Below are 55840 nucleotides of genomic sequence, written 5' to 3'. Positions count from 1 at the left end.
CGAGCGCGAAAGCGGCGGGCAGCGCGCCGAGGAGCAGACCCGCCCGCATCTCGCTCCCCCCGTGCCGCGTCAGCACCAGGGGGACGAGCACCAGCGGCCCGAAGAGGACGAGGTACCCGGCCAGGGCCCCCACCAGCCCCCATCCGACCCGCCGGTCCCCCAGCAGCGACAGCGGCACCAAGGGTTCGGGGGCGCGCGCCTCGCGCCGGGCGAAACCCCGGAACGCCGCCGCCGACACCGCGAGCAGCACCACGCCGGACCAGCCCGGCAGCGGCGTGCCGGAGAACACCGAGACCCCGCCCAGCAGCGCGGCCGACGCCACCGCGAGCCAGACCGTCCCCCGCAGGTCGAAGCGGGCACCGCCGGCCCGTTCGACGGTCCGGGGCAGCAGATAGCGGCCGAGCAGCGTCGCCAGGACGCCGACCGGCACGTTGATCCAGAACACCCAGCGCCAGCCCACCGTCGACACCAGCACCCCGCCCAGCGTCGGCCCGACCGCCAGGCCCAGCGCCTGCCCGCCCGCCTGCATGCCCAGCGCGGTGCGCAGCTTCTCGCGCGGGGCGACCAGGCTGACCAGGGCCACGCTGTTGCCCGCCAGCATGGCCGCTCCCAGCGCCTGTACGCCGCGGAAGCACACCAGGGTCGTCAGGTCGGGGGCCAGGGAGCAGGCGGCGGAGGAGAGCGCGAACAGGCCGAAGCCGTGGAGGTAGACGAGCTTGCGGCCCAGCACGTCCGACACGTGGCCGACCGCGACCAGCACCGCCGCGGTGACCAGCATGTACACCAGCGACACCCATTGCACGGCGGCCAGCCGCTCGCCGAACTCCCGCTCCAGGCTCGGGTAGGTGAGGGTGACGATGCTCGCGTCCAGCTGGCTCATGAAGCCGCCGAAACAGACCGTCAGCACCGCCAACTGCCAGGAGACGGGCGACTCCCGTACCCATCGCGGCCGCGCGCGCTCGCGCGGTATCCGCGTCCTCCACCCCGTGGGCCGGTCGTCCATGGAGAACACTGTCGGCGCGGGCCGGCGAGGACGGACGGCCGGGCGCACCCGCGGGCACCGGGTTCACCGGATCGGCGCAGATGACGGTGTCGTGGCCGTCGGCTCTTCCCCCCTCGGGTGGTTCCTGGAAATCGCAGGCCACGACCACCCCGACTCTTGCTACATTGCGCAACTGCACAACTGACGAGTGGGGCGAGCCGGCCGTTCCTCCCGGTAGCCACGCGGACGAAAGCGCACATATGACAGGCACATCGGTGGCTCCGCGGCGCCAGAGCCGGCAGGCCATCCGCACCCGGGAGCGCCGTCGCGGCCGGGTGCGGCTCATCACCGCCATATCGGCGTCCACGGTCGTGCTGATGGCGGCGGCCGGGGCCTGGCTCTCCTACGAGTTCGACGGCAACATCGACAGCTTCGGCGCGGAAGGCCTTTCGAAGGACCGTCCCGCCGCCGGCTTCGGCGGCCGGAACGTCCTGGTCATCGGCTCGGACTCGCGCTCCGGGGACAACGCGCGGATGGGCGGCGGAGGCGACGACTTCGGCCGTTCGGACACCGCCTTCCTCCTGCACGTCTACGGCGACCGGAAGCACGCCGTCGCGGTGTCCATCCCCCGCGACAGCCTCGTCGACATCCCCTCGTGCCGGCTCCCCGACGGCACGTGGACGGCTCCGCAGACCGGCGTGATGTTCAACTCGGCCTTCTCGGTCGGGCGCACCGCGAAGGGCAATCCGGCCTGCACGCAGAACACGGTGGAGAAGCTGACCGGTCTGCGCGTCGACCACACGGTCGTCGTGGACTTCGTGGGGTTCTCGAAGATGACGTCCGCCGTCGGCGGTGTCGACGTCTGCCTGCCCGACGACGTCTACCAGGGCGATCTGAACCCCAACCTCGGCTCCAAGGGCCTGCTGATCTTCCCCAAGGGCCCGCGCACCGTCTCCGGCCAGGAGGCCCTGGACTACGTGCGGCTGCGGCACGGCACAGGGGACGGCTCCGACATCGGCCGCATCAAGCGGCAGCAGGCGTTCGTCGCCGCCCTCATCAAGAAGGTGAAGGGCCAGGGCTTCAACCCCACCACCCTGCTGCCGCTGGCGGACGCGGCCACCAAGTCCATGACGGTCGACCCCGGCCTCGACTCGGCCCGCAAGCTCTTCTCCTTCGCGATGTCGATGAAGGACATCGACCTCCACGACACCAAGTTCGTCACCCTGCCCTGGCAGTACCAGGGCAACCGGGTGGCGATCGTCCACCCCGACGCGGACGCCCTGTGGGACGCGATCAGGAACGACCGCACCATCGACGGCCGGAACGCGCGCGGCAGGCAGGACGACAAGCCGCCCGCACCGGCCGCCGCCGGCCCGTCCCCCGTGTCCGGCTCGGGCATCAGCGTGGCCGTGCGCAACGGCACCGCGACGCCGGGCCTGGCCGCCCGCGCGGCCGAGATGCTCAAGGGCAGCGGATTCACCGTCACCGGCACCGCGAACAGCCGCTCCCGCCAGGGGGCGGCCACGACCGTCGCCTACGGTCCCGGGCAGCAGGACCACGCCCGGACCGTCGCCCGTCTGTTCCCCGGCGCGGAACTGCGTCCCTCCGGTACGCCGGGCGTCACCGTCACCCTGGGCCAGGCGTACGCGGCCGACCCGGCCGCCGCCGGGACGGCGGCGCCTGCCACGCCGGTGCCCACGGCCGTGCCCGGCCAGGTGGCGGGCACGGCCCGGTCGGCGGACGACGACGTGTGTTCCAACCTGTCCTACGGGTGACCGGGAGCGCCCCCGCCCGTCGGCTCCGACGACCCGGAGGGGGAGGCGGGGGCGAGCCTCAGCATGGACCGGATCCTCACCGCCCTCGCCGGGCGGGCTGGCGCCTGACCGCCCTCGCCCTCGATCCACGGCGCGATCGCGGCGGCGTACCGCCCCGCTCCCGCTGGCAGTGGCGCCGTCATCTCGCCTCGCGGGGAGCCGAGTTGGTCTCGGCCTTCCTCACCGGCTGGTCCGAGGGCGGGCGGAGCGGCGACAGGGAGGTGACACACGCGTCGAGCAGCCGCCACCCGTAAGGCCGCTACGGGCGCGGCGCCCCCTCCGCTCACACGCCGTGCTCCGGGCCCATCTGCCGGGTGATCAGCTCCAGTAGGCGCCGCACGGCGGCGTCCGCGTCGGGCCGGTGCACGGCGGCGACGGTCGTGCGGAGGTACGGAGAGGAGTCCCGGAGCGGCACGAAGGCGATGCCCGGAACGGGGAAGTCGCGCAGGTCCTCCGGCAGGAGGCTGACGCACAGTCCGGCGGCCACGTAGCCGAGCAGGCCGCTGAGATCGTCCGCGTCGGCGCGGCGGCGTGGCGTGAACCCGGCGTCCTGGCAGGCGCGTTGGGCCTGGAGGGCGAGCCCGGGCAGGGCTGTCGTGCTGGGGAGGACGAAGTCGTCGTCGCGCAGGTCCGCGAGGGCGATCGACCCGGCACCGGCCAGGCGGTGTTCGTCCGGCACGGCGGCGACGACGCGTTCGACGGCGAAGGCGTGGGCCTCGAGGTCCTCCGGTATGGGTGAGGGGTCGCGGAGGAAGGCGAGGTCCAGGGTCCCGGCGCCGGTCATCTCCACGAGCGCGGCCGTGGAGTCCTGGCGCAGCTGGACGCGCAGGCCGGGAAGCTCGTCGGCCGCGGCGCGCAGCAGCCGGGGCAGATGGCGGTGGCTGAGGATGCTCACGTACCCCACGCGCACCTCGCCCTCCAGGCCGTGCGCGACGCGCCGCACCCGTTCGACGGCGGCGGTCCGCGCGTCGAGGAGCCGCCGCGCCTCCACGGCGAAGGCGGCCCCCGCCGGGGTGAGGCGCACGCCGCCCGGCCCCCGGTCCAGCAGCGTCACCCCGAGACCTCGCTCAAGGCGCTGCATCGCCTGGCTGAGCGGGGGCTGGCTCATCGACAGCCGTTCCGCGGCGCGCCCGAAGTGCTTCTCCTCGGCGAGCACCAGGAACTGCTCGAGCAGGCGTTGGGTGAGCTCCATATGCCAGAGCATATCGAATCCGCGCCAAACATATATTGGACAGAATCGCGGCCGGAGGAGTGAGGTGGTTCCAGGCGCTGAAAGGAAGCCACCATGCACATGCACGACGTCGCCCGGCTGTTCACCACTCCGCTGGACGCCCCCGCCTTCGCCCCCACCCGGTACCGGTTCACCGACCGCGAGTACCTCAACATCACCTATCGCACCGACCCCGAGGCGCTGCGCCGGGTCGTCCCCGAGCCGCTGTCGCTTCCCGAGCCGCTGGTGCGCTTCGAGATCATGCGGATGCCGGACGTGACGGGGCTGGGCGACTACACCGAGGCGGGCCAGGTCGTCCCCGTCGAGTACGCGGGCGAGCGCGGCGAGTACAACCTGGCGATGTACCTCGACAGCGTTCCGGCGATCTCCAGCGGCCGGGAGCTGGGCGCCTACCCGAAGAAGGCCGGGTCGCCCAGGCTCTACACGGACTCCGACACCCTCGTCGGCACGCTCGACTACGGTTCGCTGCGGGTGGCCACCGCCACCATGGGCTACAAGCACCACCCGATGGACCTCGACGAGGCCCGCGCCGAGATCTGCGTCCCCACCTTCATGGTCAAGGCGCTGCCCGGCTACGACGGCCGGCCGCGCATCTGCGAACTGGTCCGCACCCGGATCACCGACATCACGGTCAAGAGCGCCTTTCGCGGACCGGCGCGCCTGGAGCTGTTCGCCCACGCGCTGGCACCGCTCGCGGACCTGCCGGTCCTGGAGGTCGTCTCCGCGAGCCACATCCTCACCGACCTCACCCTGAGCCCGGCCGAGGTCGTCCACGACTACCTGACGAACTGACGAGCCCTCCCGATCGAGAAGAACGGGTGCACACCATGAACGCACACACATCGGCCCCGCGTCCCCGCGACCGCGTCTCCGTCACCGTCATCGGCGGCGGCGTGATCGGGATCTCCTGGGCCGGGCTGTTCCTGGCCCACGGCCTGGACGTGGTCGTCAGCGACCCGCGTCCCGAGGCCGAGGACCAAGTGCTGGCCGGGCTGGCGGAGATCGCGCCCGCCCTCGCCGAGCTCGGGCTGCCCACCGAGCGGCTGACGGCCCGGCTCCGCTTCGAGCCGGATCTGGCCGCCGCGGTCGCGCGGGCCGACGTCGTCCAGGAGAACGGCCCCGAACGGCTGGACGTCAAGCGGGAGATCTGGCGGACCGTCGAGGCGGCCGCCCCGGCCCACGCGCTGCTGGCCACATCGACCTCCGGCATCCCCGCCACCGCGATCGCCACGGCGCTGCGGCAGCCGGAACGCCTGGTCGTCGGCCACCCCTTCAACCCGCCGCACCTCGTCCCGCTGGTGGAGATCGTCCCGGGTGAGCGGACCTCCCCGGAGACCCTGCTGCGGGCCCGTGACTTCTACGCGTCGCTGGGCAAGAAGCCCCAGATCCTCCGCAAGGAGGTCCCCGGCTTCGTCGCCAACCGCCTCCAGGCCGCGCTCTTCCGCGAGTGCGTGCACCTGGTGGCCGAAGGCGTGGTCACCGAGGCCGAGCTCGACGACATCGTCACCGACTCCATCGGGCTGCGCTGGGCGGTCGCGGGCCCCTTCCGCACCTTCCACCTCGGCGGCGGCCCCGGCGGGCTGCCGCACTTCCTGACGCACCTCGGCCGCGCCATGGAGGCGAGCTGGCCCGGCCTGGGCGAGCCGTCGTTCGACGAGCCCACCGTCGCCCTGCTCACCGCACAGGCGAAGCAGGCGTTCGGCGGCGAGCCTGTAGGGGAACTCGCCGCTCGCCGCGACCGCGCCCAGCTCGCCCTGATGCGCGCCCTCGCCTCGACCACCGGCGCCCAGCACGGACAGCGCGAACAGCCCGCACAGCACGGACAGCACGGACAGCACGGACAGCACGGACAGGCAACAGCATGAACCTCACCGACAAGATCAATGCCGCGCTCGGCAAGCCGGTCACCGGCGAATCCGGGGACGACTTCGACATCCACGCCGCGCTCGACGACGTCCTCGGCGGCGTCGGCATGAGCGAGCGCGACGCGGGCGGCACGGTCTCCTTCACCGGCGCCGACCCGATCGTCCCCTCCACCCTGCGGCTGGCCGCCGCCCCCGCCCTGGGCCTGACCGCCAAGTCCGTCGCCCTGGCCAAGCTGTGGCGGCACCGCGGCGGCCCCGGCCAGGACATCACCATGGACCTGCGCAAGGCCCCGCACCGGCTGTGCCCCTTCTACGACGGGAAGTGGGAGAAGCTCAACGGCTACCCGATCACCGCCCCCGACGATCCCTTCGCCCTGTCCTTCTACCGCGCCGGCGACGGCCGTTGGGTGATGCCCCTGAACGTCTACCCGGCGCTCAAGTCCCGCACCCTGAAGCTGCTGGGCACGCCCGACGACGCCCTCGCCGTCGCGAACGCAGTCTCCCGCTGGGACGGCGCCGAGCTGGAGCGGGCCGGAGCGGACGCCGGGGTCGTCATGCCCATGCTGCGCGGCACCCGGGAGTTCCTCGGCACCCGCCAGTACCGCGACGTCCTGGCCGACCTGCCCCTGATCGAGATCGAGAAGATCGGCGACAGCGACCCCGAGCCGCTGCCGCCCGGCGCCACCCAGCCCCTGGACGGGGTGCGCGCCCTCGGCCTGGGCCATGTCATCGCCGGCGCCGCCATCGGCCGCACCATGGCCCAGCACGGCGCCGACGCCCTCAACATCTGGCGCCCCGGCCAGTTCGAGAACGACATCCTCTACTACACCGCCCAGGTGGGCGTGCGCTCCGCCACCCTCGACCACGCGCGCGACCCGGAGGCCGCCGCCGTCCTGCGGAACCTGCTGCGCGGTACCGACGTCTTCTACGCCAACCACCGGGCCGGCTACCTGGAGCGGATGGGCCTCGGCCCGCAGGAGGCCGCCGCGATCCGGCCCGGCATCATCCACACCACCGTCAGCCTCCACGGGCAGCACGGGCCGTGGGCGAACCGCGTCGGCTTCGACCAGACCGCCGGCTGCGTCGCCGGCATGATGAACCTCGAAGGCACCGACGACAACCCGGCCCTCCCCCCGATCAAGGTCGTCAACGACTACCTCGTCCCCTGGCTCGCCACCACCGGCGTCATCGCCGCCCTCATGCGGCGGGCCACCGAGGGCGGCAGCTACCGCGTGCACGTCTCGCTCACCCGCGTCGCCCTGTGGATCCTCAGCCTCGGCGTCCTCGACAAGGACTACGCCCGCGAGTTCGCGGGCACCGGCGAGCGCCACGCCTACCTCGACCCGGACACCTTCACCGCCGACACCCCCTGCGGCCGCTACCAGGGCGTCACCGACCAGGTCGTGATGTCCGGGACCCCCGGCGCGTTCCGCACCGTGCTCGTCCCGCGCGGCTCGGGCCGCCCGGAGTGGCTCGCGCGGTGACCGACGCGCCACAAGGGGCCGGCGATCTCCGTCGCCGGCCCCTCCCGCGCGGCCCTGACCCTGCGTCAGTCCGGGTTGGTCGTCAGTTGCGCCACCGTGAAGGTCGTCAGCTCGGTGGCGAGCACGCTGTTCGCCAGCGGCAGCAGGCGGTGCGCCTTGCACAGCTGCGTCGGCAGCGCCGCGTACTCCTCCTCGACGATGTGCGTCCACGACGCGTCGAACCGCACCCGGATGATCTGGTCCCGCGCGTCGTCGGAGACGATCGACGACGCCAGCAGCCACAGCACGGGCTCACGCCCGGTCCCCGGCCGCTCGAAGGCCAGGTGGAGCAGCGACGCCGAGCGGCCGCGAGCTTCGCGCAGCCGGTGCCAGGTGATCCGGCCGTCCTCGTCGATCCGGCCGAACGTGCCGGTCCCGGCCCTCTCCGTGCCGAGCAGCACCAGCCATACGCCGCCGGGGCCGCTGATCAGCCCGACCGGGGTGCTGCCCCGCTCGGCGGGGACCGGCAGCTGCGTGGTGCGTCCGCTCCGCGGATCGATCCGCAGGACCGCGCTCGCGCCGTCCTGGCTGACGTAGAAGTCACCGCTGTCCGGGTGCCGCGCGGCGAAGACGGGGTGCGGTTTCGCCTCGAACAGCCGGAAGCGTTCCGGCCGGGTGTGGTCCAGGGCCAGGACCTGGTCGCTGCCCTTCAACGTCACCCACAGCGTGTCGCCGTACTCGTTGACGTAGTGCGGGCCCCGGCCTCCGCCCGGAATGCCGATCTCCCGCTCGACGCGCGGCGCGGCGTCCGGCTCGTCCGCCCTCGGATCGACCAGCAGCAGCCGGTCGGCGCCCTCGTGGGTGGCCCAGATCCGCCCGGGGTGACGCTCCGACACCGCCAGTCCGTGCAGCATCGCGTCCTTCGGCCCCAGCGGGAACGCCTTGACGCCGGTGACCCGCTCGGTGCGTGGATCCAGGCTCAGCTTCACCAGATGGCTGTTGGACATCTGCGACACCACGACCACCGGCTTGTCCGGCAGTTTGACGAGCTCGTGGGTCTCCTCGGCGGGCGGCAGCTCGTACTCCACCACCGACCGCCGGGGCGACACCCCCTCGCCCGGCCCGGCCCGGCGGACCGGCCGGGCGGCCGCGCTCCCCCGCGTCACCGGCAGCGCCCCCGCCACCGTCAGACTCCCCAGCGAAACAAGTCGGCTCTGAAACGTGCGGCGGTCCAACCGGCCCTCCCGGATGCGCGCGCGACTCCCCACGACGCGTCCATCGAAGCGGGATCACCCGACCATCAGATGGTGATTTCAGCGGATTCATCCGTGTGGGCTACGGAACGGCGGAAGGCCCCCACCGAACCGGTGGAGGCCTTCTGCTGTGGAGCCCCAAAACGGAATCGAACCGTTGACCTTCTCCTTACCATGGAGACGCTCTGCCGACTGAGCTATTGGGGCCGGCGACGAGGAAAAGCATACCCCAGGTCGCACAGGCTTTTGACCGCCACCGGGCCGGGTCCTCAGGCGCCGCCGTCCTCCGCTTCCCGGGCCCGGCGGCGGGCCCGGCAGGCGCGGAGGTTGGCCGCGTTGCCGCAGGACTTGACGTCGTGCCAGACACCGCTGTTGTTGCGCGAACGGTCGTAGAAGGCGACGCGGCAGCGCGGGGCGCGGCAGGTCTTGAGGCGGTGCCACGTGCCGTCCCGCTGCGCCTCGAAGACCGCCACCAGGGCGAGGGCGGCCAGCCGGCGCCGGCCCGGGCCGCACGGCTCCAGGCGGACGACGCCGTCCTCCCCCAGCCGCAGCGTCACCGTGCCGTGGTGCGGGAGCGCCGCGCGGGGGCCCGCACCGGGCTCGTCCCCGGCGCCTTCCGTGATCAGCCGGCGCAGGTCGTCACGGAGGGCGCGCAGCTTCCCGGCCTCCTCGGCGTCGAGGGGCACCGGGGGCACCGGCTGTCCGGTGACGGCCGTCCACCGCGCGGTGGCGGCGTCCGCCCACGCCCGCGCGTCGTCGAGGGCGGCGAGGAGGTCCACGGAACCGGGCGCCGAGGTCGCGGCCGTGTTCAGCAGGTCCTGGACGAGGCCGAGGCCGCCGGGAGCCGCCTCCAGACCGTAACGTGCCGTCGCGTGCCAGGTCATCGCGTGAACCGTCCTTCCGGGAAGCCGGCGCCCCGGTGTGCGCTCCGGTGCGTCAGACCAGTGTGCCGAGCTGCGACGCGTGGTAGGGCACGGCCTCGTGGAGCCGGTCGGTGAGGGCCTTGGCGGGCCACTCGGCGTCGGAGATGAGGGCCCGGCCGATGGCGACGGCGTCGAACTCGTCGCGCTCGAGGCGGTCCAGGAGCGGCTCGATGCCGGTCACTCCCGCGTGGTCGGCGCTGTTGCGCGCGCCCCTGAACTCCTGGTCCAGGCCCACCGAGCCTACGGTGATGGTGGGCTTGCCCGTGAGCTTCTTCGTCCAGCCCGCGAGGTTCAGGTCGCCATCCTCGAACTCGGGCAGCCAGTAGCGGCGGGTGGAGGCGTGGAAGGCGTCCACGCCCGCCGCGGCGAGCGGGGCGAGCAGCCGCTCGAGCTCCTGGGGGGTCTCGGCGAGCCGGGCGTCGTAGTGGTCGGCCTTCCACTGCGAGAGGCGGAAGACGACGGGGAAGCCGGGCGAGACGGCGGCGCGCACGGCCGTGACGATCTCGGCCGCGAAGCGGGCCCGGGAGGTGTGGTCGCCGCCGTAGGCGTCGGTGCGCCTGTTGGTGCCGTGCCACAGGAAGGTGTCGATCAGGTAGCCGTGGGCGCCGTGCAGCTCGACGCCGTCGAAGCCGGCGCGCTCGGCGTCGGCGGCGGCCCTCGCGAAGGCGCCGACGACCGCGTCGATGTCGGCCTGCGTCATCTCCTTGCCGTGCGGGCGGCCGTCGAGGCCGGTCCCGGACGGGGTGTCGGCCGGTACGCCCAGCGGTGCGGCGCCGTCGGGGCGCGCCACGCCGGTGTGCCAGAGCTGGGGCATGATGCGGCCGCCGGCCTCGTGCACCCGCTCGGCCACCCGCGCCCAGCCCGCCAGGGCCTCGTCGCCGTGGAAGTAGGGCACGTTGTCGTAGGCTTCCGCGGCGTCGCGGCCCACGTAGGTGCCCTCGGTGATGATCAGGCCCACGCCGCCGGCCGCCCGTCGCGCGTAGTACGCGGCGACGTCCTCGCCCGGGACTCCGCCCGGCGAGAAGCGCCGGGTCATCGGCGCCATCACCATGCGGTTGGCGAGGGTGACATCGCCCAGGGCGAGGGGGCGGCCGAGCAGGCGCGCGGCTCGCGAGGGCAGTTCGGTGGGACCGGCGGTCGTGGGTGTCGTCGTGGTCATGGGGGGATCGTCCTCCACTCGGTACGTCACATCGATGACATAGGCGTAACCGGTGTTGGTTGCGTCGCATTCCCGGGAGGGGCGGAAAGCGCGAGTCCTGGACACGATCCCCCTTCGCCCTCGCCCTAGCCCTGGGTGCCGTTCTGGTCGACGGGGTACAGGCCGAGCCTGCCCTCGGGGTCGGCCGGGTCGGCGCCCTTGACGTCACCGACGTAGAGGCTGATGCGCGCCTTGAAGCGGTCGAGTGCGGCGCGGTCGCTCATGAACCGGCCGAGGCCGAGCGGGTTCATGTTGTCGTAGTCGAAGACGTTCTTGCGGCCGGCCGGGGTGGCGACGTCCGTGCGGGCGCTCCAGCGGCCCTCCTGCCCCTGCTTCGACAGGAGCCAGCTCAGGTACAGCTTGGCCGCGGACTTGTGGGGGGCGTCCTTGAGGATGGCGCCGGTCTGCGGCCAGGCGACCCACGGCGACCGCTGCGGGGTGCTCGTCTTCGACAGGCCGCTGGAGCTTCCCGAGCTGCCGAAGTTCGCCACGTAGCCGCCGGTGCCGACCGTGGCGGAGGCGTCCGCGGTGCCGCGCACGAACTTGGGGTTCTGGGCGAGCAGCTTCTTCAGGTAGTCGAAGCCGTACTTGTCGGTGAGCTGCTTGAAGTAGTAGAGGACGGCGTCGTCGTCGTTGGGGTAGGTGAAGACGAGCTTGTTCTTGAACTCGGGCTTGAGGAAGTCCGCGGCCTCGACGGGCGCGTCGCCGCCGAGCGTGGTGGCGGTGACGTTGGCGAAGGCGATGAAGAACAGGCCGGTGTAGTAGCCGTCCTTGTCCTTGATCTGGTCGTAGACCTTGTCCCAGCCCACCGGCTTGTACCGCATGAGCGCCCCCTCCTTCTTCCAGCGGGGGAAGTCGTCGAGGGTCTGGAGGTGGACGACGTCGGCGACGACCTTGTGCTCGGCTATCTGGTTGTCGAGGCGGGCGTCGTGGTTCTTGCTGAAGTCGACGACGGTGTCGACCTTCATCTTGGGGAACTGCTTGAGGAAGGCGTTCTTGAGGTAGTCGGCCTGGCCCGGCTTGTCGCCGCCGGCGTAGACGACCAGGCGACCGCCCTCGGCCAGAGCGTCCTTGTACAGCTTCTGCAGCTGCTCGTCCTCGCTCGCGCTCTTCGCCGCGGGGTGGGCGGACGGGGTGGCGGCGGCGACGGTGGCTCCGCTCGCGGCGAGCACGCCGAGGGCGACTGCCGTGGCCCAGGCCTTCCGGGTGGACTTCACAACGACTCCTTCGTGAGGGGGGAAGCCGGGTCCTTGAAGTTTCAAGGACTGGCTCGCGGCTCACTCTAGGCCGATGTTCTTGAACTTTCAAGAAAGGGCGTCGCCCCGCTCCGCGACCCGGCGGCGGACCTGGTCCTCCTGCGCGAGGCGGCGCAGCAGCTCCAGCACGGGGGCGGAGAGGGCGAAGACGATGACCGCCCGTTCGGCCACGGCCTCCGCGTCGTCACCGAAGGTGGCCGCGCGTTCGAGGTCCAGCCGGGCGATGGAGTTGGCCAGCGCCGCGTAGGCGGCGAGCTCGCCCGGCCGGTAGTCCGCGTCGACCCGCCTGAGCGCCTTCAGCGCCTCGGTCAGCCCCCGTACGTGCGGGGAGGCGTCGGGCGTCTGCCAGTCCATGGCCGCGATCAGGTCGGCCACCTCCGTTTCGGCGGCCGCCTGGTCCGCCGCGTCCTGGGCGGAGTCCGCGACGGGCGAGTCCGCGACGGGCACCGGCAGGGCGTAGCTGATGGCGCCGAGCTTCCCGTCGGTGGTGTGGGCCTCGCCGACGGCCGTCAGCACATCCCGGGTGGCGGCGATGGACAGCCCTCCCAGCGTGGTCAGCGCCTTGATCAGCCGCAGCCGCTGGACGTGCTCCTCGCCGTACTCGGCCAGCGTCGCGGCCGTCGCCCGGCCGGCGGGCAGCAGGCCTTCGCGCCGGAAGTACTTGATGCTGGCGACGGGCACGCCGGCCCTGCGGCTGAGCTCCGAGATCTTCATGCGGCTTCCTCGCTGGTGATGCGGACCGGGTATCCGCCTTCAACGATTGGACACCCCTGTTGGATACTGCCACTATCTAGCACCTGGATACCTTCGATATCTAGCTACTCTGCGTCATCACCCCGGAGCGATCATGTCTTCCCTCCCGTCCTCGTCCGTGCTCCGCAGCCCACGGCTGTGGATCGGCTCGGGCCTCATCCTCGCGGTGGTCTCCACCTTGTTCGCCCTGCTGTACGTGGGCGGCAACGTCAACCCCAAGGGCAACCTGCGTGACCTGCCCGTCGCCCTGGTCAACAGCGACAAGGGGCTCGACGCCAACGGCAAGCACACGAACCTCGGCGAGCAGGTCGTCTCCGGCATCAAGAAGTCCGCCGAGGGCAACAAGAGCTTCGACTGGCAGGTCCTCAGCCGTCAGGAGGCCGACAAGAAGCTCGGCCAGGGCAAGCTCTACGGCGCGGTCGTCGTTCCCCAGAACTTCACCGCCGCGGTGACGGGGCTGACCAGCCCCCAGCAGACCCAGCCGGCCCGTCCGACGATGACGGTGCTCACCAACCAGTCGGCGGGCAGCTTCGGCTCCTCGATGGCCAGCCAGGCCACGCAGAAGGCCGCGCACGCCGCCTCCGCGCAGCTCGGCAAGCAGCTCCTCGACCGCGCGGCCGCCCAGAAGGCCCCGCTCGCCCCGGCCGCCAAGCTGCTGCTCGCCGACCCGGTGTCCGTCCAGGTCGCCGACGGCCACCCGCTCGGCACCCACAGCGCCATGGGCCTGAGCGCCTTCTACTACGCGCTGGTGCTGGTCGTCTGCGGCATGCTCGGCGCCAACGCGCTCACCAACCAGGTGGACACCGCGCTCGGCTACCTCCACTCCGACTTCGGCCCCTTCCGCCTGCGGCAGCCCCTCCAGCACACCAGCCGCGTGCGCACGCTGGCCATCAGCTCCGTCCTCATGCTGGCCTTCTCCCTGGTGATGGGTTCCATCGTCGAGGCCGCCACCGTCGGCATCCTCGGCATGGACGCCTCCCACCTGGGCCTGCTGTGGGTCTACTCCGTGGCCACGATCGCCGTCGTCGGTATCAGCGCCCTGACGCTCCTCTCCGTGTTCGGCGTCCCCGGCATGCTGCTCTCGGCCATCGTCTTCGTCGCCATGGCCGTCCCGTCCTCCGGTGCCACCGTGCCGCTGGAGGCGCTGCCCGGCTTCTTCCGCTGGCTCTCCGAGTTCGAGCCGCTCCGCCAGATCACCGGCGGCATGCGCTCGATCCTCTACTACGACGCCCAGGCCGACGCCGGCCTGACCCGCGCCTGGGTCTCCATGGGCATCGCCCTGGTCGTCGCCCTGCTCTTCGGCTTCGGCGTCACGCGCCTCTACGACCGCAAGGGCCTGCACCGGGTCCCGCGTCCCACCGAGCCGGCCGACGAGGCCGTGCCGGCGACCGCGGCGGCCTGATGTAGCCGACGGCACGTGAAGCGAGGGCGGGGTCCGAACGGACCCCGCCCTTTTTCCTGCCCTCAACTGGGCGGCGGCGACGGCGTGCTGCGCCGGATCCCGCTGCTGCCCGACTTCACGATCCGGCGCCCGGGCGGCTCACGCCCCGATGTCCTCGCCGAACTCGGCCACGGGCTCGTCGGGCACGACGTGCATCGCCGCCTCCTCGGCGGAGGCCGCGCCGCCGTCGATGCCCACGTCCCGGGCGAAGACGTCGTTGCGCCGGGGCGGCATGGCGTCGATGGTGGCGGTGAGCCGGCCGGCCCGTACGTCGCCGACCTCCTCGTCGATCGGCTCGCCGTCACCGCCGGGCTGGTCGCCGATGCCGTCGCCGTCGGGCACCGGGAGGTCGGGGACCTCCTCGGCGAGCCGCTGGTCGAGGCTCTCGCGCTCCCGCTGCTCCCGGGCCGTGGTGCCGTGGTGGCCCACGCCGAGCGGCTTCTCCGGGGGCGAGTAGCCCTCGTCGAGCACCTCGTCGAGAAGGTCACCGTCCAGGGCGTTCTCCAGGTCCAGGTCACCGGGGTTGTCCCGGCGGTCCGAACGGGCCGGCTGATAGACCTCGTCACCCATCACGTCGTCGGACATGGTCCCCTACCCTTCCTCCTCCCGCGCGCTCCCGGGACTACGGCACACCTCCAGTCTCCCCTGTCCGGCGGCCCCGCGCTCTTCGGAGGGCGAGAACAAGCACGTAACAAGCAAGTACTGCTTTCAACCACCGGTTGTTCTGCCGCGGAAGGTGCGGCGATAGGTGTCCGGGGGCACGCCGACCGTCCGGTTGAAGTGCCGGCGCAGGGAGGCGGCCGTGCCCATGCCGGTGGCCTCGGCGATGGCCTCGACGCTGTCGTCGGTGGTCTCCAGGAGCTCCTGGGCGCGGCGGATCCGGTGGGCGCGCAGCCAGCGCAGCGGGGTGGTGCCGGTGACGGCGTTGAAGTGGCGGGCCAGGTTCCGGGAGCTCATGTTGGCCTGGCGGGCGAGGTCCTCGACCGTCAGCGGCCGGTCGAGCCGCCGCAGCGCCCAGGCGAACAGGCCGGAGAGCGCGTGGGAGCGGGGGTCGGGCGCCGGGGTGGCGACGAACTGGGCCTGTCCGCCCTCGCGCTGCGGAGGCACGACCAGGCGGCGGGCCACCGCGTTGGCGACGGCCGAGCCGTGGTCGAGCCGGACCAGGTGGAGGCACAGGTCCATGGCCGCCGCCTTGCCCGCCGAGGTGAGGACGCTGCCGTCGTCGACGTAGAGCACGTCCGCGTCGACCTGCACCCCGGGATATCTGGCGGCCAGGGCGGGGGCGTGCAGCCAGTGGGTGGTGGCCCGCCGGCCGTCCAGCAGGCCGGCGGCGGCCAGGACGAACGCCCCCGTGCACAGCGAGACGATCCGCGCGCCGGCGCGGTGTGCCGCGCGCACGGCGTCGACGAGCTCGGCGGGCGGGTCCGCGTCGAGGTCCGCGCAGGCCGGGACGATCACCGTGTGCGCCCGCACCAGCCGGTCGAGCCCCTCGTCGGGTTCGAGCCGGAACCGGCCGCCGACCCGGGCCCCGGCGGGTCCGCAGACGGTGAGCTCGTACCACGGGTCGGCGAGGTCGGACCGGTCGACGCCGAACACCTCGCAGGGCGCGGCCAGTTCGAAGTGGCTCACCCCGTCGGTGACGGCCAGGGCGACGGTAGTCATGTCCGAAACTGTACGAGGCGTGGCACTTCCGACACTCGTCGGCCCCACCCGCCTCGGGGGAGCCTGTCCCGGTCGATGAATCGAACACGACATGGATCGGCACGTCATGGGACGGCCGTCATGGATCGGAGAGCACTCATGGGAACGAGCGGACAGGTGGCCGTCCTCGGCGCCTACGGGCACACCGGGCGCTTCGTGGTGGCCGAACTCCTGGAGCGCGGTCTGCGGCCGGTCCTCTGCGGCCGCGACACCGGGCGGCTCGACGCGCTGGCCGGCCGGCATTCCGGGGTCCGTCCCGGGCTCGGCGTCCGGCCGGCGACGGTCGGCGATCCCGCCTCGCTCGACCGCGCGCTGGCCGGCGCGGACGCCGTGATCAACTGCGCGGGCCCCTTCGCCGGGACGGCCTCCCCCGTGATCGAGGCGGCGCTGCGCGCCCGGATCCCCTACGTGGACGTCGCGGGCGAGGTGGAGGCCGTCGCCGACACGTTCACGCACTTCACGGAACGGGCGGAGGCCGCGGGGGTGGCGGTCGTCCCGGCGATGGCGTTCTTCGGCGGGCTGGGCGATCTGCTGGTGACCGCCGCGCTGGGCGACCGGCGGTCGGCCGACGAGGTGTCCCTCGCCTACGCGCTGAGCAGCTGGCACCCGACCGCCGGGACCCGGGCCTCGTCGGTGGTCTCCAGGGAACGCCGCGAGGGCCGTCGTCTCGTGCACGCGGACGGCCGGCTGGAGCTGCGGACCGACAAGGCGCCGACCGGCCGGTGGTCGTTCCCGGCGCCGGTGGGCGACCAGGACGTGGTGCGGGAGTTCACCACGGCGGACAGCGTGACGATCTCACGGCACGTCAGCGTGCCGGTCATCGACACCTGTATGACGTCCGGCGCCGTCCAGGACGTGCTGGCCCCCGGCGCCCCGGCCCCGGCGCCGGTCGACGACCTCGGGCGGTCGGCCCAGACCTTCCTGGTCGAGGCGGTCGTCCGCTCCGGTGGTACCGAACGCCGGGCCGTGGCCCGGGGCCGGGACATCTACGCCGTCAGCGCGCCCTTGGCGGTGGAGGCGGTCCGCCGCGTCCTCGACGGGCGGGCGAGGAGAGCCGGGGTGGCCGCCGCCGGGGAGTTGTTCGACGCGGGGGACTTCCTGGCGTCGCTCGTCCCGCACGTCTCGGTCGAGTTCGCTCACTGACCGGTGGGCACCGGCAGCACGCCGTCGGCCACCGGCCCCTCAGCAGGCGCGGGCGATCTGTGAGCGCGCGAAGACCGCGGGACCGTGCCGGCGAAGGCGATGACGCGGCGTCAGCCGCACGTAGCCGAACAGCGCCGGCATCGGCGGGAACATCCGGTGGAGCGGCTTGCGGTTGTACGCGGGCGCCCGCCGCGCCTGATCGCGACGCGGCGGGCGTCTCCCGGCCGCCGTCAGCCGTCGAGGTCTCCGGTGGCGGGCAGGATCCGGGTGGCCGGGGTGGGGTCGCCCATCAGGCCGGTGACCGTCCGCGTGAGCCCGGCGAGCACGCGGTCCCCGGGGTTGACCTCACGTGTCTTGCCCGCGCCGTCGGTGGCCGTCGAGGACCCTCCGGCCGCGCTCGCGCTCGTCGTCATGCCGCCGCACAGCAGACCGGCCGTGAGCGCGGTGAGGGCCAGCGCGCGGATGCGGCTCGCGCGCCTGGAGCTGAACATAGGAACCTCCGTGACATGCCGGTGAATTCTTGGCATGCGAGAGTTCCACGGGCTCGTCCGGCCGTGTGCGGGCTTTCCCGGAAACCACCCTCAACGGCGAACGGGCGGACACATGAGCTCCGAGGCCCCGGGGCTCTCCGGCTCCGGCCGGGCACCGGTGCGTTTGCGACCTTTCCGTACGCGTCCCAGCCTGGTTCTGTGACCGCGTTCGGGTGACCGGCCGCCTCCTCCGCGTCGGCGACCGCCGAAGGCGACCGCGCAGGAGGGAGAGCGCCCATGCGCGTCGACGTGCACGCCCACGCGTGGACCGACGAGTACCTCGACCTGCTCGAGGGCTACGGGAAGACCGACACGGCGGACCAGCGCGGCATGGGCGCGGGACTGGGCGAGCAGGAGCTGGAGGCGCGCCTGGAACTGATGGACTCGGCGGGCGTCGCCTGCCAGGTGCTCTCCGCCCCGCCCCAGTCACCCCACTTCGCCGACCCCGCCCACGCGGTGCGCGCGGCGCGGTTCGTCAACGACCAGTACGCCGAGGTCGTGGCGCGCCGGCCGCGGCGGTTCCTGGCCTTCGCCTCCCTGCCCTTCCCCCACACCGACCTCGCGCTGGCGGAGCTCGCCCGGGCCCTGGACGAGCTGGGCATGGCCGGGGTCTGCGTGACCACCTCGGTCCTGGGCCGTTCGCTCGCCGACCCGGCGTTCGAGCCGGTCTTCGCCGAACTCGACCGCCGCGGCGCCGTCCTCTTCGTCCACCCGGCGGGATGCGGCGCGGGCAGCTCGCAGATCACGGACTTCCGTCTGACCTGGTCCGTCGGCGCTCCCGTCGAGGACACCGTGGCGGTCATGCACCTGATCCGCGCCGGCGTTCCCGGCCGCTTCCCCCGCATGAGGATCCTCTCCACGCACCTCGGCGGGGCGCTGCCCATGCTGCTCCAGCGCGTCGACAACCAGTACGCGTGGGAATGGCGGACCCCGGACCTCCCCGAGAGGCCCAGCGCGACCGCGCGCCGGCTCTGGTACGACAGCGTCGGCCACGGACACGGGCCCGCGCTGTGGGCCACCGTGGAGACCCTCGGCGCCGACCGGATCGTCCTGGGGACCGACTTCCCCTACGAGGACGGCGACCTCTTCCGGACCGCCGTCGCCTACATCGAGAGCTCCGGGCTCCCGCCCCCTCAGGCGCGGCGCGTCCTCGACTCCAACGCGACCGCTCTCCTCGGCCTGCCGACGGCAGCCTCGTGACGGAAATGCGGGGGTGGGGCCCCCGCCGGGGTCCCTGACCCCGCGACGCAGCAGCGGGGCGCGCACCCATACGGCCGCCCCACCGCTGGCACCCATGATCGGACCCGGGGATGCTGGAGTGACGTAGGGCTCGTACTCGCGGGAGAGCGGAGCGGCCACGTGAAGGCACCGAGCGCGGGGCTCGCGGAGGCGGCGCGGTGGTTCCTGCGCCACCTCCAGTCGCTGCCCCTCCTCCTGTTGATCGGTGGTGCCCTGCTCGACTACAACACCCCTCCCCGGTTCAGCGCCGAGGCCTTCTACACCGCCGCGCCGATGTCGGCCGCCGCGCTGCTGTCGCTGCGGGCGACGATCCTGGCGGGCATCGGCGCCCTCGCCGCCGACTTCGCCCTGCTCGCCCATTTCGGCTTCATCGGCGACGCGAGCGGGCTGAGCGAGCTGGCCACGGTGGCGACCGTGTCGGCGTTCGCCGTCGTCGTCAACCGCCTCATGCACTACCGCAACGTGCGGCTGGAGTCGGCGCGGGAGGTCGCTCTCGCCGTGCAGCGTGCCGTGCTCCCCCACCCGCCGACCTCCATCGGCTCGCTGCGGATCGCCGTGCGCTACCAGTCGGCCGTGAAGGAGGCGCAGATCGGTGGCGATCTGTACGGCGTGCAGGACACCCCGTACGGCGTGCGCTGTCTGGTCGGCGACGTGCGGGGCAAGGGCATGGGGGCGGTCAAGGCGGTGGACGTGGCGCTGGGGGTGTTCCGGGAGGCGGCCGAGGACGAGCCCACGCTCGCCGACATCGCGGCCAGGCTGGAGAAGGGGCTGGTCCGGGAGGCGGAGCGGCGGGCGGGGCTCGAGCGCGCGGAGGGGTTCGTCACCGGTGTGCTCGCGGAGATCCCCCACTCCGGTGACGAACTGCGCCTCTTCAACCGTGGCCATCCGCCGCCCCTGGTGCTGCGCCCCACGGGTGAGGTGTGCAGCGCCGAGCCTTCCGTGCCGGCTCTTCCGCTGTGCCTGGCGGAGCTGGGCCCCGGCGACGGCGTGACCGATAGGGTGCCGTTCCCGCCCGGGTCCTGTCTGCTGCTGTACACGGACGGGCTCACCGAGGCCAAGGACCGTTCGGGGGCCTTCTACGACCCCGTCGCGGCCCTGACCGGGCACGCCTTCGCGGGGCCGGAGGAGCTGCTGGACACCCTGCTGGCCGATGTCGGCCACCACACGGGCGGCCGTATCACCGACGACATGGCGCTGCTGGCGATCGCCCGGGCCTACGACCGGTGCGCGAAGACGTAGTGCCCGTCCCGCTCGGCGAACTTGGGTGACAGCGGGCGCCCGTACTCCGTCGCCGCCCGCGTGGCGGGTACGTCGTGCACGTTCCACCCCAGGGCGGTCAGGCGGGCCGTCGGCTTGGGGCGTTGTCCGGTGTGGATCAGGTCGAGGACGTTGACGCCCAGGGTGCGGACGCTGTCGTCCGCGGCGTTGTCCGCCAAGGCCGCCGACATGTTGCCGAAGTCCTCCACCGCGAGCCGGCTTCCGGGGGCGGAGAGCCGGTGGATCTCCTGGAAGAGCCCTTCCTCGGCCTCGGCGGGAAGGTAGGGCAGCAGGCCTTCGGCGAGCCAGGCGGTGGGTCGCGCGCGGTCGAAGCCCGCGGCTTCCAGCGCCGCCGGCCAGTCCTCGCGGAGGTCCGCGCCCACCGGGCGGTGGAGACCGCCGGCGGTCGCGCCGTGCTCGCGCAGGACGCGCAGTTTGAAGTCCAGAACGAGGGGCTGGTCGATCTCGTACACGACGGCGTCCTCGGGCCAGGGGAGCCGGAACGCCCGGGTGTCCAGGCCCGATGCCAGCAACACGACCTGGGTGACGCCGACTTCGGCGGCCCGGCGGAAGTGGTCGTCGAAGGCCCTGGTGCGCACGGCGACGTAGGTGGCCGCCTCCGACCAGTACTCCTGTCCGTCGGACGCCGCCGCTTCGGCTTCGGTCGTGGGCAGCCGCACCGGCGCCCGTGCCGCCTCGACGAAGCCGAGCGCGTACGGGTCCTCGATCAGGGCGTCGGGACGGCTGGTCTCGACGGCCCGGGCGGCCGCCACCGCCAGCGCGGTGATGCCGACTCCGGACACCACATCCCACTGCTGTTCCATGCTCACGACCTTAACCAAGCCCCCAACCACCCCGCCAGACCCGTCCGGCACACAACCATTATTCTGGTACAACGTACGAGAAACAATCGCAGGGACTCATTCCCAGGGGGATCGATGACAACACCCGCGCACACCACGGTTTCCGGGCCCGTCTGGTCGCCGCCCGCCGGACGGCCTCCGCTCGCGTCACGGATGATGCGAGCGACCTGGCGGCGCCTCCCGGCCGGGCGGTACCGGGCCGGATGGGAGCCGGGGCTGGTGGTCCCGGCCGCCGACGGCAGCCCGTTGCTCACGGACCACTACTTCCCGCGCGCCGAGGGCGACTTCCCGACCCTGCTCGTGCGCTCCCCCTACGGCAGGGGCGTGCCGTGGTCGCCCATGTACGGCGTCCTCTTCGCCGAGCAGGGCTTCCACGTCGTCGTCCAGAGCTGTCGCGGCACCGGCGGTTCGGGCGGCCGGTTCCACCTGTGGCGCAACGAGGCGGCCGACGGCCTGGCCACGGTGGAGTGGCTGCGGGAGCGGCCCTGGTTCGACGGAACACTGGGCACGGTCGGCGCCAGCTACCTGGGGTACACGCAGTGGGCCCTCGCCCTGGACCCGCCGCCGGAGCTCAAGGCGATGGTGGTGCAGGCGGGCCTCCACGACCCCCACGCCTACTTCCACGCCCACGGCGCGCTCCACCTGGAGAACGCCCTCATCACCGGTCTCGGCCTGACCCACCAGCACCGGGGCCTCGCCCCCTTTCTCAAGGCCACGCTGCGGCTCCAGCGCCATATGCGCCGCGTCACCACCGCCCAGCCGCTGCGCGGCGCGTATCTGTCCGTGCTCGGCGACGAAGCGTCGTGGCTGGACGACGCGTTGGCGCACCCGGACGCCGACGACCCCTCCTGGTCGGGCGCCCGCCTCGGGGAGGTCGCGGACCGGCTGAAGGTGCCCACCGCCCTGATCACGGGGTGGCACGACGTCCTGGCCGACCAGACCCTCGATCAGTACGCGCGGCTGCGCCGGGCCGGCGGCGAGACGTCCCTGCTCGTCGGCCCCTGGACGCACAACTCCGCGCTCCAGCAGGGCTGGCCGGAGACGTTCGCCGAGACCCTGGCCTGGCTGCGCGCCCACCTGTGCGCCGACCGCTCCGGCCTGCGCTCCGCGCCCGTGCGCGTGCACGTCGGTGGAGAGGACGCCTGGCGCGAGCTCGACGCCTGGCCGCCGCCCCGGGCCGCCGCGTCGTGGTTCCCCGCACCGGGCAGCCATCTCGTGCGGCAGGCCCCCACGGACGGTGCCCCGCTGGCGTCCTTCCGGTACGACCCGGCCGCGCCCACCCCGTCCCTCGGCGGCCGTCTCCTCTCCCCCACCGCCGGAGCGCGGGACAACGGCACCCTTGAGGCCCGGGACGACGTCCTGACCTTCACCGGCCCACCGCTGACCGAGTCCGTGGACGTCCTCGGCCCGGTCTCCGCACGGCTGACCGTCTCCTCGGACACCGGTCACGCCGTCGTCTTCACCCGCCTGTGCGACGTGGACGCACAGGGCCGTTCCGTCAACGTCTGCGACGGGGTCGCACGGATACGGACCGCCGGGCACACGCCCACCGAGGTCACCGTGCCGATGAGCGCCACCGCCCACCGTTTCCGCGCCGGGCACCGCCTCCGCTGGCAGATCGGCGCGGGCGCCCATCCCCGCTACGCCCGGGACCCGGGCACGGGTGAATCGCCGCTCGACGCCACCGCGTTCGCACCGGTCGTCGTCACGCTGCACGCGGACTCGGCGCTGACACTCGGGAGTTGACGGACCGGTCAGCCGTTCGCCGCGAACCGGTCGAGGGCCGCGAGCACGTGGTCGCGTGTCGTGGCGCCGCCCACGTGGCCCTCGTCGTCGACGACGACCAGCTCCGCGTCGGGCCACACCCGGGCGAGTTCCCAGGCCGTACCGAGGGGACCGGCCAGGTCGAGCCGGCCGTGGACCAGGACGCCCGGGATGCCGGCCAGCCGGTGCGCGTCGCGCAGCAGCGCGCCCTCCTCCAGCCACGCGCCGTGGGAGAAGTAGTGGGAGCAGATGCGCGCCAGGGCGATCCGCGCCCTCGGCGGGCGGTCGCCGTACGGGCGAGTGGCGCTGCCTCGCGTCTCCCCCGACAGGACCGCGTCCTCCCACGCGCACCAGTCGGCCGCCGCCTTCTCGCGCACCTCGGCGGCGGGGTTCTCCAGCAGCCGCGCGTACGCCCCGACGACGTCCCCGTCGGGCGGGGTGCCCGGGGCGCCGGCGAGGAAGCGTTCCCACTCCTCGGGGAAGAACCGGCCGGCGCCCCGGTAGAGCCAGTCGATCTCCGAGCGCCGGGTGGTGGTGACGCCGGAGACGACGATCTCCGAGACGCGTTCGGGGTGTCGCTCGGCGTAGGCCAGGATGAGCGTCGATCCCCATGAGCCGCCGTACAGCAGCCAGCGGTCGATCCCGAGGTGCCGGCGGAGCCGCTCCATGTCGGCGAGGAGGTGCTCGGTGGTGTTGTGGCGCATGTCGGTCGTGGGGTCGGCGGCGTGCGGGGTGCTGCGGCCGCACCCCCGCTGGTCGAACAGCACGACGCGGTAGCGGTCCGGGTCGAAGTACCGGCGCGCTCCCGGGCCGCATCCGGACCCTGGTCCGCCGTGGACGACGAGGGCGGGCCTGCCTTCGGGGTTGCCACAGGTCTCCCAGTACAGGGCGTTGCCGTCACCCACGTCGAGCATGCCCTTGTCGTACGGCTCGATCGGCGGGTACGGCTCCCTCATGTCCCTCATGGCGGGGCTCCCTCGGATCCGGCGTCAACGACGTGGAGACGTTACGGCATCCCCGGCACACCACCGGGCCCGTGAGCGACGCGGAGGCGCAGCGGGGACGGCGGGCCGGGCGGTCGGCCGGGTACGGGCACCGGTCGCCCGTGGGCGGAGGGCCTTCGGTGGAGTCGCGTCCGTATCCGGAGAGGCCCGGGCCGAGCCCTTCCCCGGGGAGGTAGCGGCCGGGGAGGTGGAGGGGTTCGTTCGCGACGTCCGGGGAACCGGCCGGGCGGTGCACGACGCTGCGGCGTTGCTGACGCTGGTTCATACGGCGGTCGATGCTGTCGGCGGGCCAGTCGCGACTGACCTTGTCGGCGGAGATGTTGCGGGCCGCGGCGATGTCGGCGACCTTGACGCCCCGGTCGCGGGCCTGCTGGACGATGGCGGCGTCCAGGTCCTGGAGGTCCTTGCAGGCTTCCGCGCTGCCCTTGAGGAGGGCGAGGGCCTGGGAGCGCGGGGAGTCGGCTCCGGTGAGCCCGGTGCGGTCGGCGTGGGCGAGGTCGCGCAGCCGGTCGACGCGCTGCCAGAGCTCGTCGAGGATCTGCTGGACGTACCGGTCGTGGCGCTCGGTGTCGGGCGAGCCCCGGCGGGCGGTTCCGGCGCGGTAGTACGCCCGGCGGCAGGCGTCGCTGCAATATATCCGGGGCCTGCCGTGCCGGGTGGGGGGTACGGGGTCGGAGCACGCCGGATTGCGGCAGATCACCGTACTGCCCGCGCCGTTGGTCATCTCGGGGGTAGCCCTTTCGGGGTGCTGTCCTGTGGAGTTCTGTGCCGGCCGTCGCCGGTGGCGGTGCGCGCGGTGCCGCCCGGACCGTGCGTCCCCTCCCGCCGGCCCGGGCGACTTGACGGGGTCTCACATACCGCTCAGGCGCCGGTAGCGCAGGAGGGAGCGGCCCGTGCACGACAGCGTGGTCAGCACGGCCGCCGCGGCGGCGGGCAGGCCGCCGGGCGAGAAGATGAGCACCAGTCCGGTCACCACCAACGCCACGAACGCGCTTGCCTGGAGGTCCACCGTCAGGTCACGGACCATCCGGACTCCGGCGACGCCGGAGCGCGGGATGTTACCGTCGGTCGGGTGCCGCGCCGGGCCGGGAACGGCTCGTCGTGGCATGTGGTCAGGAGGCATGACGCCCTCCGGGATCGAAGCGAACAAGAAGAGGGGCTCTGGCACTTGGTTGACGGCCAGCCAGGGCTCCCTCGTTTCCACGGACGCTACCGGGCCATCACTTCGAAACGCCAACATTACGAAGCGTAATGGGCAGCGTTGCCCGAACGAGCGAAAAATTCCCAAAACAGGGCGCGGTCAAGGTCCGATTCGATCTCCGGCCCACCACTTCACGCCAATAGTGGCCATTCCCCCTCGATCCGGCGACGATTCCGAGCACCCCCCCCAAGGGAGCCACCATGACCGACTGGATCTCCACTCCCCTCGACTCCCACCTCCTGCGCGGCGCCCTCGATCTGGAGCGCACCGCGTTGGGCGTCCGGCCGCACCGGCTGCCCGCCTGGGCGCGCGAGCAGTTCCCCGATCCGTTCCTGTCGCTGGTCGAGGCCCAGCCCTCCGGGGTGCGGCTGGCCTTCCGGACCGCCGCCACCGCCGTCGAACTGGACGTCCTGCCCACGAGAACCGTCTTCCAGGGCACCCCGCCCCTCCCGGCCGGCGTGTACGACCTGCTCGTCGACGGCCGGCTCGCCGGGCGGGCCGGAGCCCCGGGCGGCAACGTCCTCAGCGTCGACACGACCACCTGGTCCACGACGCTCCGGACCGGGCCGGCCGGCACCGTGCGGTTCGCCGGACTGCCCTCCGGTGTCAAGGACATCGAGATCTGGCTGCCGCAGGCGGAGGCGACCGAGCTGATCGCCCTGCGCACCGACGCCCCGGTCGAGGCCGCGCCGGACCGGAGGCGCAGGATATGGCTGCACCACGGCAGTTCGATCAGCCACGGCCCCAACGCCGAGGGGCCCACGGCGACATGGCCGGCGCTGGCCGCCTCCGCCGGCGGCGTGGAGCTCGTCAACCTCGGCCTGAGCGGCAACGCCCTGCTCGACCCGTTCACCGCGCGGACGATGCGCGACACCCCCGCCGATCTGATCAGCGTCAAGGTCGGCATCAATCCGGTCAACTCCGACGCGATGCGTCTGCGCGCCTTCGGACCGGCGGTGCACGGATTCCTCGACACCATCCGTGAGGGGCACCCCTTCACCCCGTTGCTGGTCGTCTCCCCCGTCCTCTGCCCCCTCCAGGAGGACACCCCCGGGCCCGTCGTACCGGAAACCGTCGACGGGAAGGTGACCTTCCGGGTCCTCGGCGATCCCGGGGACCTCGCTTCCGGGCGGCTGACACTCAACGTCGTCCGCGCCGAGCTCGCGCGCGTCACCGCGTGCCGGGCGGCGGACGACCCGAATCTCCACTACCTCGACGGCCGTGCCCTCTACGGTGAGGCGGACTTCGCCGAGCTCCCGCTGCCCGACCGGCTCCACCCCGACTCCGCCGGTCATCGCCGCATCGGCGAGCGCTTCGCGGAGCTGGTCTTCGGCGCCGGCGGCGCGTTCGCCGCAGGCCACCGAAGCAGAAACTTAGGTTAGCCTAAGTTCCCCTTCGGTCGAACAGCTCGCCGGATCCGCTGACGAGGACGGACACCATGCAGCGACAGCACAGCCAGGGCACACCCGGCACCGCGCGCACCCGCGACGGCCGCGAACTCTTCCTCATGGAGCTGGCCGGCCCCGCCGACGCCGGCCCGGTGACGGTGGTGTTCGAAGGCGGTCTGGCGGCGACCCGCTCGTACTGGGCGCTCGTCCAGCGGGACGTGGCCCGCTCGGCGCGCACGGTGGTCTACGACCGGAGCGGCCTCGGCCGCAGCGCCCCGGACCCGTCGGGGGCCCGCGACCTGCGGCGGCTCGCCGACGATCTGGGCGATCTCCTCGACCACCTCGGCCCGGGTCCCTTCGTGCTCGTCGGGCACAGCTGGGGCGGGCCGGTCGTCCGCCTCGCCGCCGCGGACCGGCCGGAGCGGATCGCCGGGCTGGTGCTCGTCGACCCCACCGACGAGGCGTGCGAGCTGCTCTTCGACCCGTCCCTCCGCAAGCTGGAGAAGAGCCGTCTCCGGACGGCCCTGCTGCTGGCCCGCGTCAAGGTGTTCGGGCTGCTGTTCCGCAAGGTGACCGCCGCCCTGCCGACGGACGCCGCCGCCGACATGCGCGCGGAGGCCTTCACCGTCGCGGCCGTACGCGCCATGGGCGCCGAACAGGCGGGCATCGAGGCCGACTTGCGGTACCTGCTGGAGCACCCGCCGGCCCTCGGCGACATTCCGCTCACGGTCGTCTCCGCCACCCGTCGCACCCCCGGCATGAGTGCGAAGGCCCGCGCGTCCGTCAACGCCTCGCACGCCCACCGGGCCGGGCGGTCGCCGCGCGGACGGCACGTCCTCGCCCGCCGGGCCGACCACATGATCCCCACGGCCGAGCCCGAGGTGATCGTCACCGAGGTACGGCGCCTGCTCACCGCCCCGGAGCACTGAACCCCCCACGGCGTGTCCTATCGTCGGACCGCAGACTGCCGCGTTCCGGGGGGCTCCTATGACGTTTCCGTCGCGCTCCACCGTCCCCCGGGCGTCGTCGAGGCCGTCCTGGGCGGACGTCGCGGTGGCCGCGGCGGTGCTGGTGGGGATGTACCTCCTGCTGCGCGTCGGCGAGGAGGCCACCGTCTCCTTCGACCCGGCCCATGTGACGAAGGTGGACACCTCCCCGGCGGAGCTGCCGTACTACGCGGCGCGGAGCCTGCTGCGGATGTTCGCCGCGCTGGCGGTCTCCGTGACCTTCGCCGTGGGCTGCGCGTACGCGGCGGCGCACAGCCGTCGGCTGGAGCGGGTGCTGATCCCGGCGCTGGACATCCTCCAGTCCGTGCCGGTGCTGGGCTTCCTGACGGTGGCGGTGGCCGGCTTCGTCTCGCTCTTTCCCGGTTCCACGCCCGCCCTGGAGTGCGCTTCGATCTTCGCGATCTTCACCTCGCAGGCGTGGAACATGGCCTTCGGCTTCTACCACTCGCTCATCACGCTCCCCCGCGAGCTCGACGAGGTGTCCCGGTCTTTCCGGTTCACCCGCTGGATGCGGTTCTGGAAGGTGGAGCTGCCCGCCGGGGCGATCGGGCTGGTGTGGAACGGGATGATGAGCTTCGGGGGCGGCTGGTTCTTCCTCGTGGCGTCCGAGGCCATCAGCGTCTCCGGCCACAAGCACGCCCTGCCGGGGGTGGGTTCGTTCGCGGGCACGGCCATCGCCGACGGCGACCTGGGCAAGGTCGGGTGGGCGGTGGTCACCATGGCCGTCATGGTCGTCGGGGTCAACTTCTTCTTCTGGCGGCCGCTGACCGCGTGGACGGAGCGGTTCAAGAACGAGCAGTCAGGGGCGGCCGACGTCCAGCGGTCGCTCGTGCTGGACGTCGTACGCCGCTCGTCCTGGCCTGCCCTGCTGGGGCGGCTGCTCCGGCCGATCGCCGAACTGCTGGGGCGGGCCGGGCGGGTCCTCGGCGTCGACGACCGGCCGCTGACGGCCCGCCGCCGGCGCGGGCGCGCCGTCGACCTGGTCCTCGGCGTGGTGGCGGGCGGGCTGCTCGCCTGGGGGCTGGCCGATCTCCTCGGCTACCTCCGGCACCGCACCGGCCTGGGCGTCCTCGGGGAGCCGTTCCTGCTGGGCCTGGCGACGCTCGCCCGCGTGCTGGTGCTGGTGGCGGTGGCGATGCTCGTCTGGGTGCCCGTCGGCGTACGGATCGGCTTCTCGCCGCGGCTGGCCCGGATCGCCCAGCCGGTGGTGCAGGTCCTGGCGAGTTTCCCCGCCAACTTCCTCTTCCCGCTGGCGACCTGGCTCTTCCTCAGGACGGGGGTGTCGCTGAACGTCGGCGGCATGCTGCTGATGGCGCTGGGGGCCCAGTGGTACATCCTGTTCAACACCATCGCCGGCGCGTCCGCCATCCCCACCGATCTGCGTGAGGCCATGGACGACCTGGGCGTCCGCGGCCCGCAGCGGTGGCGGCGCCTGATCATCCCGGGCGTCTTCCCCTACTGCGTCACCGGCGCGATCACCGCCTCCGGCGGCGCCTGGAACGCCTCGATCGTCTCCGAGACCGTCACCTTCGGGGGCACCACGCTGTCCGCCGACGGTCTGGGCGCCTACATCTCCCGGGCCACGGCGGAGGGCGACCACCCGCGGCTGATCGCGGGCGTCGCGGTGATGGCCGTGTACGTCGTCGGCCTCAACCGGCTGCTGTGGCGCAGGCTCCACCGCCTCGCCCGGACCCGCTACTCCCTCTGACCCCCGCCCCCCTCGTCCCCGGAAGGAGCCTCGCCATGGCATCCGACGCCGGACCCGCCCCGGCCCACCACCGGCCCCGACCCCGGCCCGCCGACGGCGAGGTGCTGCTCGCCGCCCACGGGCTGTCCAAGTCCTACGCCGGGGCCGACGGGGAGCTGCCCGTCCTGGCCGGCATCGACCTGGAGGTGCGGGCCGGGGAGATCGTCGCCCTGCTGGGGCGCTCCGGCTCCGGGAAGTCCACCCTGCTGCGCTGTCTGGCCGGGCTGATACCCGCCGGTTCGGGCACCGTCACCTATCGCGGCAGGACCCTGGACGGCGCCAACCCCGGCACCGCCATGGTCTTCCAGACGTTCGCGCTGCTGCCCTGGCTCACCGTCCAGCAGAACGTCGAACTCGGCCTGGAGGCCCGCGGGGTGCCCGCCCGCGCCCGGGCGGCCGCCGCGCTCCAGGCCATCGACCTCATCGGGCTCGACGGCTTCAAGTCGGCCTACCCCAAGGAGCTGTCGGGCGGCATGCGGCAGCGCGTCGGCTTCGCCCGCGCCCTGGTCGTCGAGCCGGACGTCCTGATGATGGACGAGCCGTTCTCCGCCCTGGACGTGCTCACCGCCGAGAACCTGCGCGGCGAGCTGATGGAGCTGTGGACCTCGGGCCAGTTCCCCACCCGCGCCTTCCTCCTGGTCACCCACGACATCGAGGAGGCCGTGCTGATGGCGGACCGGATCGTGGTGCTCGGCTCCCGCCCCGGCTCCCTCAAGGCCGCCTTCGACGTGCCCATGGCACACCCCCGGGACCGTGGCGCGCCCGGGTTCGGGGCCCTCGTCGACGCCGTCTACCGCGTCATGACGGGGCGTGAGAAGGCAGCCGCCCCCGCCCTGCCCGGGCGGCCCGGGCACGAGGCGGGCGGGCCCGCGCGGCGGACGGTCGCCACCACCCCGCTGCCGAGGGCCGGGGTCGACGGGCTCTCCGGCCTCGCCGGGATCCTGGCCCGGCACGGCGACCGCTGCGACCTCGCCGACCTGGCCGAGGACCTCGGCCTGGCGACGGACGACCTGCTGCCGCTGGTCGATGCCCTGGACCTGCTCGGCTTCGCCGTCGTCCACGACGGCGACCTGCTGCTCACCCCGATGGGCCGGGGCTTCGCGGAGGCGGACGTCCAGGAGGCCAAGAAGATCTTCGCCCTGGCCGTCCTGGACACCGCGCCGCTGGTCCGGCTGATCCTGACGAGCCTTCAGCGCGGTGACGGCAGGCTGCGCGCCGGCTTCTTCCGTGACCTGCTCGCCCACCACTACACCGGCGAAGAGGTCGTGCGGCAGCTGGAGACGGCCACCGACTGGGGCCGTTACGCCGAGCTGTACTCCTATGACGCCGGTCCCGAGCAGTACGCGCTCGACGAAGGCTCCGCCGGCTGAGCACGATCGCGCGGGAGTACGGCCGGGCCGCGCTCAGCCGCCCGTCGCCCGCGGCCGCAGGCGGCGCACCGCGCGCCCGGCCCTGGCGGCCTCGGCCGCCGGGGCGGTCTCCACCGGGGCGGGGCCGTCCTCGGCTCCGGTCACCGGCTCGGCCCGGGCGACCAGCACCGCGCCCTCCAGCAGCGTCCGTACGTGGTCCCCGGCGGCGCGGTAGAAGATGCGCGTGCCCTCGCGGCGCGAGACGACCAGGCCCGCGCTCCTCAGCCGGGCCAGGTGCTGCGAGACGGCGGCCACGTGGGCGCCCGCCAGCTCGGCCAGCTGCCCCACGGAGTGCTCCCGCTGGGCCAGCGCCCACAGCACATGGAAACGCGTCGGGTCGGCCACGGCCTTCAGCACGGCGACCGCCTGCTCGAACACCGGGCCGACGTCGGGTGAACCATGCGCGTCCATGCGAGGAGTCTAGAGGCCCTCGTGTTCACCGGCGAGGGGGAAGATCACCGCTTCCGTGCGGGGGGTCGAGGCGCCAGTGGAGGTCGCGCACACCGGGTTCCCGCGGCAGTTGCCCCACCAGTCGTTCCAGGGCGACGAGCGCCGGGCCGCCCTCCGCGAAGGTCAGCCGGACGGTCACGACGACGTCGGCGGCGTCGTCCGGGTCGACGATGTGGAGGCTGCTCAGGCGGGCGCCGGGGGCCGGGGTCTCCGGGGCGGCGGACGGGGGCGCGCCGCCCCGGAGACGTAGGGGGGCCTCAGTGGCCGAGGGCGAGCTGCGCGATGCGGACGACCACCAGGATCGTCGCGGCGAGCAGGTAGACGCGCAGGGCGGTGAGGCCGATCTTGCGGCCGGTGGAGACGATGGGCTCGGGCAGTTCGTCGAGCGGCGGCATCCGCCAGTTCTCCTTGCCCGCGCGGTCGACGGGCCCGGCCAGGGCCCAGCCCTTGCGGCGGCGGCGCGTCTCGGCGTAGCCGAGGGCGAGGATGCCGGCGACGCCGCAGATCCCCATGATGTCGAGGATCGCCTGCGAGGTGATGCCGGGGAAGACGACGGCGGCGGTCAGGATGACGGAGAGGGTGACGAGGACGGCGACGACGACGGACGTGAAGATGTTCATCGCGCGCCCGTTGACCCAGGGGCCCAGGACGGACTTGTCGTTGCAGAGCAGGAGCAGGAAGACCGAGGCGGAGGGGAGCAGGACGCCCGCGAGGGTCTGGACCCCCTCGGTGAGCAGGCCGAGCGGTGAGCCGGGGACGACCACGATGATCGCGGCGGTGAGGATGAGGCCGGCGAAGACCGCGTAGAACCCCTTGGCGCCCTTGATGCCGCGGTGCAGCGAGTGCTTGAGGCCCATGACGTCGCCGATGGCGTAGGCCGTGGACAGGGAGACGGCGCAGGCGCCGATGATCGAGGCGTCCAGCAGCGCGACGGCGAACAGCACGCCCGCCGTCCTGCCCGCGTACTTCTCCAGTCCGGCGGCGACACCGGCGGCGTCGGTGAAGCCGCCGGATTCGGCGTGGCCGGCGAACGCGGCGGCGCAGAAGCCCGTCATGGCGGCGGCTCCGATGACGACGATGCCGATGCCGAGCCACAGGTCGGCCTTCTCGTAGCGCATGAAACGGGGGGTGATGCGCTTGTCGATGACGTAGGACTGCTGGAAGAACAGCTGCCAGGGAGCGACGGTGGTGCCGACGATGGCGATGATCAGCAGCATGACGTCGGCGAGCCGGGCATGGTGGGGCATGCCCGGTACGAGGAAGTCGTGTGCCATGCGCCCGGCGGGCGGATGGACGAGGAGGTAGATGGGGATCAGCAGCAGCGAGCCGGCGCACAGGAGGATCGCGGTGCGCTCGAAGCGGCGGAACGAGCCGGTCGACGCGGCGGCCACGACGATCGCGGCGGCGAGCAGGACGCTCGGCACCTTCGGCAGCCCGAGGTAGCCGACGGCCAGGGTGATGCCGATGAACTCGGTGACGATCGTCAGCGCGTTGAGGAGGAAGAGGTCGATGACGGAGAACGCGCCCCAGAACTTTCCGAACCTCTCCAGGATCAGCCGCGCGTGCCCGACGCCGGTCACCGCGCCCAGGCGCAGCACCATTTCCTGGTTGACGTAGAGGACGGGTATGAGCAGGAGGAGGGTCCACAGCAGGCTGGTGCCGTAGTTCTGGCCGGCCTGGCTGTAGGTGCCGAAGGCGCCGGCGTCGTTGTCGCCGACCATCACGATGAGGCCCGGCCCGACGATCGCGAGGAGCGTTTTGAACTTGGCGGGCAGGCCGCGGCGGGGTGCGGTGTCGTCGCTCCTGATGGTGCCCAGGGCGCCGCGGATGTCGCCGGTGTGGGCGTCGTCGAGCACGGCGGTGCGGGGTGCGGGAACAGGTGGTGCGGTCTCGGTGGGCGCGGTGGTGGTCAGGTCGGTCATGACAGCCTCCCGGTCCCCCGTCGGGGGAGGTTGGGGCGCGCGGCAGCGATCCTCCCTGCGAGCGGGCAGCACGAGGGCCCGAGGCGGCGGATGGCCGCACGGGTACCGGCTGCGGGGCTGTGGCGGGGCGCGGGGCGCGCGGGGAAGGTGGTTACCGCGTACCGGAGGTCGGCGCGGACACGCGGATGCGGGGCCTACTGTGGCCCGGACTGTGACTACTGCCGTCCATGTCTCCCGCCTCCTCCCGGCCGGGGCGCGCGCGGGCGCGGTGACCATGACGAACGTGGAGAGCATAGCGCGCTACTTGCGTATCGACGCAAGTGCTTGACGCAAGCTTGACGCCCGCCCGGCGGCGAGCCGCCCCTCCGTAATTCCGTTGACGGGTCCGCCGGTTCCCCGTACGTTGCTCCTGCCCTTGTCGTCGTCGAACGGAGCAGGACGTTGCTCGTCTGAGGTCTGGAGACACCGCGCCACGCAGCCGCGCCGCCATCAGTGCCGCCGCTGCGCGCGTTCCGTGTGCGACCTCGACGCTCTGAGCCGTCCTCCCGCCGGTACCGGGTTCCCCTGTCGTTCCCTCCCCGGCTTCGGTCGCCCCGCGGTGTCCCCACGCGTCGCCCTTGACCCACCTTTCCAGCGACCGGCGGAGGCCCGTATGACTGTTTCGTCTTCCTTCATCACCTGCACCTCGCTCTCCTACGCCTGGCCGGACGGCACCGCCGTCCTCGACGGCCTCCAGGTCTCCTTCGGCCCCGGCAGGTCCGGGCTCATCGGGCTCAACGGCTCGGGCAAGTCGACGCTGCTGAGGCTGATCGCCGGGGAACTCGCCCCGGCCGAGGGGACGGTGCGCGTCGCCGGAGACCTCGGCTATCTGCCGCAGAACGTCACCCTCGGCACCGCGCTCCGCGTCGACGAGGCCCTGGGTATCGCCGCCACGCGCGCGGCGCTCCACGCCATCGAGGCGGGCGACGTCCGCGAGGAGCACTTCGCGGAAGTCGGCGACGACTGGGACGTCGAGGAACGCGCCGTCGCGACGCTCGACGGACTGGGCCTGGGCCACATCGGCCTGGACCGCACCATCGGCGAGCTGTCCGGCGGCGAGTCGGTGCTGCTGCGCCTGGCGGCGCTGCTGCTGCGCCGCCCCGACGTCCTCCTCCTCGACGAGCCCACCAACAACCTCGACCTGTACGCGCGCCGACGGCTGTACGCGGCCGTCGACGCGTGGCCGGGCGTCATGGTCGTCGTCAGCCACGACCGTGAACTCCTCGACCGCGTCGACCAGATCGCCGATCTGCGGGGAGGCGGGATCACCTGGTACGGGGGCGGTTTCTCGGCGTACGAGGAGGCGCTGGCCGCCGAGCAGGAGGCGGCCGAGCGGATGGTCCGGGTGGCCGGGGCCGATCTGCGCAAGCAGCGGCGCGAACTGGCTGACGCCCACGTCAAGCTGGCCCGCCGCAGGCGGTACGGCCAGAAGATGTGGGACACCAAACGCGAACCCAAGGTCGTCATGGGTGAGCGCAAGCGGCAGGCCCAGGTCGCCGCCGGCAAGCACCGCGTCATGCACGAGGAGCGGCTCGCCCGGGCGAGGGAACGGCTCGACGTGGCGGTGGAGGCCGTGCGCGACGACGACGAGATCCGCGTCGACCTCCCGCACACGGCGGTCCCCCCGGGCCGGTCCGTCCTGACCCTGCGCGACGTCGTCCTCGCGTGCGGGGCGCGGGTGGAGGGCGGGTTCGAGCTGCGCGGCCCGGAGCGGATCGCGCTCGTCGGCCGCAATGGCGCGGGCAAGACGACGCTCCTGCGCACCGTCGCGGGAGAGCTCGACCCGCTCTCGGGCGAAGTCACGGCCCATGTGCCGCTGCGGTTCCTGCCGCAGCGACTCGACGTGCTCGACGAGGAGGCGACCATCGCCGAGAACGTGGCGCGGTTCGCCCCGGAGGCCACCGACAACCGGATCCGGGCCCGCCTGGCCCGCTTCCTGTTCAAGGGCGACCGGGCCGGGCAGAGGGTCGCGACCCTGTCGGGCGGCGAGCGCTTCCGGGCCACCCTGGCGGCCCTGATGCTCGCCGAGCCCGCGCCGCGCCTCCTGCTCCTCGACGAGCCGACCAACAACCTGGACATGGCCGGCGTCCGCCGGCTGACCACGGCCCTCGAGTCGTACGAGGGAGCGCTGATCGTGGCCGGCCACGACATTCCGTTCCTCGAGTCCATCGGCGTGACACGCTGGCTGCGCCTGGACGGCGAGCTGCGGGACACGACGGCGGAGGAGATACGGGCGGAGACGGCCGGCGCCTGAGCGGGCGCATCCCCTCACCCATCCTTCACTTCACACGATCGGAACCTCATGACCGACGACACCTTCCTCGACCACGTCGCCGACCGGCTCGCCGCCCTGCCCTCCGTACACGCCGTCGCCCTCGGCGGCTCGCGGGCCCAGGGCACCGCGGCCCCGGACAGCGACTGGGACCTGGCCCTGTACTACCGGGGCGCCTTCGACCCGGCCGGCCTGCGCGACCTCGCCGGCGCCCTCGGCTGGGACGGCGAGGTGTCCGGCATCGGCGACTGGGGCGGCGGCGTCTTCAACGGAGGGGCCTGGCTCACGGTCGACGGCCGGCGCGTCGACGTCCACTACCGCGACCTCGACGTGGTGGAACACCAACTCGCCGAGGCACGGCGGGGCCGCTTCCACTGGGAGCCGCTGATGTTCCACCTCGCGGGCATCCCCAGCTACCTCGTGGTCGCCGAACTCGCCCTCAACCGCGCGCTGCGGGGCACGCTGCCCCGGCCCGCGTACCCGGAGGCGCTGCGCGAGGCCGCCCCGCCCGTGTGGCGCGGCCGGGCGGCCATGACGCTCCGCTACGCCACGGGCGCGTACGTCCCGCGCGGCCAGGTCACGGAGGTCGCGGGCGCGGTGGCCACCGCCGCCCTGGAGACGGCGCACGCGGTACTGGCGGCGCGCGGCGAGTGGGTCACCAACGAGAAGCGCCTCCTTCAACGTGCCGGGCTGCGCGGCGTCGACGCGATCGTCGCCGGGCTGCGGCCGGAGCCCGGGGCCCTGGCAGGGGCGGTGGCGGAGGCGGAAAGGCTGTTCGAGAGCGCTGTCTGACGCGGGCTCACCGTGGCCGGATGCGGATCCCGGGCCCGTCGCCGGGTGGCCCGCCCGCACCGCTCTGGGTAGCGTCCGGCCCACCCGTACGGAAAGGTGCGCCATGACCGAAGGCCGGACCCGCGAGAAGCCCGCCCTGCGGCCCGTCGTCTGGCGGCCTCCGCGCCGCCCCGCGCGGGCCCGGGCCGCCTACAGCCGCGTTCCCCTGCCGCCCGTCCGCCGCGTGCCGCTCGACGGCACGGGCCCGGAGGACGTGCGGGTCGACGCCGAGGGGCGGATCCTGACGGGCGTCGCGGACGGGCGGATCCTGCGGCTGGACCCGGCCGGGCGGCGTGCGAGCGCCGTCGCCGACACCGGCGGCCGGCCGCTGGGCCTGTGCCCGCTGCCGGACGGGCGGCTGCTGGTGTGCGACGCCGAGCGCGGGCTGCTGCGGGTGGAGCCCGGCTCCGGGCGCGTCGAGACGCTCCTTTGGGAGGTGGCGGGCCGTCCCCTCGGGGTGTGCAGCAACGCGGTCGTGGCACCGGACGGCGCCGTGTACGTCACCGACGCCAGCGGACGCTTCCCGCTGCGCCACTGGATGGGCGACCTGCTGGAGCACTCCGGCACCGGCCGGCTCATCCGGTACGAGCCGGACACGGGCACGACGGAAGTGGTGCTCGACGGGCTCCAGTTCGCCAACGGTGTGGCTCTCGCGCCCGACGGCTCGTTCCTCGTGGTCGCCGAGACCGGTGCCTACCGGCTGACGCGGCTGTGGCTCACCGGCCCCAGGGCGGGCGAGCGCGATGTCTTCGCCGACGGTCTGCCCGGCTTTCCGGACAACCTCTCCACCGGTCCCGGCGGGCTGATCTGGGTGGCCATGGCCGCTCCGCGGCAACCGGCGCTCGATCTGCTGCACCGCACCCACCCAGCGCTGCGCCGGGCGGCGTGGGCCCTGCCGGACGCGCTCCGGCCGGGCCCCAAAGCCACCGCCTGGGTGATCGCCCTGGACTCCTCCGGCCGCCTGGCGCACGACCTGCAACGCCCCGGCGGGGGCTTCCGCATGGTGACGAGCGTGTGCGAGCACGACGGCCGCCTGCATCTGGGCAGCCTGACGGAGAACGCGGTGGGCGTCGTCCCGATGGTCCCGGAGCCGTCCGTACGGCTCAGCCGTGGCCGCTGACCACGCAGAAGATGCCGCCCTCCGGGTCGCGCAGCGTGGCCGTGCGGCCGAAGTGGGTCGGGCTGGGCTCACCGAGGGTCTGCCCGCCCAGCTTCCGCGTCGTCTCCATCGTGGCGTCGACGTCGGCGACGGAGAAGAACACGTGCCACCGGGGCCGCAGCCGCGGATCGACCGTTCCCTCCACGGCTCCGCCGTACAACGTCGCCACCGTCCGCTTGTCGATGTCGAGGATGACGCGGTCCTCCTCCCAGCGGACGGTGTAGGGCGGGGAGGGCCTGCGGTCCCAGTCGAAGACGCCGCCGTAGAACAGCGCCGCCTCGAACGCGTCCCGGGTGCGCAGCTCCACCCATACGGCGTTGCCTCCCACGCCGGGCGACCGGGGCCCTCCGGGCTCGGTCCGGCACTCCCACAGGCCGAAGGAGGCCCCGGCCGGATCGGCCGCGAGCGCGAGGCGCCCCTCGTCGGACGACAGCGGCCCGACGGCGACGGTGCCGCCGCGTTCCTGTACGCGGCCGACGGCGGTGTCGGCGCTCTCCGTGCCGAAGTAGGTGGTCCAGGTGACGGGGAGCTCCCACTCGTGGGCCGTGGCGTTGATACCCGCGACCGCCGTCCTGCCCGCCATCGCGTGGACGTAGGAGCCCCGTCGGCCGGGCACGGTCTCGAACCGCCAGCCCAGCAGTGGCCCGTAGAAGTCCTTGGCCCCGTCCAGGTTCCGCGTGGCCAGGCTCACCCAGCAGGGAACACCCGGCAGGCACGCGCATCTCGCGCCGGTCATGTCCTCAGCTCACTCCCCGTTCACGGCATCTGCAACCGGGACCCGGAATGCCTTTCCTTCACTATTGTCCCTTTTGTAAAAATTCCACCTGTTCGTATTTTCAATCGCCTTAAATGCAGGTATGTTCATGTCTCCACTCGACTGAGGAGACGTTGCGGCTGTGAGTGAAGAGAAAGCTCTGAATGTCGGCCCGTCAGCCATCGAAGTGGTCTACGAGCGCTTCGGTGACCCCAAGGCGCCGCCCGTGCTGCTGGTGATGGGCGGCGGCGCGCAAATGATCCACTGGCCGGAGGGATTCTGCGCCGAACTCGTCGACCGTGGTGTGCAAGTGATCCGGTTCGACAATCGGGACGCCGGCCGGTCGTCGCATTTCCCTCACGTGCCACCGCCGGACCTCCAGGCCGCGATGGCCGGTGATTTATCATCGGCCTCCTACACGCTGTCGGACATGGCGGCCGACGCCGTCGGGCTGCTCGACGTCCTCGGATTCGACAGCGCCCACGTCGTCGGCGCTTCCCTGGGCGGCATGATCGCCCAGATGATCGCCATCGAGCACCCGACCCGGATCCGGTCGCTCACGTCGATGATGTCCACCACCGGCGACCGGGCCGTGGGCCAGCCCGACTTCACCGTCCTGGCCGGGCTGGGGGCGCCGCCGGACGACCGGCAGTCCTTCATCGGCTGGCAGGTGCGGGCCATGAGGGCGATCGGGTCCCCCGGGTTCAAGCCCGACGACAACGGGGTGGCCGAACGGGCCGGCCTCGCCTACGACCGGGGCTACGACCGCGTGGGCATGCTGCGCCAGGCCATCGCCGTCCTGGCCTCCGGGGACCGCACCGAGCGGCTGCGGGCGCTGTCGCTCCCGACCCTGGTGATCCACGGCGCGGACGACCCCATGTGCGACGTCAGCGGCGGGCGGGCCACGGCGGCGGCCGTCCCCGGCGCCACGCTCGAGATCTTCGACGGCCTGGGCCACAACTTCCCCCGCGAGCTGTGGCCGCGCATCGCGACACTGATCACCGATCTGGTCCACCGCGCCGAGGCCCACCCGCCCGGCGCCTGACCCGGCTACCCCCTGCCGGCGGCACCGCTGCCGGCGGCGAGGCGGTCGTACTCGGGCAGGGCGATGTTCCCGGCCTTGGCGAACTGTGCGGCGAGCATGTTCTTCATCGGCCAGTGGTTCATCGCCCGCATCGACAGGTTCCGCAAGCCGATGGCCAGCGCGCTGGAGGGCGCGTACCCCCGAGCGCCGCCGGGGGGCAGTTGCTGGGCCTGGTCGACGTACGGGCGCATGACCTCGTCGTACTTCCGGAAGGCGATCCGGTGGTCGCCGCCGGCGGAGGCGAGTTCGCCCGCCAGTGCGTAGGCGCCGACCAGGGCCAGGCTGGTGCCCAGGCCCGTGAGCGGCGTCGCGCAGTAGCCGGCGTCCCCGACGAGCGCCGCCCGGCCCCGGGACCAGCTGTCGAGCCGGACCTGCCCCATGGAGTCGAGGAAGAAGTCGGGCGCGGCGCGCATCGCCCGCAGCAGGCGCGGCACTTCCCAGCCGGCGCCGGCGAAGCGCCGGGCCACGAGGTCCTGTTGCGCGGCGATGTCGCGCCGGTCGTAGGCGAGGGGTGCCGAGCGGAAGCTGAGGCCCGCCTTGATCTCACCGGGGAGCCGGCCCGGGCGGGCCGAGGCGACGAGTCCGCCGGGCTCGTTGTACATCAGCATCCAGCCGTCGAGCTCCAGGTCCTCGACGGCCGTGAACCAGGCCGTGTACACGTTCAGCGGCAGGACGCAGTCCCGCTCCGGCCCGAAGGCCAGGGCGCGGACGGCGGAGTGGAGTCCGTCCGCGCCGACGACCAGCCCGAACCGGCGGGGCGCGGCCTTCTCGAAGGTGACGGTGACCCCGTCGTCGTCCTCGTCGAGGCGGGTGACGGTGTCGTCGAAGAGGTACTCGGTGTCCGGCAGGGTGGCGTCGTACAGCAGGCGGGCGAGGTCGCCGCGGAGGATCTCGATCTCCGAGATGATCCCCTCGCCGCCGAAGCTGTCCGCCGGCATCCGGGCGGCGACGCGGCCGGACCCGTTGACGTACGCGAAGCCGCGCTGGTCGACGACGAGCTCCCGTGCCCGGTCCATCAGGCCCATCCGCGAGACCACGGTGCGGCCCGCGCCCCGCAGGTCCACGGTCTGGCCGCCCGGCCGGGGTTCCGGCGCCCGCTCGACGACGGTGACGGTGAAGCCCGCCACGCGCAGCCAGTACGCCAGGGCGGTGCCGCCGATACCGGCACCGGAGATGAGTATGTCGGTGTTCCGCATGACGCTGACTGTACGCCGTACACAGTGCACTAGGCAAGGCCAATCAGCGCTCTGAGCAGGCAGTTTGATTCACCAGTGCACTAGCGCGCGACCTGGCGATTAGGATGATGTGCGGTCAGGTGCACTAGTGCGGAGGAAACAGTGAACGGGCAGGCAGTACCCCGCTACGCGCGGATCGTCGCCGAACTGCGGCAGCGGATCGAGACGGGCGAGCTGGCGCCGGGCGACCAGGTGCCCTCGACCCGGGAGATCACCCGGCAGTGGGGCGTCGCGATGGCGACCGCGACCAAGGTGCTCACCGAGCTCCGCAACCAGGGCCTGGTCCGCGCCGTCCCGGGCGTCGGGACGGTCGTCGAGCCCGGCGTACGACGACCGGAACAGCCGGCGCCCCAGCGCCGCAAGGGCGGCGCGGACCAGGGGCTCACCCTGGAGCGGATCGTCGAGGCGGCCGTCGCGGTGGCCGACGCGGAGGGGCTGGCGGCCGCCTCGATGCGCCGGGTCGCCGCCGAGCTGGAGGTGGCGACCATGTCGCTGTACCGGCACGTGGCCGACAAGGACGCCCTGTTGCTGGAGATGATGGACGCGGCGTTCCGCCGGTGGTCGTTGCCCGAGAACCCCCCGGAGGGCTGGCGGGAGCGGCTGGAGCTCGTCGCCCGGACGCTGTGGGAGATGTTCCGCCGCCATCCCTGGCTCGCACCGGCGCTCTCGTTCACCCGGCTGCAGGTGGTCGCCAGTGCGCTGCCGTTCAGCGAATGGGCGCTCGACGCCCTGGAGGGGCGCGGTCTCGACACCTCGACCGCGTTCACCGCCCATCTCACGCTGTTCAACTATGTGCGCGGCACCGCCGTCAACGTCGAGATGGAAGCGGAAGCGGAGGCGCTCAGCGGCCTGGACAGCGAGGAGTGGATGGCCGGTCAGGAGCCCGCGCTGCTCGCCGTACTGGCCGGCGACCGGTTCCCGAGGATGCGGCGCCTCGCCACGACCGGGTACGACTTCGACCTCGACGACCTGTTCGAGTTCGGTCTGCAGCGGCTCCTGGACGGCCTGGCCGTGCTCTTCGGCGAGGCGCCCTGAGCCATCGGCCCCCGGGACCCGTACGGGTGAGGCGGGGTGTGCCCGGGCCGGTTCCCGGAAACGGTGCCAGTGTCCGTGCCCGCGCCCGTTTCCGAGAGGTCGCTTCATGCGTACGCGCGCCGTCGTCACCACCATGGCACTCGCCCTCGCCGGTGGTGGGTTCCTCGGAACCCCCGCCTCCGCCATCGCCGCGTCCCCGGCCCAGGAGTGGGTGGTGAACAACCCGCGCGCCGTCATCGTGCAACGGACCAGCGGGCTCTGCCTGACGGCCACGGGTGGTGCCGACAGTGCCGTGACCACCCGGGGGTGCAGGGACTTGCCGGAGCAGCGGTTCGTCTCGCAGGGAGGGGACGTCCGCAACCAGTCCAGCGGCATGTGCCTCACGGCCACCGGCCTGGACAGACCCACGGTGATGCGGCCCTGCAACGGGTCAGCCGGTCAGCGGTTCTTCGTGCAGGGGCCGGACATCCGCAGCCAGGCCAGCGGACGGTGCCTGACGGCCACCGCCCCGGAGAAGCCCGTGCTGCTGACCCCCTGCCGGGCCTGACGCCCGGGTCCCGCGCCGCGCCACCGGCCCGTACCCCGTGCCACCGGCCGTACGGCGTGCTACCGGTCGAACGTGCCGGGCACGGGCAGGGTGGCCCACCGGGAGACGGGCCAGGCGACGACGACGGCCCGGCCGATCACGTTGTCCACGGGCACGAACCCGCCGCCCGGCTCGTGGACATGGGCGCGGGAGTCGCGTGAGTCGTCGCGGTGGGCTCCCATGACCCACAGGTGGTCCTCGGGCACCTTCACCGTGCCGACCGGCATGTCGTCGCACGGGGTGGCGCCCGGGTGGATGTACGGCTCGTCCAGGGGCTTGCCGTTGACCTTCACGGGCTCGCCGCGCTCGCACTCCACGGTGTCACCGCCGACCCCGATCACCCTCTTGATCAGGTCCTTCTCGTCCGCCGAGGGCACCAGGCCGACGAAGGCGAGGGACTTGCGCACCCCGCGCTGAAAGGCGTTGCCCGGCTCCGGGGGCCGGCCGGACAGCCAGCCGCCCGGGTCCTTGAAGACCACGACCTCGCCCCGGTGCGGCGTTCCCCCGAACCAGGGCGTGAGCTTGTCGACCAGCACCCGGTCGTCCGTCCGGAGGGTGTTCTCCATCGAGCCGGAGGGGATGGAGAACGGCTGCACGAGGAAGGTTTTGATCGCCAGCGCGAGCACGAGGGCCAGGCCGATCAGGAGGGGTATCTCCCGCCACCCCGAGCGCTTCCTCCGCTTGGCGCGCGCGGTGTCCTCCTCGTTGTTCCCGGTGTTCTCCTCGTTCTCCCCGGTGGTCATCGTTCGCCTCTCCCCTTGGTCGTACCGGGGCGGTGACCGGCACCCGGCAGTGACTCAACGAACAGGGGTTCCCACCGTCGTGGTGGCCGGCGCGAGCGCGTTCGCGGTGGCGCGGGCGAACGCCTCGGGGTTGTCGAGCATGATGTTGTGCCCGCAGTCGGGTACCGGGACCACGGCGACCCCGGCCTCGGCGAGCGCGTCGGCGCCGGGGAGCGGACCGTCCGCCTCCGGCAGCAGATACGTGCGCGGAATGGTGAGCTCCATGAGGAGTTCGCGCATGAGGGGCACGCTCCCCCGGGTGAGGTGGACCGCGCTGCGGTGCAGTGCTTCGAGGCCGGCCAGCCGCATGGTGGACCACCAGTGCGCACCGGCCCGGTCGCGGACCTCCCGCCAGCCGCCGGCCAGGAATTCCTCCTCCGTGTGGGCGGCGATGCCGCTGCTGCCTCCGGAGCCGGGCGTGGGCGGGATCGGGTCGAGGTTCGCGTCGACGAGGACCAGCCGGGAGACCAGGTGCGGGTGGCGTGCGGCCAGGACGACGGCGACCGAGCCGCCCATGCTGTGCGCGATCACCTCCGCGCCGTCGGCGCCGGCGGCGGTCAGCGCGGCGGCGAACGCGTCGGCGTGCCCCTCCAGCGTGTAGTCGAAGGTGACGGGCCGGTCGCTGATGCCGTGCCCGAGCAGGTCGACGAGCAGGGACCGGTGACCGGCCAGCAGCGGGTGGGCCGCGACGCCCGCGAAGTAGGCGGGCGACGTGGCCCCCAGACCGTGCACGTACACGCGCGTGGGTTCCCGGCCCGGCAGTTCGGCCCAGCGGATCCGGTCGCCTTCGGTCGTCACGACGGCGTCGCGCACAGCTCTTCCCCCTGGGTCGATTTCTTGATCGTCAGGGGGAAGAGCGTAACCGCCCGCACCCGGGCCGCGTCAGGCGAGGGAGACCAGGTCCCGGTAGTCCTCGCTCCACAGGTCCTCGTCGGCGTCCGGCAGCAGCAGGACGCGGTCGGGGCGCAGGGCGTCGATGGCGCCCACGTCGTGCGTGACCATCACGATCGCGCCGGGGTACGAGCCGACGGCGGCCAGGACCTCGTCGCGGGAGGCGGGGTCGAGGTTGTTGGTGGGTTCGTCCAGCAGCAGGACGTTCGCGCCGGAGTGGACGAGCCCGGCCAGGGCGAGGCGGGTCTTCTCCCCGCCCGAGAGGACCCCGGCGGGTTTGTCGGCGTCGTCCCCGGAGAAGAGGAACGCGCCGAGGACGCGCCGTATCTCACCGTCCGTCAGGTGGGGTGCGGCGTCGGCGAGGTTCTCGCGGACGGTGCGGTCCGGGGCGAGGGTGTCGTGCTCCTGGGCGAAGTAGCCCAGCCGCAGTCCGTGGCCGTGCGTCACCCGGCCGCTGTCCGGGCGTTCCGTCCCGGCGAGGACGCGCAGCAGGGTGGTCTTGCCCGCGCCGTTGAGCCCGAGGACGACGAGGCGGCTGCCGCGGTCGACGGCGAGGTCGACGCCGGTGAGCACGGGGCGGTCGCCGTAGGACTTGGTCAGGCTGATCGCGCCGAGGGGCGTGCGTCCGCAGGGCTCCGGTTCGGGCAGGCGGATCCTGGCGACCTTCTCCGTGTGCCGGGCCGGTTCGAGGCCGGCGAGCATGCGGTCGGCCCGGCGCGTCATGCTCCTGGCCATGACGGCGGTGGCGGAGCGCGCCTTCATCTTGTCGGCCTGCGCGTGGAGGGCGGCGGCCTTGCGTTCGGCGTTGGCGCGCTCGCGTGCCCGGCGGCGCTCGTCGGTCTCCCGCTGGGTCAGGTAGGCGGCCCAGCCGGTGTTGTGGATGTCGATGGTGGCGCGTCGGGGGTCGAGGTGGAAGACGCGGTTGACGACGTCGGCGAGCAGGGAGGTGTCGTGGCTGATCACCACCAGGCCGCCGCGGTGTCCTTGGAGGAAGGCGCGCAGCCAGGCGACGGAGTCGGCGTCGAGGTGGTTGGTGGGCTCGTCCAGCAGGAGGGTGCCGTCGTCGTGTCCGGCGAAGAGGATGCGGGCGAGTTCCACCCGGCGTCGTTGCCCGCCGGAGAGGACGCCCACCGGTTCGCCCATGACGCGGTCGGGCAGCCCGAGCCCGGCGGCGACGCGCGCGGCCTCGGCTTCGGCCGCGTAGCCGCCCGCCGCCTGGAAGGCGGCTTCGGCGCGGGCGTAGGCGTTCATCGCCCGGTCCAGCGCGCCGGGGCCGGTGGCCTCGGCCATGGCGGTCTCGGCCGCGCGCAGCCGGCGCAGGGCCCGGTCGAGGCCGCGCGCGGAGAGAATGCGGTCGGTGACGGTGACGGCGGGGTCGGCGGCACGGGAGTCCTGGGCCAGGTGGCCGACGGGGCCGGTGCGGGTGACGGTGCCGGCGGCGGGGCGGGCCAGTCCGGCGAGGGCGGTCATGAGGGTGGTCTTGCCCGCGCCGTTGCGGCCGACGAGGCCGACGCGGTCGCCGGGCGAGACGGTGAAGGAGATGCCGGACAGCAGGAGGCGCGCGCCCGCGCGCAGCTCGGCATCACGAACGGTGATCATGAGATGACGCTCCGAAAAAGCAAAAGGACACACTTCTGGCGTGGAAGCGGGTCCTTCGCTAGGAAATTCGGGGCGTAGACATGAGCTCACCGTAACCGGCCGCGCGTGAGCGGCGCACCCGGTTTTTTCCTCCGCACACGCCACAGAGGTGGCCGGTTCCGTCCGGGTGGGACGGTGCCGGCCACCTCTGCTCGGGTGGGGGACGTGCTGGGCCGTGACCGAGAGGTCAGGGCCGCTTACTTGTTGATGAGCGCGTTGCCGTGGGAGCTGTTGAGGACGCCGACGACCGAGATGACGTTGCCGCCGACGTTCGGGGAGACGCGGGGCGCGACCTGGGCGACGTTCCCGGCGAGGACGCCCGGGGACTTGCAGGCCGAGCCGTGCGCCTGGTCGGCGGTGGCGGCGCCGGTGCCGGCGCCGATGGCGGCGGCGGCCATCACCGTGACGGCGGCGGCGTTGCGGATGCTCATGTGCTCTCCTTGATGTGTGGGGGGAGGCAGTGCAAAAGCTCTGGCAAGAGAGAGTCTTGCGTATGAAAAACCGCTGACGTGACAGATGGCGATATGTTCATCCGCTCTGATGATCACGTGCTCGCCCTTGACCCCTTGTGGGTGTCCCCCATCCTCAACGACAACGCGTATCAGGGGAGTTGAGCCACCGGAGCCAGGTTCCTCGCCCAGTCCCGCAGGTCGGGTGCGGTCAGGCCGGCGCCCAGCCAGTCGTGGTCGAGGTCCACCCCCGGAAGGGACGGCACGACCGCGACGTAGAGCCCGGCGGCACGCGCCGCGGCGATGCCCGTCGCCGAGTCCTCGAAGGCGACGGAACGCCCGGGAGCCGCGCCGAGTGCCGCGCACGCCGTGAGGTAGAGCTCCGGCGCGGGCTTGGGCTGACGCACCTCGTCGGCGGCGAACGAGTGGGTGAAGTACTCGGCGAGGCCGGCCGACCCCAGTGCCGCGTCCAGCAGTTCCCGGGGGCTGTTGCTGGCCACGGCGACGGGGACGGCCGCCCGGCAGGCGCGCACCAGTTCCGCCGCCCCGGGGAGCGCCGCGGCGCCCTGGGCGAGCTCCTTGCGGACCCTGCGCAGGAGTTCGTCGGCGATCTCGGCGCCGGCGCCGGGGCGCCCGAAGTACCCGGCCATGGCCTCGCCCGCGGCTTCCAGGGTGCGGCCGATGACCAGCGCCTTCTGTTCGGGGCCGAAGGGGTGGCCGTGCGCCGCGAAGACGGCCGTCTCCGCGACGGTCCAGCAGGGCTCGGTGTCGACCAGCAGGCCGTCGCAGTCGAAGACCACGGCCTCGACGCCGGTGGGGAGCGAACGCATGCGGCTGTCCTTTCGCTTGGGCTCGAACACAAGCGATCACCCTAGGTACGGGACCGTGAAACATCCACGTTCCTGCCCGGAATCGGGCAGGAAACCGGCGAATGAAGGGCGTCTCGCGGCGTTCATCCACTTGGACGCCTCCAGGAGCCGACTCGGCACGGACGCTGTCCACTGTGAGGAAGAGCGTTCCGGCCGGATCGAGGGAGGTCCCGTGGCCAAGGACAAGGACATGGACGACAAGCGTCAGCAGCTCTCCGACGACGCCAGGTTCTTCCTGAGCGGACTGCCGAGAGCCGACCGCGAGAAGGCGCTGCGCGAGAGGACCCCCAAGCAGCTCGACGAGGCGGGCAAGGAGGTGCGGAGCGCCCTCACGGAGGAGTAGCCCCGGCGCGCGTCAGACGCGGTCGGCGGCGATGAGCAGGTAGTGGAAGCTGCCTTCCTTGTACGCGGTGAGGAACGCCTCCTCGATGCCCGTGGCCACCTCGGACTTCGCGCGCAGCTCCCAGTAGGGGATGGTGGCGGGGGTGAGGTCCACGACGCTGATCGGCGTCAGGTTGTTGGCGGCCAGGGCCTTGAAGTAGGCGCTGCGCGGGTGGATGTTGCAGGTGTAGTGCTCGTCGATGCGGCTGACCGCCTTGGAGCGCAGGCCCTTGACGTCGTTGGAGCAGCCGGTGATGCACACGTACCGGCCACCGAACTCCAGGAGCCGGGAGAACTCGCCGAACAGCTCGAAGAGGTCCACGTACATGGTGGTCTCGTTGGTCCAGATCGCCTTGCGGGAGGCGGTCTCGAAGCCGGTGTCGAGCATGTTGCGGAAGTGGAACTTCACGCTCTCGTCGATACCGCGCTTGCGCGCCTGCTCGTTGGCGAAGCCGACCTGGTACTCCGAGATCGACACGCCGTCCACCGCGCAGCCGAAGCGCTGGTGGGCCATGACGCTCGTGCCGCCGCGGCCGGACCCGCCGTCCAGGAGGCGGTCCTGGGGGGTGATGGCACCCAGGTGGTCGAGGAGGACATCGGCCTGGGCGGTCTCCAGGCGGTGCATCTCCTCGATGATCCGCTGCTCCCGGGTCGCCGCGGGCCCCTCCAGGACCGAGGGGTCGTAGTCGCCGAGCCCGTAGTGGTGGTGGTACAGGTCGTCGACCTCGCCCAGGCGCAGGTTGACCGGGTCCTGCTGGTTGGTGTTCCAGTACGCGGCCACCGCCTTCTGGAACTCGGTGCGCAGGACTGCCGCGGGGGCGGAGGGCGTGGTGGTCAACTCGTTCTCCTTAACGGTGTACAACTTACGACGTGCCGTAGCGGGCGCTGCCGGCGTGCCAGGCCTTGTTGCCGCCGAGCCAGGCCCAGACGCCGGCCAGGAAGCGGCGCAGGGCCGGGGAGCCGGTGAGGCTGAGGGCGGCCGCCTCCCTCTCGAAGGAGCGCACGAGCTCGTCGTGGACCGCGGCGCTCCGCTCGACGGCCTCCCGGAGCGAGCACTTCTCCTCCGCGACGATCGCCGCGGGCAGGTTGAAGTGGAGGCCGGTGGCGTCCTTCTCCTTGGCCATCGAGTAGAGGTCGTTCACGAGCGTGCTCGCGGTGCCCGCCATGGTGACGACGCGGCGCACGCGCGGTTCGGCGTACTCGGCGGCGGACAGCGGGTGTCCGTCCATCACGTCGACGAGGGCGATGCAGGGCAGGAAGCTGTTGAAGCGCCGGTGGGCGAGGTACTCCCAGACGGCGGGCAACTTCCCCGTGCTCCGCCAGGAGCCCTCCTGCCCGTATCCGACGAACAGTCCGCCGATCTCCTGGCGCACCCGGGCCAGCTGGCTCGGGTCGGCGTAGCGGGCGAGGTGCTCGAAGCCGGACCGGAGGGCGGCGCGGACGGGGTCCGCGCGCAGGGCCTCGTCGAGCTCCGAGGCGTGGGGCTCGGGGAGGTGGGCGGGGTCGACGGCCGCGAGGGCGGTCCCGAGGTGGGCACCGAGGTGGGCCGGGGAGGAGCCCATGGTCTCGTCGTCGCAGTAGTAGTCGTCCGTGGCCCACTCGGCGAGCGCGCAGCGGGCGGCCGCCAGCAGCCGGTCCGGGTCGTCGGTCTGGGGGTGGACGAGCATCATCATGCGCCCGAGGTCGGTGCCGCGGACGCGGTCGAGCCGCTCCGGGTAGATGCCGATCTCCTCGGCCCAGGCGACGAGCCGGTCGTTGACCTCCTCACCGAGGGCCCGGTCGTCGCGGAGCGGCGGCGGGCAGTACAGCTCGGGGACGAGGGTGTTCGACGTACCGGACGCCCCCGTCGCCCCCGGCGTGCCGGGCGGCGTCCCGGTGGTGGGCCGGGCGGGCGGGATCCGGAGGCCGGAGGTGCCGAGGCCGGTCGGCCCGGCGGGCACGGCCCGGAGCGCCTCCGGCGCGGACGCCGCGGGCCGGTGGACGTCGCCGTGCACGGCGCGGGCGCCGGGCACGAGGGGTGCCGCCCCGCTGCGGTGGGACAGCAGTGTGGCCACCAGCCTCGCCACGTCGTGGGTGGCCGAGGGCGCGGACATGCGGGACAGCAGCGACACCGGTTCTCTCCGTTCCTCTCCGTTCTCGGGTGCGGCGGTGTCAGGAGGGCGCGCCGGCGATCTGGACGTTCTCGAGCACGCCGAGGGCGTCGGGCACGAGCACGGCGGCGGAGTAGTAGGTGCTGACCAGGTAGGAGATGACGGCCTGGTCGTTGATGCCCATGAAGCGGACGTTCAGGCCGGGCTCGTACTCGTCGGGGATGCCGGTCTGCCACAGGCCGACCACGCCGCCGGCGGACTCGCCGGTGCGCATGGCGAGGATCGAGGAGGTGCCCTCGTCCGTGACGGGGATCTTGCCGCAGGGCAGGATCGGGACACCGCGCCAGGCGGGCATGCCGTGGCCGTTGACATCGGCGGTGTCGAAGGCGAGCCCGCGCTTGTTGCACTCGCGGCCGAGGGCGGCGATGGCCTTCGGGTGGGCGAGGAAGAACGTGGTGCTGCGGCGCATGCTCAGCAGCTCGTCCATGTCGTCCGGGGTGGGCGGCCCGGAGTGGGTCTGGACGCGCTGGCTGTAGTCGACGTTGTGCAGCAGGCCGAACTCGCGGTTGTTGACGAGCTCGTGCTCCTGGCGTTCGCGCAGCGCCTCGACGGTCAGGCGCAGTTGCTGCTCGACCTGGTTCATGGGGTCGTTGTAGAGGTCGGCGACCCGGCTGTGGACCCGCAGGACGGTCTGGGCGACGCTCAGCTCGTACTCGCGCGGTTCGAGCTCGTAGTCGACGAAGGTGCCCGGGAGGACCGGCTCGCCGGTGTGCCCGGCGGCGAGGGCGATGTCGGCCTCGCCGCGCTTGTTGCGGGGGCGCTCGCCCTCGGCGCGGCGCCGCCGGACGTGGGCGCGCAGCGCCTCGCTGCGGCCGGCCACCTCCTCGTACGCGTGGCGCGGCAGGGCGAGCAGGGTGCAGGCGGTCAGGGCGCGGGCCGTCACGTCCCAGTCGCCGGGCTCGGGGTCCAGGGTCCGGCCGCCGAAGAAGCCGCCGTCGGCCAGCACGCCCCGGCGGGTGTCCTCGCCGTAGTGGCCGGTGCCGAGCTTCTCCACCTTGCCGTGGGCGATCAGGTACACGTGGTCGGTGGGCCGGCCGGCCTCGGTGATGACCTGGCCGGGCTCGTACTCGCGCTGCTCGAAGCGGTCGGCCAGGGCGCGCAGGACGCCCATGTCGGCGAAGCCGCGCAGCAGGGGCAGCTCGCCGAGCTCGGCGGGGACGACCCTGACGCTCGCGCCCTCCTGGACGAAGGTCACGCGGCCGTCCCCGACCTCGTAGACGAGCCGCCGGTTGACCCGGTACGTGCCGCCGCTGACCTGGACCCAGGGCAGCATGCGGATCAGCCAGCGCGAGCTGATGCCCTGCATCTGCGGCAGGGACTTGGTGGTGGTCGCGAGGTTCCGCGCTGCCGCGATGCCCAGGCTGAGCTGTGCCTGGGCACCGGTGTACGCCTGCTGCTCCGGCTGGTCCGGCAGCGCTGAGGTCGACATCCCAGGTCCTTCCGTCTCGGGGCCCGTAACGGCCTGCGGAGCGCGGCTGCCCACAGCGGTGACCTGCGGTGACGGCGCTCCGGCGGGAGTGAATCAGCCCGGGGTGGCACCGGTCGAAAGCGGACGGCCGGGTGGGTCGGATTCACGCCACATACGGATCGGAGGACCCGCTGGCCACTTGAGTCACTCCGGTCGGTGTGTCAAGGGCCTTTGGGGGAAGATCGATTGGGCCGTTCGGGCCCGGTGGTTCACCGCCGGCGTCGGGGTCGACATGTCCGGGTCGGCGACGGGGAGGCCGTGCGGGAACCGGGGTGTGCGGTGTCCGAGGATGACGAGAACTCTTCGTTCGGCGGCCGGCGGGCCCCCTCGGGGGCCCGCTTCAGCCGCGTGGCGTCACTCGACGACGAGCTCGACCGGGATGTTGCCGCGGGTGGCGTTGGAGTAGGGGCAGACCTGGTGGGCCTGCTCGACCAGCTTGCGGCCCGTCGCGGCGTCGACCGCGTCGGGCAGCTCCACGCGCAGCGTGACCGCCAGCGCGAAGCCCTCGCCCTCCTTGCCGATGCCGACCTCGGCGGTCACCGCCGCGTCACCGAGGTCGACCTTCGCCTGCCGGCCGACCAGGCCCAGGGCGCTGGCGAAGCACGCCGCGTACCCGGCGGCGAACAGCTGCTCCGGGTTCGTGCCGGCGCCGTTGCCGCCCAGCTGCGCGGGGAGGGCCAGCTGGACGTCGAGGAGGCCGTCGGAGCTGACGGCGCGGCCCTCACGGCCGTGGGTGGCGGTGGCGACGGCGGTGTACAGGGCTTCCATGGGAACCATCCCTCTCGGAGATCGCGGCGAGGGCCTGTCCGGCCCGCCTGACACCATCAAGGTAGTGCACGATTAAGTTGTGCGCAATTAAATGCCCGGCGAGATATCCTGGTCGCATGACGAAGCCGCCGACCGCCCCCTCCGAGCGCGCGCCGCAGGACCTCCTCCGCCTGGACCGGCAGCTCTGCTTCTCCCTGAACGCCGCCTCCCGCGCGTTCGGCGCCGTCTACCGCACGCTGCTCAAGGACCTGGGCCTCACCTACCCGCAGTACCTGGTGATGCTGGTCCTCTGGGAGCACACCGAGCTGCCCGTGAAGCGGCTGGGCGAGCTCCTGCGCCTGGACTCCGGGACGCTCTCCCCGCTCCTCAAGCGCCTGGAGGCGGCCGGGCTCGTGCACCGCGAGCGCAGCGCTCAGGACGAGCGGTCCGTCCTCGTCCGCCTCACCCCGGCGGGCACCGTGCTGCGGGAGGAGGCGGCCCTCGTGCCGGTCCGGATCGCGACAGCCACGGGCTTCACCGCCCAGGAGGCCGGGGAACTGCGCGCGCTCCTGGAGAAGTTGACACTCGCGCTCGACGGCGCGGCCTTCGACGACGGATCCCTCTGCGACTGACGCGCCGCTCCCCCGGCCGTGCCCGTACCCGGCCGGAGCCGGGTACGGGCAGCGCGGATCAGTCCCGCGAGGCGGTGCTCAGGGTGGCGAAGAGGCCCTGGACGCGGGTGCCGTCCTGGAGGTTCCACCAGCCCAGCACGTGACCGGCCGTGCCCTCGGGTGCGGCGCCCGGGCCGGGGCGCAGGACTCGGTGCAGACGGAGCGCGGCACCCTGCGGCGCCCCCGTCAGCTCGGTGGACTCCGCGTCGTCGGTGACGGAGGTGAAGGCCGCGGCCACGGGGCCCTGCCCGGTGAAGGAGCGGGCGATCCCGTCGTCGAGGGTGTCGCTGACGCTCTGGGCCTGGGCCCGGACCCGGCCCTCGATCAGGGCGAGGATCGCCGTGGTGAACACCGGGTCGTGGCAGCCGTCGTAGACCCAGCGCTTGCCCAGCACACCGTGGTCCAGGGTGCCGACGAGGGCGCCCTCCGCGCCCTCCAGCGGGGCGCCCCGGTAGGTGAGCGGCACCAGGTAGCTGACCGGTTCCGGGCCCGCCGTGTCGGTCGTCACCATGAACTCGATCCCGACCTCCCCGGCCGGGTCGTCCAGCCGGAATCCGCCCGCCTTGGTCAGCTGCGGCGCGCCCGTTCCGGGGCGGTACCACGGCCGGGAAGGCAGCCAGGAGGCGAGCAGCTCCTCCTTGGTGGGCGTGAGGGTGGTGCGGTGGATGACGGACATACCCTGGCTTCTCTTTCGTTGAGCGTTGTATGACCCCTCATCATGTGCGAGGTCAGTCGTCGACCGGAAGACCCCGCGGCTCCTTGACCCGCTTCATGATGATCTGCGAGTTGACCTCGGTGATGCCCGACAGCGTGGTGAGGCGCTCGATCCACAGCCGCTCGTAGGCCGTGAGGTCGGCGACCGCGATGCGCAGCAGACAGCCCGGGCTGCCGAAGAGCCGGTACGCCTCGATCACGTCCGGGATGTCCTGGAGCGCGGCCTCGAACGCCTCGACCGCCTCCCGGTCGCGCTTGACCTCGATGGAGACGAGCACCTCGAAGCCCCGTCCGACGGCCTCCGGGTTGATCACCGCCCGGTAGCCCTGGATCACGCCGTCCTGTTCCAGCTGGCGGACGCGGCGCATACAGGGGGACGAGGTGAGGCCCACGCGCTGGGCGAGGTCCTGGATGGTCAGCCGGCCGTCCTTCTGCAGCTCGCGCAAGATATTCCTGTCGATCTGGTCCATCACGCGATTATCCACCACACTACGCGCGTCACTGCGCCCGACATGGCAAACCGATTGCGCCCGATTCGTCATATCGTTGCCCCGAAACAAACCGGCGTGCGCCCCCGGCGCGCACAACGGTCATGAACTACGAGCAGAAGTGAGCACGACGTGGGACAGGTCGTCGTCATCAGCACCGGCGGAACGATCGCCAGCCGCTGGCAGGGGTCCGGCTTCGCCGCCGACGCCCGCGGCGGGGACGTCCTGGCGACGGCCGCCGTGCCCGACGGCGTGAGCGTGCGGGTCGTGGACCTGATGAGCGTCAACAGCGCCCGGCTGACCACCGCCGACCAGCTCGCGCTGCTGCGCACGGTGCACGAGGTGCTGGCCGACCCCGACGTGGCCGGCATCGTCGTCACCCACGGCACGGACACCCTGGAGGAGTCCGCCTTCTTCGTGGACCTCCACCACGCCGACCCCCGGCCGGTGGTCTTCACCGGCGCCCAGCTGCCGCTGGAGGACCCCAACGGCGACGGGCCGCGCAACCTCCACGACGCCCTCCTGACCGCCGCCTCGGTGCGCGACCTCGGCGTGCTCGTCGTCTTCGACGGCCAGGTGCACGCCGCGCGCGGCACGATCAAGGTCCAGACCCTGGCCGCCGACGCCTTCGCCGACCCCTCCGGGAGCCGCGTCGCCGACGTGGGCCCCAGCGGCGTCGTCATCCACCGGCGGCCCGAGCGTCCGGAGCCCCTCCCGCTGCCCGCGGCGGACGGGCCGCTGCCCCGGGTCGACGTCGTCATGCACCACTGCGACGCGGACACCCTCCTGTTCGACGCCGCCGTCGGCGCGGGCGCCCAGGGCGTCGTCCTCGTGGCGACCGGCGCGGGCAACGCCACCCCGGAGATCGCCGCCGCCGTCGCCGGCGCGGCCTCACGCGGTGTGCTCGTCGCCGTGACCACGCGCGTGCCCAGCGGCTCCGTCGCCGAGATCTACACCCACGGCGGCGCCGTGGACCTCGTCGCCGGCGGAGCCGTGCTCACCGGCACCCTGCGCGCCGGCCAGGCACGCATAGCCGTCCTCGCCGCGACGCTCGCCGCCACCGACCCGGCCGCGCGCGCCGAGGCGCTGCGCCGGGCCCTCGGCGCCCCCGCGCCGGCCACCGACGCGCACGCGGCGGCCTGATCACCCCGCGGCGCGAACGCCTGATCCCCCCACCACCGTCTCCCCCACCACCACCGCACCCGATCGGACCCCCGATGACGGCCACCGTCCCCCACCCCGCCACCGCACCCGACAGCACCCCGTTCCGCAGCGAGCACGACCTCCTCGGCGACCGGGACGTCCCCGCCCACGCGTACTACGGCGTCCACACGCTGCGGGCCGTGGAGAACTTCCCCATCACCGGCACCCCGATCGCCGCGTACCCCGAACTCGTCACCGCGCTGGCCGCCGTCAAGCAGGCCGCCGCGCAGGCCAACCGCGACCTGGGCCTGCTGCCCGGCGACAAGGCGGACGCCATCGTGCGGGCCTGCGAGGAGATCCGCGCCGGCCGCCTCCACGACCACTTCGTCGTCGACGTGATCCAGGGCGGCGCGGGCACCTCCACCAACATGAACGCCAACGAGGTCATCGCCAACCGGGCGCTGGAGCACCTCGGCCACGCCAAGGGCGACTACCGCCGCCTCCACCCGCTGGAGGACGTCAACGCCGGGCAGAGCACCAACGACGTCTACCCCACCGCCGTCCGGATCTCCCTCCAGCTCGCCGCCGACGGGCTGCTGGAGGCCATGGAGGTCCTCCGGCAGGCCTTCGCCGCCAAGGCGGAGGAGTTCGCGGACGTCCTCAAGATGGGCCGCACCCAGCTCCAGGACGCGGTGCCCATGACACTGGGCCAGGAATTCGCCGCGTACGCCGTCATGCTGGCCGAGGACCGGGCCCGGCTGGAGGAGGCCCGCGCCCTGCTCCGGGAGATCAACCTCGGTGGCACCGCCATCGGCACCGGCCTCAACGCCCACCCCGAGTACCCCGAGCTCGCCTGCCGCCACCTCGGCGCGATCACGGGCATCCCGCTGAGCGTCGCCGGTGACCTCGTCGAGGCCACCCAGGACATGGGCGCGTTCGTCCAGCTGTCGGGTGTGCTCAAGCGGATCGCCGTCAAGCTCTCCAAGACCTGCAACGACCTGCGGCTGCTCTCCTGCGGCCCGCGCGCCGGTCTCGCCGAGATCAACCTGCCGGCCGTGCAGGCGGGTTCGAGCATCATGCCCGGCAAGGTCAACCCGGTGATCCCCGAGGTCGTCAACCAGGTCGCCTTCGAGGTCATCGGCAACGACGTGACCGTCACCATGGCCGCCGAGTCCGGCCAGCTCCAGCTCAACGCCTTCGAGCCGGTCATCGCGCACAGCCTCCTCAAGAGCATCGCCCACCTGCGGTCCGGCTGCCTGACGCTGGCCGAGCGGTGCGTCACCGGCATCACCGCCAACCGCGAGCACCTGGCCCAGCTGGTCGGGCAGTCCATCGGCCTGGCCACCGCCCTCAACCCGAACATCGGCTACGAGAAGGCCACCGCCGTCGCCCAGGAGGCCCTGACCACCGGCGCCTCCGTCCGCGACCTCGTCCTGGCCAAGGGCCTGCTCACCCCGGAGCGGCTCGAGGAGATCCTCCACCCGGACAACCTCGCCCGCCCCCACTCCGCGGCGGTCCACGGCTGACCGCCGGACCACTCCGCACCCCTCTCCTCCCACGTCCCGAGAAACAGAAAGAAGAAGTACCCCCATGGCAACGGCGCCCAGCGTCTCGTACTCGATGACGGTCCGGCTGGAGGTTCCCGCGTCG

53 protein-coding genes and 1 tRNA gene (1 of these 54 cut by a window edge) are annotated in these 55840 nt (G+C 72.9%); 24 read left to right on the top strand and 30 right to left on the bottom strand.

Going from position 1 to position 55840, the window contains the following annotated elements:
* On the bottom strand, window positions 1-1003 hold the 5' portion of the coding sequence (locus IE096_RS27730; protein ID WP_189456287.1) for an MFS transporter. Its footprint begins 410 nt before the window's first position; 1003 of the gene's 1413 nt are visible here — the first part of the coding sequence; the start codon lies at window positions 1001-1003; its stop codon lies off the left edge, out of view.
* 239 nt (window positions 1004-1242) lie between these two features.
* Between IE096_RS27730 and IE096_RS27725 the strand changes: the two genes are divergently transcribed.
* Entirely contained in the window at window positions 1243-2757 is a 1515-nt protein-coding gene (locus IE096_RS27725) for an LCP family protein (protein WP_189456286.1), read from the top strand.
* 322 nt (window positions 2758-3079) lie between these two features.
* Here IE096_RS27725 and IE096_RS27720 read toward each other — a convergent pair whose 3' ends face one another.
* A complete protein-coding gene (locus tag IE096_RS27720) occupies window positions 3080-3988 on the bottom strand; it encodes a LysR substrate-binding domain-containing protein (protein ID WP_189456284.1) in 909 nt (302 codons plus the stop codon).
* Window positions 3989-4081: 93 nt separating this feature from the next.
* Between IE096_RS27720 and IE096_RS27715 the strand changes: the two genes are divergently transcribed.
* From IE096_RS27715 to IE096_RS27705, 3 genes are read left to right on the top strand one after another with little or no spacing between them, the layout of a single operon-like run.
* On the top strand, window positions 4082-4819 hold the full coding sequence (locus tag IE096_RS27715) for an acetoacetate decarboxylase (RefSeq protein WP_189456281.1): 738 nt from the start codon (window positions 4082-4084) through the stop codon (window positions 4817-4819).
* Between the two features lie 35 nt (window positions 4820-4854).
* Entirely contained in the window at window positions 4855-5892 is a 1038-nt protein-coding gene (locus tag IE096_RS27710; RefSeq protein ID WP_189456280.1) for a 3-hydroxyacyl-CoA dehydrogenase NAD-binding domain-containing protein, read from the top strand.
* The gene (locus tag IE096_RS27705; protein WP_189456278.1) at window positions 5889-7376 is read left to right on the top strand and encodes a CoA transferase; all 1488 of its coding nucleotides are present in this window, start codon (window positions 5889-5891) and stop codon (window positions 7374-7376) included. Before IE096_RS27710 ends, IE096_RS27705 begins: the two co-directional genes overlap by 4 nt.
* 65 nt (window positions 7377-7441) lie before the next feature.
* Here IE096_RS27705 and IE096_RS27700 read toward each other — a convergent pair whose 3' ends face one another.
* The 6 genes from IE096_RS27700 to IE096_RS27675 form a co-directional block, all read right to left on the bottom strand.
* Window positions 7442-8539 (bottom strand): NHL repeat-containing protein, encoded by a 1098-nt coding sequence (locus IE096_RS27700; RefSeq protein WP_189456276.1) that lies wholly within the window; start codon window positions 8537-8539, stop codon window positions 7442-7444.
* 200 nt (window positions 8540-8739) lie between these two features.
* Window positions 8740-8815: transfer RNA gene (locus IE096_RS27695), tRNA-Thr, on the bottom strand.
* Window positions 8816-8877: 62 nt separating this feature from the next.
* On the bottom strand, window positions 8878-9492 hold the full coding sequence (locus IE096_RS27690; RefSeq protein ID WP_189456274.1) for a CGNR zinc finger domain-containing protein: 615 nt from the start codon (window positions 9490-9492) through the stop codon (window positions 8878-8880).
* A gap of 52 nt (window positions 9493-9544) precedes the next feature.
* Window positions 9545-10690, bottom strand: a complete 1146-nt coding sequence (locus tag IE096_RS27685) for an NADH:flavin oxidoreductase (RefSeq protein WP_189456272.1) — start codon at window positions 10688-10690, stop codon at window positions 9545-9547.
* A 125-nt stretch (window positions 10691-10815) separates the two neighbouring features.
* Window positions 10816-11946 carry an ABC transporter substrate-binding protein gene (locus tag IE096_RS27680; RefSeq protein ID WP_189456270.1) on the bottom strand — a complete coding sequence of 377 codons (1131 nt, stop codon included), beginning with the start codon at window positions 11944-11946 and terminating at the stop codon, window positions 10816-10818.
* An 87-nt stretch (window positions 11947-12033) separates the two neighbouring features.
* Window positions 12034-12699: a MerR family transcriptional regulator gene (locus IE096_RS27675; RefSeq protein WP_189456268.1), complete on the bottom strand. Its 666-nt coding sequence runs from the start codon at window positions 12697-12699 to the stop codon at window positions 12034-12036.
* A gap of 133 nt (window positions 12700-12832) precedes the next feature.
* Here IE096_RS27675 and IE096_RS27670 point away from each other — a divergent pair, with 133 nt between their 5' ends.
* Entirely contained in the window at window positions 12833-14140 is a 1308-nt protein-coding gene (locus IE096_RS27670) for a YhgE/Pip domain-containing protein (protein ID WP_189456267.1), read from the top strand.
* 138 nt (window positions 14141-14278) lie between these two features.
* Here IE096_RS27670 and IE096_RS27665 read toward each other — a convergent pair whose 3' ends face one another.
* Window positions 14279-14764, bottom strand: a complete 486-nt coding sequence (locus tag IE096_RS27665) for a DUF5709 domain-containing protein (RefSeq protein ID WP_189456265.1) — start codon at window positions 14762-14764, stop codon at window positions 14279-14281.
* Between the two features lie 123 nt (window positions 14765-14887).
* Window positions 14888-15841 carry a helix-turn-helix domain-containing protein gene (locus tag IE096_RS27660; protein WP_189456262.1) on the bottom strand — a complete coding sequence of 318 codons (954 nt, stop codon included), beginning with the start codon at window positions 15839-15841 and terminating at the stop codon, window positions 14888-14890.
* A gap of 138 nt (window positions 15842-15979) precedes the next feature.
* On the opposite strand from IE096_RS27660, the gene IE096_RS27655 reads away from it, so the two are divergent.
* Complete coding sequence (locus IE096_RS27655) at window positions 15980-17023, top strand: saccharopine dehydrogenase NADP-binding domain-containing protein (protein WP_189456260.1); 1044 nt, start codon at window positions 15980-15982, stop codon at window positions 17021-17023.
* 230 nt (window positions 17024-17253) lie between these two features.
* Here IE096_RS27655 and IE096_RS27650 read toward each other — a convergent pair whose 3' ends face one another.
* Window positions 17254-17514, bottom strand: a complete 261-nt coding sequence (locus tag IE096_RS27650) for a hypothetical protein (RefSeq protein WP_189456258.1) — start codon at window positions 17512-17514, stop codon at window positions 17254-17256.
* 276 nt (window positions 17515-17790) lie between these two features.
* Between IE096_RS27650 and IE096_RS27645 the strand changes: the two genes are divergently transcribed.
* A complete protein-coding gene (locus tag IE096_RS27645; protein ID WP_189456257.1) occupies window positions 17791-18753 on the top strand; it encodes an amidohydrolase family protein in 963 nt (320 codons plus the stop codon).
* A 159-nt stretch (window positions 18754-18912) separates the two neighbouring features.
* Window positions 18913-20031 carry a PP2C family protein-serine/threonine phosphatase gene (locus IE096_RS27640; protein WP_189456255.1) on the top strand — a complete coding sequence of 373 codons (1119 nt, stop codon included), beginning with the start codon at window positions 18913-18915 and terminating at the stop codon, window positions 20029-20031.
* Here IE096_RS27640 and IE096_RS27635 read toward each other — a convergent pair.
* Window positions 20007-20873 (bottom strand): SAM-dependent methyltransferase, encoded by an 867-nt coding sequence (locus tag IE096_RS27635; RefSeq protein ID WP_229820657.1) that lies wholly within the window; start codon window positions 20871-20873, stop codon window positions 20007-20009. The genes IE096_RS27640 and IE096_RS27635 overlap by 25 nt on opposite strands.
* Window positions 20874-20987: 114 nt before the next feature.
* Between IE096_RS27635 and IE096_RS27630 the strand changes: the two genes are divergently transcribed.
* Entirely contained in the window at window positions 20988-22658 is a 1671-nt protein-coding gene (locus tag IE096_RS27630) for a CocE/NonD family hydrolase (RefSeq protein ID WP_373298216.1), read from the top strand.
* Between the two features lie 8 nt (window positions 22659-22666).
* Here IE096_RS27630 and pip read toward each other — a convergent pair whose 3' ends face one another.
* The 3 genes from pip to IE096_RS27615 form a co-directional block, all read right to left on the bottom strand.
* Window positions 22667-23632 carry a prolyl aminopeptidase gene (gene pip, locus IE096_RS27625; RefSeq protein ID WP_189456447.1) on the bottom strand — a complete coding sequence of 322 codons (966 nt, stop codon included), beginning with the start codon at window positions 23630-23632 and terminating at the stop codon, window positions 22667-22669.
* A complete protein-coding gene (locus IE096_RS27620) occupies window positions 23574-24404 on the bottom strand; it encodes a hypothetical protein (protein WP_189456251.1) in 831 nt (276 codons plus the stop codon). The genes pip and IE096_RS27620 overlap by 59 nt, the downstream gene beginning before the upstream one ends.
* Window positions 24405-24530: 126 nt before the next feature.
* Complete coding sequence (locus tag IE096_RS27615) at window positions 24531-24707, bottom strand: hypothetical protein (RefSeq protein ID WP_189456248.1); 177 nt, start codon at window positions 24705-24707, stop codon at window positions 24531-24533.
* 374 nt (window positions 24708-25081) lie between these two features.
* On the opposite strand from IE096_RS27615, the gene IE096_RS27610 reads away from it, so the two are divergent.
* From IE096_RS27610 to IE096_RS27595, 4 genes are read left to right on the top strand one after another with little or no spacing between them, the layout of a single operon-like run.
* Window positions 25082-26263, top strand: coding sequence for a GDSL-type esterase/lipase family protein (locus IE096_RS27610; protein ID WP_189456246.1), 1182 nt, complete (start codon window positions 25082-25084; stop codon window positions 26261-26263).
* Window positions 26264-26319: 56 nt separating this feature from the next.
* A complete protein-coding gene (locus tag IE096_RS27605; RefSeq protein WP_189456244.1) occupies window positions 26320-27198 on the top strand; it encodes an alpha/beta fold hydrolase in 879 nt (292 codons plus the stop codon).
* Between the two features lie 58 nt (window positions 27199-27256).
* On the top strand, window positions 27257-28984 hold the full coding sequence (locus IE096_RS27600; protein WP_189456242.1) for an ABC transporter permease: 1728 nt from the start codon (window positions 27257-27259) through the stop codon (window positions 28982-28984).
* A gap of 35 nt (window positions 28985-29019) precedes the next feature.
* Window positions 29020-30393, top strand: coding sequence for an ABC transporter ATP-binding protein (locus IE096_RS27595; protein WP_189456240.1), 1374 nt, complete (start codon window positions 29020-29022; stop codon window positions 30391-30393).
* Between the two features lie 33 nt (window positions 30394-30426).
* On the opposite strand, the gene IE096_RS27590 is transcribed toward IE096_RS27595, so the two are convergent.
* Entirely contained in the window at window positions 30427-30843 is a 417-nt protein-coding gene (locus IE096_RS27590) for an ArsR/SmtB family transcription factor (protein ID WP_189456239.1), read from the bottom strand.
* A 76-nt stretch (window positions 30844-30919) separates the two neighbouring features.
* Between IE096_RS27590 and IE096_RS27585 the strand changes: the two genes are divergently transcribed.
* Window positions 30920-31132 carry a hypothetical protein gene (locus IE096_RS27585; protein WP_189456238.1) on the top strand — a complete coding sequence of 71 codons (213 nt, stop codon included), beginning with the start codon at window positions 30920-30922 and terminating at the stop codon, window positions 31130-31132.
* Window positions 31133-31139: 7 nt separating this feature from the next.
* Here IE096_RS27585 and IE096_RS27580 read toward each other — a convergent pair whose 3' ends face one another.
* Window positions 31140-32804, bottom strand: a complete 1665-nt coding sequence (locus IE096_RS27580; protein WP_189456237.1) for an NRAMP family divalent metal transporter — start codon at window positions 32802-32804, stop codon at window positions 31140-31142.
* Window positions 32805-33456: 652 nt separating this feature from the next.
* On the opposite strand from IE096_RS27580, the gene IE096_RS27575 reads away from it, so the two are divergent.
* The 3 genes from IE096_RS27575 to IE096_RS27565 all read left to right on the top strand — a co-directional run bounded on the left by IE096_RS27575 (window position 33457) and on the right by IE096_RS27565 (window position 37066).
* A complete protein-coding gene (locus IE096_RS27575; protein WP_189456236.1) occupies window positions 33457-35097 on the top strand; it encodes an ABC-F family ATP-binding cassette domain-containing protein in 1641 nt (546 codons plus the stop codon).
* Between the two features lie 48 nt (window positions 35098-35145).
* On the top strand, window positions 35146-35907 hold the full coding sequence (locus tag IE096_RS27570) for a nucleotidyltransferase domain-containing protein (RefSeq protein WP_189456235.1): 762 nt from the start codon (window positions 35146-35148) through the stop codon (window positions 35905-35907).
* A 103-nt stretch (window positions 35908-36010) separates the two neighbouring features.
* A complete protein-coding gene (locus IE096_RS27565) occupies window positions 36011-37066 on the top strand; it encodes an SMP-30/gluconolactonase/LRE family protein (RefSeq protein WP_189456234.1) in 1056 nt (351 codons plus the stop codon).
* Here IE096_RS27565 and IE096_RS27560 read toward each other — a convergent pair.
* On the bottom strand, window positions 37050-37841 hold the full coding sequence (locus tag IE096_RS27560; RefSeq protein ID WP_189456232.1) for a VOC family protein: 792 nt from the start codon (window positions 37839-37841) through the stop codon (window positions 37050-37052). The genes IE096_RS27565 and IE096_RS27560 overlap by 17 nt on opposite strands.
* 160 nt (window positions 37842-38001) lie before the next feature.
* On the opposite strand from IE096_RS27560, the gene IE096_RS27555 reads away from it, so the two are divergent.
* Window positions 38002-38904: an alpha/beta fold hydrolase gene (locus IE096_RS27555; RefSeq protein WP_189456231.1), complete on the top strand. Its 903-nt coding sequence runs from the start codon at window positions 38002-38004 to the stop codon at window positions 38902-38904.
* A gap of 5 nt (window positions 38905-38909) precedes the next feature.
* Here the strand turns inward: IE096_RS27555 and IE096_RS27550 are convergent, their stop codons facing one another.
* Window positions 38910-40139, bottom strand: coding sequence for an FAD-dependent monooxygenase (locus tag IE096_RS27550; protein WP_189456230.1), 1230 nt, complete (start codon window positions 40137-40139; stop codon window positions 38910-38912).
* Between the two features lie 141 nt (window positions 40140-40280).
* Between IE096_RS27550 and IE096_RS27545 the strand changes: the two genes are divergently transcribed.
* Window positions 40281-41213: a TetR/AcrR family transcriptional regulator C-terminal domain-containing protein gene (locus IE096_RS27545; protein WP_189456229.1), complete on the top strand. Its 933-nt coding sequence runs from the start codon at window positions 40281-40283 to the stop codon at window positions 41211-41213.
* A 106-nt stretch (window positions 41214-41319) separates the two neighbouring features.
* A complete protein-coding gene (locus IE096_RS27540) occupies window positions 41320-41760 on the top strand; it encodes an RICIN domain-containing protein (RefSeq protein ID WP_189456228.1) in 441 nt (146 codons plus the stop codon).
* Window positions 41761-41819: 59 nt separating this feature from the next.
* Here IE096_RS27540 and lepB read toward each other — a convergent pair whose 3' ends face one another.
* The 5 genes from lepB to IE096_RS27515 all read right to left on the bottom strand — a co-directional run bounded on the left by lepB (window position 41820) and on the right by IE096_RS27515 (window position 46389).
* A complete protein-coding gene (lepB, locus tag IE096_RS27535; protein ID WP_189456227.1) occupies window positions 41820-42542 on the bottom strand; it encodes a signal peptidase I in 723 nt (240 codons plus the stop codon).
* 54 nt (window positions 42543-42596) lie between these two features.
* Window positions 42597-43394, bottom strand: a complete 798-nt coding sequence (locus IE096_RS27530) for an alpha/beta fold hydrolase (RefSeq protein ID WP_189456226.1) — start codon at window positions 43392-43394, stop codon at window positions 42597-42599.
* Window positions 43395-43463: 69 nt separating this feature from the next.
* Entirely contained in the window at window positions 43464-45071 is a 1608-nt protein-coding gene (locus IE096_RS27525; protein ID WP_189456224.1) for an ABC-F family ATP-binding cassette domain-containing protein, read from the bottom strand.
* Between the two features lie 236 nt (window positions 45072-45307).
* Window positions 45308-45541, bottom strand: a complete 234-nt coding sequence (locus IE096_RS27520; RefSeq protein WP_189456222.1) for a chaplin — start codon at window positions 45539-45541, stop codon at window positions 45308-45310.
* Window positions 45542-45711: 170 nt separating this feature from the next.
* Window positions 45712-46389 (bottom strand): HAD family hydrolase, encoded by a 678-nt coding sequence (locus tag IE096_RS27515; RefSeq protein WP_189456220.1) that lies wholly within the window; start codon window positions 46387-46389, stop codon window positions 45712-45714.
* Window positions 46390-46600: 211 nt separating this feature from the next.
* Between IE096_RS27515 and IE096_RS27510 the strand changes: the two genes are divergently transcribed.
* On the top strand, window positions 46601-46771 hold the full coding sequence (locus tag IE096_RS27510) for a hypothetical protein (protein ID WP_189456218.1): 171 nt from the start codon (window positions 46601-46603) through the stop codon (window positions 46769-46771).
* 12 nt (window positions 46772-46783) lie between these two features.
* On the opposite strand, the gene IE096_RS27505 is transcribed toward IE096_RS27510, so the two are convergent.
* From IE096_RS27505 to IE096_RS27490, 4 genes are all read right to left on the bottom strand, one after another.
* Window positions 46784-47647, bottom strand: a complete 864-nt coding sequence (locus IE096_RS27505; RefSeq protein WP_189456216.1) for a geranyl diphosphate 2-C-methyltransferase — start codon at window positions 47645-47647, stop codon at window positions 46784-46786.
* Between the two features lie 25 nt (window positions 47648-47672).
* Complete coding sequence (locus IE096_RS27500; RefSeq protein ID WP_189456214.1) at window positions 47673-48920, bottom strand: family 2 encapsulin nanocompartment cargo protein terpene cyclase; 1248 nt, start codon at window positions 48918-48920, stop codon at window positions 47673-47675.
* Between the two features lie 40 nt (window positions 48921-48960).
* Window positions 48961-50388, bottom strand: coding sequence for a family 2B encapsulin nanocompartment shell protein (locus IE096_RS27495; RefSeq protein WP_189456212.1), 1428 nt, complete (start codon window positions 50386-50388; stop codon window positions 48961-48963).
* Window positions 50389-50781: 393 nt separating this feature from the next.
* The gene (locus IE096_RS27490) at window positions 50782-51195 is read right to left on the bottom strand and encodes an organic hydroperoxide resistance protein (protein ID WP_189456210.1); all 414 of its coding nucleotides are present in this window, start codon (window positions 51193-51195) and stop codon (window positions 50782-50784) included.
* A gap of 116 nt (window positions 51196-51311) precedes the next feature.
* Between IE096_RS27490 and IE096_RS27485 the strand changes: the two genes are divergently transcribed.
* Window positions 51312-51806 carry a MarR family winged helix-turn-helix transcriptional regulator gene (locus IE096_RS27485; RefSeq protein WP_189456208.1) on the top strand — a complete coding sequence of 165 codons (495 nt, stop codon included), beginning with the start codon at window positions 51312-51314 and terminating at the stop codon, window positions 51804-51806.
* 58 nt (window positions 51807-51864) lie between these two features.
* Here the strand turns inward: IE096_RS27485 and IE096_RS27480 are convergent, their stop codons facing one another.
* Together IE096_RS27480 and IE096_RS27475 are read right to left on the bottom strand one after the other, a co-directional pair.
* Window positions 51865-52521, bottom strand: coding sequence for a maltokinase N-terminal cap-like domain-containing protein (locus IE096_RS27480; RefSeq protein ID WP_189456206.1), 657 nt, complete (start codon window positions 52519-52521; stop codon window positions 51865-51867).
* 52 nt (window positions 52522-52573) lie between these two features.
* Complete coding sequence (locus tag IE096_RS27475) at window positions 52574-53029, bottom strand: Lrp/AsnC family transcriptional regulator (protein ID WP_189456205.1); 456 nt, start codon at window positions 53027-53029, stop codon at window positions 52574-52576.
* A gap of 150 nt (window positions 53030-53179) precedes the next feature.
* Between IE096_RS27475 and IE096_RS27470 the strand changes: the two genes are divergently transcribed.
* The gene (locus tag IE096_RS27470) at window positions 53180-54190 is read left to right on the top strand and encodes an asparaginase (protein WP_189456203.1); all 1011 of its coding nucleotides are present in this window, start codon (window positions 53180-53182) and stop codon (window positions 54188-54190) included.
* Window positions 54191-54264: 74 nt separating this feature from the next.
* Window positions 54265-55716, top strand: coding sequence for an aspartate ammonia-lyase (gene aspA, locus IE096_RS27465; protein WP_189456201.1), 1452 nt, complete (start codon window positions 54265-54267; stop codon window positions 55714-55716).
* The last annotated feature ends 124 nt before the right edge of the window (window positions 55717-55840 follow it).

It is taken from the genome of Streptomyces abikoensis (assembly GCF_014648775.1).
GTDB classification, from domain to species: Bacteria; Actinomycetota; Actinomycetes; order Streptomycetales; family Streptomycetaceae; genus Streptomyces; species Streptomyces abikoensis.
Note: the sequence above shows the minus strand (reverse complement) of the source record. Positions and strands in the feature narration are given on the sequence as shown.

Coding starts and splice junctions, on each gene's coding strand:
- IE096_RS27725 (WP_189456286.1), top strand. CDS start 1,243: ATGACAGGCACATCGGTGGCTCCGCGGCGCCAGAGCCGGCAGGCCATC.
- IE096_RS27480 (WP_189456206.1), bottom strand. CDS start 52,521: ATGTCCGTCATCCACCGCACCACCCTCACGCCCACCAAGGAGGAGCTG.
- IE096_RS27515 (WP_189456220.1), bottom strand. CDS start 46,389: ATGCGTTCGCTCCCCACCGGCGTCGAGGCCGTGGTCTTCGACTGCGAC.
- IE096_RS27675 (WP_189456268.1), bottom strand. CDS start 12,699: ATGAAGATCTCGGAGCTCAGCCGCAGGGCCGGCGTGCCCGTCGCCAGC.
- IE096_RS27580 (WP_189456237.1), bottom strand. CDS start 32,804: ATGACCGACCTGACCACCACCGCGCCCACCGAGACCGCACCACCTGTT.
- IE096_RS27670 (WP_189456267.1), top strand. CDS start 12,833: ATGTCTTCCCTCCCGTCCTCGTCCGTGCTCCGCAGCCCACGGCTGTGG.
- IE096_RS27720 (WP_189456284.1), bottom strand. CDS start 3,988: ATGGAGCTCACCCAACGCCTGCTCGAGCAGTTCCTGGTGCTCGCCGAG.
- IE096_RS27715 (WP_189456281.1), top strand. CDS start 4,082: ATGCACATGCACGACGTCGCCCGGCTGTTCACCACTCCGCTGGACGCC.
- IE096_RS27595 (WP_189456240.1), top strand. CDS start 29,020: ATGGCATCCGACGCCGGACCCGCCCCGGCCCACCACCGGCCCCGACCC.
- IE096_RS27620 (WP_189456251.1), bottom strand. CDS start 24,404: ATGACCAACGGCGCGGGCAGTACGGTGATCTGCCGCAATCCGGCGTGC.
- IE096_RS27575 (WP_189456236.1), top strand. CDS start 33,457: ATGACTGTTTCGTCTTCCTTCATCACCTGCACCTCGCTCTCCTACGCC.
- IE096_RS27690 (WP_189456274.1), bottom strand. CDS start 9,492: ATGACCTGGCACGCGACGGCACGTTACGGTCTGGAGGCGGCTCCCGGC.
- IE096_RS27540 (WP_189456228.1), top strand. CDS start 41,320: ATGCGTACGCGCGCCGTCGTCACCACCATGGCACTCGCCCTCGCCGGT.
- pip (WP_189456447.1), bottom strand. CDS start 23,632: ATGAGGGAGCCGTACCCGCCGATCGAGCCGTACGACAAGGGCATGCTC.
- IE096_RS27475 (WP_189456205.1), bottom strand. CDS start 53,029: ATGGACCAGATCGACAGGAATATCTTGCGCGAGCTGCAGAAGGACGGC.
- IE096_RS27650 (WP_189456258.1), bottom strand. CDS start 17,514: ATGTTCAGCTCCAGGCGCGCGAGCCGCATCCGCGCGCTGGCCCTCACC.
- IE096_RS27590 (WP_189456239.1), bottom strand. CDS start 30,843: ATGGACGCGCATGGTTCACCCGACGTCGGCCCGGTGTTCGAGCAGGCG.
- IE096_RS27550 (WP_189456230.1), bottom strand. CDS start 40,139: ATGCGGAACACCGACATACTCATCTCCGGTGCCGGTATCGGCGGCACC.
- IE096_RS27615 (WP_189456248.1), bottom strand. CDS start 24,707: ATGGTCCGTGACCTGACGGTGGACCTCCAGGCAAGCGCGTTCGTGGCG.
- IE096_RS27520 (WP_189456222.1), bottom strand. CDS start 45,541: ATGAGCATCCGCAACGCCGCCGCCGTCACGGTGATGGCCGCCGCCGCC.
- IE096_RS27525 (WP_189456224.1), bottom strand. CDS start 45,071: ATGATCACCGTTCGTGATGCCGAGCTGCGCGCGGGCGCGCGCCTCCTG.
- IE096_RS27710 (WP_189456280.1), top strand. CDS start 4,855: ATGAACGCACACACATCGGCCCCGCGTCCCCGCGACCGCGTCTCCGTC.
- IE096_RS27565 (WP_189456234.1), top strand. CDS start 36,011: ATGACCGAAGGCCGGACCCGCGAGAAGCCCGCCCTGCGGCCCGTCGTC.
- IE096_RS27560 (WP_189456232.1), bottom strand. CDS start 37,841: ATGACCGGCGCGAGATGCGCGTGCCTGCCGGGTGTTCCCTGCTGGGTG.
- IE096_RS27635 (WP_229820657.1), bottom strand. CDS start 20,873: ATGGAACAGCAGTGGGATGTGGTGTCCGGAGTCGGCATCACCGCGCTG.
- IE096_RS27610 (WP_189456246.1), top strand. CDS start 25,082: ATGACCGACTGGATCTCCACTCCCCTCGACTCCCACCTCCTGCGCGGC.
- IE096_RS27490 (WP_189456210.1), bottom strand. CDS start 51,195: ATGGAAGCCCTGTACACCGCCGTCGCCACCGCCACCCACGGCCGTGAG.
- aspA (WP_189456201.1), top strand. CDS start 54,265: ATGACGGCCACCGTCCCCCACCCCGCCACCGCACCCGACAGCACCCCG.
- IE096_RS27685 (WP_189456272.1), bottom strand. CDS start 10,690: ATGACCACGACGACACCCACGACCGCCGGTCCCACCGAACTGCCCTCG.
- IE096_RS27630 (WP_373298216.1), top strand. CDS start 20,988: ATGACAACACCCGCGCACACCACGGTTTCCGGGCCCGTCTGGTCGCCG.
- IE096_RS27660 (WP_189456262.1), bottom strand. CDS start 15,841: ATGACTACCGTCGCCCTGGCCGTCACCGACGGGGTGAGCCACTTCGAA.
- IE096_RS27665 (WP_189456265.1), bottom strand. CDS start 14,764: ATGTCCGACGACGTGATGGGTGACGAGGTCTATCAGCCGGCCCGTTCG.
- IE096_RS27605 (WP_189456244.1), top strand. CDS start 26,320: ATGCAGCGACAGCACAGCCAGGGCACACCCGGCACCGCGCGCACCCGC.
- IE096_RS27705 (WP_189456278.1), top strand. CDS start 5,889: ATGAACCTCACCGACAAGATCAATGCCGCGCTCGGCAAGCCGGTCACC.
- IE096_RS27485 (WP_189456208.1), top strand. CDS start 51,312: ATGACGAAGCCGCCGACCGCCCCCTCCGAGCGCGCGCCGCAGGACCTC.
- IE096_RS27600 (WP_189456242.1), top strand. CDS start 27,257: ATGACGTTTCCGTCGCGCTCCACCGTCCCCCGGGCGTCGTCGAGGCCG.
- lepB (WP_189456227.1), bottom strand. CDS start 42,542: ATGACCACCGGGGAGAACGAGGAGAACACCGGGAACAACGAGGAGGAC.
- IE096_RS27495 (WP_189456212.1), bottom strand. CDS start 50,388: ATGTCGACCTCAGCGCTGCCGGACCAGCCGGAGCAGCAGGCGTACACC.
- IE096_RS27655 (WP_189456260.1), top strand. CDS start 15,980: ATGGGAACGAGCGGACAGGTGGCCGTCCTCGGCGCCTACGGGCACACC.
- IE096_RS27570 (WP_189456235.1), top strand. CDS start 35,146: ATGACCGACGACACCTTCCTCGACCACGTCGCCGACCGGCTCGCCGCC.
- IE096_RS27645 (WP_189456257.1), top strand. CDS start 17,791: ATGCGCGTCGACGTGCACGCCCACGCGTGGACCGACGAGTACCTCGAC.